Consider the following 48,414-nt stretch of genomic DNA (forward strand, 5'->3'; position numbering starts at 1 on the left):
CGATGCCGGGGGTCTGACATCGGATTCTCTATAAAGCCCGGCTTGGACTCAAATGCTTAAGTGAACAGCATTACGGCCTAAGCCGGGTTTTTATTAACTGCCGATCACTGCATCCAGGGCGGAGGCGGTTCTTCGGCAGTTTTGCTCGGTGGAGCATCGTCGGCAGCGCGGGCGGCCTGGCGACGATCTTCGTCCAGACGCGCGGCTTCGATTTCCCGCAACACGCCACCCACATCGGCCTCGTCTTCCGGTTCATCAAACTCGCCGGTCAACACCGTGGCTGGCGATAAGGTCCCTGCTTCGTAGTACGACCACATTTCCTTGGCGTACTTCGTTTTACGCAACTCAGGCGCAAAGCGGCCGAAGTAGGAAGCCATGTTGCCCACATCACGCTCCAGCATGCTGAACGCGTGGTTGTTACCCGCTGCGTCGACAGCCTGAGGCAAATCGATGATCACCGGGCCAGTCGGGGTCAACAGCACGTTGAACTCCGAAAGGTCACCATGCACCAAACCGGTACACAACATCAGTACGATCTGCTCGATCAAAAACTTGTGATATTCCCGAGCCTGATCCGGCTCCAGAACCACATCATTCAATCGCGGTGCGGCGTCGCCATACTCGTCGGCGATCATCTCCATGAGCAACACGCCTTCAAGGAAGTCGTATGGCTTGGGAACCCGAACGCCAGCGCCAGCCAGCCGGAACAGCGCCGCCACTTCGGCGTTCTGCCAGGCGTCCTCTGTTTCCTTGCGACCAAACTTGGAGCCCTTGGCCATCGCCCGTGCCTGACGACTGTTACGTACCTTACGGCCTTCCTGATACTCGGATGCCTGACGGAAACTGCGTTTATTTGCCTCCTTGTAAACCTTGGCACACCGCAGCTCATTGCCACAGCGCACCACATAAACAGCTGCCTCTTTACCGCTCATCAGCGGGCGCAGCACCTCGTCCACCAGACCGTCCTCGATCAGGGGTTCAATGCGTTTAGGAGTTTTCATCAGCTTTTATTGTGGGTCCTTCGTTGCCAAACACGCGATTGTTGCCCGTTATACGGCAATCCTCTGCCAGCGAGTAGTAGGAGCTGACGTTTGATGTGGATAGTTTCTGTCGGAAAAACCCTCATCGCCCCGATATAAAGCAGCTTTCATGCCGTTAGAGAGCAAAAAAACAAACCTGGATCTCAAGGTAAGAAACTTCAGCCACTGCACGCATTGCGTAAGGTAATCCGGTCAATTACTGCTTGAACAGTTCACCGGGAGTGAACCCGAACAACCCTTTGAAAGCCGCGATGAACGCCGAAGTCGAGTCGTAGCCGCAGGCCAGCGCCGTATTGGTTACGCTGTCACCATTCTCCAGCGCGCCAAGGGATGAAAGCAGCCGAGCACGCTGCCGCCAGCCACGGAAGCTCAAACCCGTTTCACGCTGGAACAGGCGCATCAAGGTTTTCTCCGAAGCGCCCAGACGTACTGCCCAATCGTGCAACGTGATCAACTGGCTCGGGTTTTCGATCAGTTCATTGCACAGTTCCAGAAGACGCGGGTGACGAGGCAAGGGCAACGAGAACCCCACTTCAGGCAGATGCGCCAACTGGTCCATGAGCACTTGCACCAGTCGCGCTTCGCTGGTGTCACCCAAGGGGTACTCGGCGGGTAAATGACAGAAGCTTTTGATCAGCTCCCGAGCCAAAGGCGTCACTTCCAGAACCCTACAGCGCTGCGGCGCCCAGCCGGAGTCCTCTTTGCGTACATACAGGCTGCGCATTTCTGCACGCATGGAGGTCACCACTTCATGCTCCAGCCCCGCCGGTATCCAGACACCCCACTGCGGGGGGGCAAAGAAACTGCCTTCGGCGGTATGCACGCCCAGAACACCACTGATCGCGTAGGAAAATTGCACCCACTCATGACGATGTGGCGGCGTCCATGATCCAGCGCTCAAGCTCTCGGCGCGGGCATACAATGGACGCGGCAATTCGCTCAATGCTGGAATCTGTCGCTCGCTGCCATGACGATGCATATGAATTTGTCCGTTAGCCGTTATGGAATGACCTTATGTCGCAAGACGGAAGTTTACGAGTGCGTTAGCCTTCGGACATCTATTTTTACAAACAATTGCCGAGCGCTTATGTCTGTCCTCAAACATCTCAAACGCGTCGTCACCGACTGGTTCCTCTGCGGGATGGTCCTGGCCACGGTTCTGGCCTACTTCTTCCCGGGCTTTGGTGCCACGGGTGGCGGCATGCATGCTGAATACGTCATCAACATCGGCGTGTTCGTGGTGTTCTTCCTGCACGGCGTCAATCTCTCCAGCGAGCAGATCAAAAACGGCCTGAAGAACTGGCGCCTGCACATCATGGTGCAGGTCTTCACGTTTGTGGTGTTCCCCATTATCTGGCTGGCCTGCGACAAGGCATTTGGTGCCTACGTTCCGGCATTGTTGATGCTGGGCTTCCTGTACCTGTGCGCACTGCCCTCGACCATTTCCTCTTCGGTGGCATTGACCGGCAGTGCAGGCGGCAACGTCCCTGCGGCGATTCTCAACGCCAGCATGTCCAGCGTGTTCGGCATTTTCATGACGCCGTGGCTGGTCAGTCTGGTCGTTGGTACCGGCTCTGGCGGCATCGACCTGGGTTCCACGTTGCTGAAACTGAGCCTGATGTTGCTGCTGCCACTCATCCTGGGCCAGTTGGTGCGTCCGTTGGTGGGCAAGTTTTTCGCCAGACACAAGAAGTACACCAACCTGATCGACAAGATCGTGATCCTGCTGCTGGTCTACGCGGCGTTCTGTAATTCGATGGTGTCGGGGCTGTGGCAAACCCAGGGCAACTCGGTCATCGCCATGGCCTTCGCAGGCAGTGCAGCATTGCTGGTAGTGATCCTGCTACTGACCACCGGCACGGCCCGCGTCCTGAAATTCAATCATGCGGACAAGGTGGCGGCGGTGTTCTGTGCGACCAAAAAGTCACTGGCGGCCGGTGCTCCGATGGCAGCGCTGATTTTTGGAAACAATCCGGGGCTGGGTCTGATCCTGCTGCCGATCATGATCTACCACCCGCTGCAATTGATCGTGTGTTCGGTGATGGCCGAGAATTATTCAAACCGGCACAAGCTGCAACTGTCGGCGGAAGCGCTGGAGGAAGCCCGGGCGGCGTGAGCAAACCCAATATCAGGTTAATACAGGACTTGTGGGAGTGGTCCCGGTATCCCTGACACCTCGCTGTCACTAAGCAAACGGATGACCCTGTAGGAGCCAACTTGTTGGCGAGACGTCGGACCCGCATCGTCAGAAATTCCGCTTCGCCAACAAGTTAGCTCCTACAAGGTCCGCGTTTCAAATCCATTATTGGAGTGATGTTTGATAGGAGCTGGGCTTGCCCGCGATAAGGACACCTCGGTCTATCCTAGATCGCATCCAGCCTTATCGCGGGCAAGCCCAGCTCCCACAATGCATTCCAATATTGGCAGTTGTGTCCATTCTCATCACCGCTCAAGAATCGCCGTAACCCCCTGCCCGCCCGCGGCGCAGATGGATATCAACCCTCTCCCTTCTCCCGCGACACTCAACAACTTGGCCAGGTTGGCGACGATACGTCCGCCCGTCGCGGCAAACGGGTGACCGGCGGCCAACGAGCTGCCTTTGACATTCATCTTGCTGCGGTCAATTGAGCCCAGAGGCGCGTCCAGCCCAAGCCGGGTCTGGCAATAATCTGCGTCCTCCCAGGCCTTCAGCGTACATAACACCTGCGCGGCGAACGCTTCGTGAATCTCGTAGTAGTCGAAGTCCTGCAAGGTCAGGCCATTGCGCGCCAACAGCCGAGGCACGGCATAGGCTGGCGCCATCAGCAGGCCCTCTTTGCCGTTGACGAAATCCACCGCCGCAGACTCTCCATCACGCAGATAAGCCAATACAGGCAGGCCGCGATCTCGGGCCCACTCTTCACTGGCCAGCAGCACCAATGAAGCTCCGTCAGTCAGCGGTGTGGAGTTGCCCGCTGTCAGCGTGCCCTTGGCGCTGCGCTCGAACGCGGATTTCAGGCTGGCGAGCTTGTCTAGGGTCAGGTCCGGACGCAGGTTGTTGTCGCGGGTCAGGCCCTGAAACGGTGTGATCAAATCGTTCTGCCAGCCTTCGGCATACGCTGCGGCCATTTTCAGATGGCTTTCCAGCGCCAACTGGTCCTGTGCATCGCGAGGGATATTCCAGGTTTGCGCCATCAATTCGCAGTGCTGCCCCATGGACAGACCGGTGCGCGGTTCGCCATTGCGTGGCAACTCAGGCTTGAGATTATGCGGACGCAATTGCAACAAAAGTTTAAGTTTGTCGCCTACGGACTTGGCCCGGTTAACCTGCAGCAAAATGTTACGTAAATCTTCGTTCACGCCAATCGGCGCATCGGAAGTGGTATCCACCCCGCCCGCAATACCGCATTCGATCTGTCCCAAGGCGATTTTGTTGGCCACCAGCAACGCCGCTTCCAGCCCGGTGCCGCAGGCCTGTTGCAGATCATAGGCAGGCGTCTGCGGGGACAGGCGCGAGCCCAGCACGCACTCGCGGGTCAGGTTGAAGTCCCGGGAATGCTTGAGCACAGCCCCGGCAACGACCTCGCCCATGCGCAGGCCATGCAGGTTGAAACGCTCGATCAAACCCTCCAGCGCGGCGGTCAGCATGTCCTGATTGCTCGCGGTGGCGTAAGGGCCGTTGGAGCGAGCAAATGGAATACGGTTACCGCCGACGATGGCGACCCGGCGTGGCTGATTCATTGAAAACTCCCTTTATTGATACGGATTCGCTGATGAGCAGCGTAGGGGATACTCGAACGAACGTCGCTTGAGTGTGGTCAACTCCTTTGAACCCCGACTCAAGGAGAGTGTTCCATGCCGTCTGATCGCTACATAGATTTTGCCAACTCTGACCTGGGCAGCCGCCTGGTTGGCGCTGTTGGCCTTCCTAAACCGGTCAGACTGGAACGCTGGCAGGCTGGACGTCTGCGCCCTGTTGAAGGCTCGCTGCTGATCAGCGCAGGACCGCTGGCCGATCAGGTCCGGCTATTTGCTCCTCGCTTGACCGAGTCGATCTACAGCTTTGGCTCGGAGGTACCCGGCGCAACCGCCTGGGTTGCCGATCAGGGCCCGAAAATCAAAGCGGTAGTCTTCGATGCCAGCGCTTTTACGCGCACCGAAGACCTCAAGCAATTACGCGAATTCTTTCAGCCTTTGTTGAAAAAGCTCGATTACAGCGCGCATGTAGTGATTCTCGGCCACGCACCCGCCAGCCTCAGCGAGCCGCTTGCCGCCAGCACCCAACAAGCACTCGAAGGCTTCAGCCGTTCGCTGGCCAAAGAAATGCGCAACGGCGGCACCGTACAACTGCTGCAGGTGGACAATGGAGCGGAGGATCAGCTTGAAGGTGCGCTGCGGTTTTTCCTGTCACCCAAGAGCGCGTTTATCTCCGGCCAGGTTATCCGCCTGAGTGCTTGCCCGTCACAGGTTCAGGACTGGAGTCGGCCGCTCAGCGGTCGCAGAGCTTTGGTAACCGGCGCTGCACGCGGTATCGGTGCAGCGATTGCCGAAACCCTGGCTCGTGACGGTGCAGAAGTGGTCTTGCTCGATGTGCCTCAGGCCAAATCAGACCTTGATGCTCTGGCAGCACGACTGGGCGGCAAAGCCCTGACGCTGGACATTGGCGCGGCCGACGCGGGCGCACAATTGATCGAACATCTGCAGGGCGACATCGACATTCTGGTGCATAACGCCGGGATCACCCGGGACAAGACGCTGGCTAATATGTCTGCCGATTTCTGGGATTCAGTGCTCTCGGTCAATCTCAACGCGCCTCAAGTATTGACTGAAGCGCTGCTGGACAGCGGTACCCTGCGCGACAACGGTCGCGTCATTCTGCTGGCTTCGATCAGCGGACTTTCGGGCAATCGCGGCCAAACCAATTACGCCACCAGCAAGGCCGGCCTGATCGGTCTGGCGCGGGCAATGGCACCCACTTTGAGCGAGCGCGGCATCAGTATCAATGCTGTGGCTCCCGGCTTTATCGAAACCAAAATGACCTCAAGCATGCCGTTTGCCCTGCGCGAAGCGGGCCGCCGCATGAGCTCCCTGGGTCAGGGCGGTTTGCCGCAGGACGTGGCTGAGGCGGTTGCCTGGCTGGCACAGCCGGGTGCCGGTGCGGTCAGTGGTCAAGTGCTGCGGGTCTGTGGTCAGAGCGTCATCGGCGCATAAAGCGCGAGACAATAAACAAGAGCAAGGAGATGCACGATGAGCGCTCACTGGCGATACCTGGATTCCCTGCCGACACTGCCGAACCTGTTCGTCCAGGCCGCGCTGCGGCGCAAGGTGACCGGCACTGAACTGCCTGATATCGGCTTGCGTTGCTGGACGTCCGTGGACCCGCAAAAGCTGTCTCAGTACCGCGAAGTGTGCGGTTTCAGCGAAAACAGCCTGCTGCCGCCGACTTATCCACACGTGCTGGCGTTCAATCTGCAAATGCAATTGATGACGGCCAAGGACTTCCCCTTCCCGTTGCTGGGGCTGGTTCATCTGGCTAACAGGATCAGAATTCATCGGCCGCTAGGCAGCGTGAACAAGGTGTACATCGGTGTAAAAGCTGAAAACCTTCAGCCTCACGACAAAGGCGCCACGTTCGATCTGATCACTCAGGTTGAAGACTCAATGGGTCTGCTCTGGGAAGAAGAAAGCACGATGCTGTGTCGGGACGTGAAACTGGAAGGTGCAGCGAGTGGCGATTATCAGCCTGCGGATATGCCCATGACAGAAGTTGCACGCTGGCGTGCGGCGGCGGAAATTGGCCGACGTTATGCCAAGGTGTCCGGCGACTACAATCCGATCCACCTGAGCGGGCCAAGCGCCAAACTGTTCGGCTTCCCGAAGGCGATTGCCCATGGCATGTGGCTCAAGGCAAGAACCCTGGCCTTTCTGACAAATCATCTTCCGGCGTCGAACGTCGATATCAGAGTGCAGTTCCAGAAGCCGGTGCGCTTGCCCAGCGAGATTGTGCTGTCGGCCAGCGCAGCGGGCTCCCATGGCCAATTCCGCCTGGAAGGTGCACCGGGGTTGGTGCATATGGTGGGGGGTTGGCAGCCGGTGACGGAGGTTGTCGAATAACTGTTGGAGCGAGGCTTGCCCGCGAAGAACGATGACACGGTGTGTCTGACATATCGCGTCGTCTTCTTCGCGGGCAAGCCTCGCTCCAACAGAGAAAACTTACATCAAGGCTTCTTCTTGCGTGGCCCTGTGTTGAACACCGGGACTTTACGCACTGGCTTGGCCGACGGCGCTTCCGGCGCGGCGTCGCCACTGTCGATCCACTTGCCCAGGTTACGTTTACCACCACCAGAAGTTTTGGGTTTCTTCGGCTTTTTCGGTTTCTTCAGAATCTGGCCGCTGGCATCTGTGGTCGGCACGCGGTGCTCAGGTTCGAAATCCGGTTCATCTTCACGACGCAACGTCTGACGGGTCAGGGTCTCGATTGCTGACAGCAATTCCACTTCGTCAGCGCACACCAGCGAAATGGCCTCGCCCGTCAGGCCTGCCCGGCCGGTGCGACCAATGCGGTGAATGTAGTCCTCGGCAACGATCGGCAGGTCGAAGTTGACCACCGTCGGCAAATCATCGATATCCAGACCGCGCGCAGCAACGTCGGTCGCTACCAGAATCTGTACTTCGCTGGCCTTGAAACGATCCAGCGCCCGCTGACGTGTAGCTTGTGGCTTGTCGCCGTGGATACCGTCAGAACTGATGCCCAATCCCTGCAAACGATCCACCAGTTGATCAACGCCAACGCGCGTCTTGGCGAACACCAGAACCTGAGACCAGCGCAGTTTTTTCAGCAGATGGATGAACAACTCGGGTTTGCGCTTCTTGTCGACCGTCACTACCCACTGTTTGACCGAAGACGCCGCCACATTGCGCGGGCTGACCTCAATGGTCAGTGGGTCGTCGAGCATCTGCCCGGCCAACTGGCGGATGGCGTCGGAGAAGGTCGCAGAGAACAGCAGGGTCTGACGTTTTTTTGGAAGCGCCTTGTAGATGTCGCGCAGTTCCTCGGAGAAGCCCAGATCAAGCATGCGATCCGCCTCGTCGAGGATCAGGGTTTGCAACTGGGAGAACTTCACCGCGTTCTGGCGGTAGAGGTCGAGCAAGCGGCCTGGAGTAGCGACCAGCACATCGACGCCCTTGCGCAGTTTCATCATCTGCGGGTTGATGCTCACGCCTCCGTAGACCGCGTAAGTGCTCAGCGGAAGGTGTTCGGCGTACTGACGAATATTCTCGTGGACCTGCTCGGCCAACTCACGGGTCGGCACCAGCACCAGCGCACGCACCGAGTTGGGAGTGACTTTCGGGCCTTCCATGGTCAGGCGTTGCAGCAATGGCAAGGCGAAACCGGCAGTTTTGCCAGTACCGGTCTGGGCGGCGGCCATCAGGTCACGCCCGGCCAGGACCGGTGGAATCGCCTGCGCCTGAACAGGCGTCGGAGTCTGGTAGCCGAGCGTTTCAAGAGCGCGCAGCAGGGGTTCGATCAGGCCGAGTGTGGCGAATGTCATTTGAATACCGTAGATAAATCACGCGAGATGGCGCGCAGTTTACCCTGTCCGGACTATTCCGGCCCGCACCGCCTGCGGCTTTCGCCATTAGCCCGGGTCAATCTGCTGTAGATACTGGCAACAAGGCAATAGAAGACGCCTTTAAAATCCGCGCTGGCGTTTGATGGCGTCGCTGATTTTCGCCGCGGGCACTTTTTGCAGCGTGCAGAGCAATTGGTGGGAGATCGCAGAAAGGCCATGGGTGTGGCGCAGTTCATTGGTCAGATACGCGGTCAGGTTGGCAGCCATTTCGGCATCGGCCATGGCCCGGTGAGCCTTGCCGGTGTTGGGCAGGCGTGCATAGCTGGTCAGGGTGCCAAGCTTGTGATTGGGAGCAGTCGGCATCAGGCGTCGCGCCAACAGCAATGAGCAGGCAAAGCTTTGTTGGCGGCTGCGCTCGATGCGTGACAGCTCGTAGTCCCAGAACTTCTGGTCGAACGAGGCGTTATGCGCCACCAGCGGTATCGTGCCCACAAAATCAGCCACGTCACTCATGACCCGCTCGGCCGACGGCGCGGTACGAATCATGCTGTTGCTGATACCGGTCAGCGACTCAATGAAGCCTGGAATTCGCACACCGGCGTTCATCAGGCTTTGAAAACGATCAACGATGCGCCCCTGCTCCATGATCACCACAGCAATCTCCGTGGCACGGCAGCCCTGGCCGGGAGAAATACCAGTGGTTTCAAAGTCGATGACCGCTACTTGTTCCAACACTTGATGAACCTTTGAAAAATCAACGTAAAAGCAATGCGCCTTCGATGGGCACGTAACGAGTGGCGGCGCGAATCAGCGAGTTGGCGGTCAGCCCCGGCACGCCATAGGCAACCGCTTCGACGCCATGTTTGCTGATGATGCGCTCAAGCAACAAATCGAAATCGCCATCGCCGGAAGCCAGCACCACTTCGTCGACCTGTGGCGCGACGTCCATGATATCGATGGTGATGCCCACGTCCCAGTCACCTTTGGCCGAACCATCGCTGCGCTGGATGTAGGGCTTGAGTTTGACGGTGAAGCCGAGGTTGCGGAGGATTTGCTGGAATTGCTGCTGCTTGCTGTCGCCACGGTCGATGGCATAGGCGTAAGCCTCAACAATTTCCCCACGCTTGCTGATATCCGCCCACAACGCCGCATAGTTGAAATGGCAACCATGGGCCTGACGGACGGTGTAATAGAGGTTCTGTACATCGGCGAACACAGCGATTTTCTTCACCGGTAATCCTCATGACGCAGCAGCGCAGCCAAACGACAACGCCGATTCAGAAGTTGAATCGGCGCTTAGTATGCCAGTTTCGTGGGTGCCCCGGGCATTGGCGCCAACACCCGATTGTTGTAGGAGCTGCCGCAGGCTGCGAACAGCGGTGTATCAGGCGGAATGGCTATCGCAGCCTTCGGCAGCTCCTACAAGTATTCATCAACGCTTGAATCAAACAAACGAATCATCATCCCCGCCATCAAAACCGCCGTCATCCCAGCCGCCTTGATCGCTGCCGTATGAATCGTTGCTGGTCACACTCTCTTGGTTATCGTTCCAGCCGCCACCGGAATCCTGAGGGCTATGATCAGCAACCTGAGCAGGCTCTTCTTTGATGACTTCGACAACTTCTTCAGGCTGATTGTGACTGCCGAACATGCTGCTCAGACCTTGCGCGAGCATTACACCACCGGCGACGCCCGCTGCGGTTTGCAACGCGCCACCGAGAAAACCACCACCGCGTGGAGCCTGCTGTTGCGGAGCGGCGTAGTTACCCTGATTACCTTGCGGCGCGTTATAAGGCGGCGGGCTGGAAGGACCACCGTCGCGCCAGCCACCACCGGACGAGGCTGGCGGCTGGGAGAAGGACTGCTGCGGCTGAGACTGCGGACGATTGCCACCGCCCCCGAAGATGCTCGACAGAAACCCACCACCGCCCTGCGCCGGAGCCGAAGAGCCCTGAGCCTTCGCCTGCTGAAGTTCAGCCTGCAAACGCTGGATTTGCTCGTCGCGCTCTTTGACCTGCTGGTTGAGCTGATTCACTGCCGCTTCCTGCACCAGAATCGCCTGCGCCATGTAATAAGGCGCGGCGGGCTGCTGGTTGAGATGCTCCTTGATCCTGGCTTCAGCCTCGACGTCACGGGGGGCTGAACCGGTTTCGGCACTTTTCAGTTTGCTGAAAAGACCATCGATCAGGGTTTGCTCTTCGCTGTTCATGGCGACCTCGTTAGATTGCCGTTAAAAATCTTCGCCTGGCCGAATAGCCAACGCGTAAGCAAGGTAATGGGGCTAATCCGGGGCGTTTCAATAGACTGTCGTAAATGTTAAGAAGGCTCTGGCCGGTGCCTGGTTAGCCAGCTAAAGTGACCGACTGCTTTTTCTGTGACCCGATCCTAATGAACCCGCTGACCATTCTTACCGACTCCCTGTACTTTTTCCGGCGCAACCTGACGAGCATCGTGGTGCTGTGTCTACCGCTGGTCATCGTCGAGGCGCTGGCCAAGCAGGTGCTGAGCAGTTCGCTGGCGGCCAACACTTCATCGACTTACGAGTTACTGATCGGTGTGTTGTTCTACCCGCTCTACACCTGTGCCCTGATCCTGTTTCTGGATGCACGCACCCGTGGTGGTGACCAGCCTGGAACGCTTGACCTGCTCGCCATGGCATTACGCATGTGGCCGACCTTCGCCGTGCTCTCGGCGCTGAGCACGCTGCTGATCCTGTTTGGTCTGTCGCTGTTTATCCTTCCCGGTATCTGGGTGATGGTCAGACTGGTGTTCTCGGAGTACCTGCTGGTACTGCGCGGCCTGACGCCGCTGATGGCGATGCGCGCAAGCTTCGAGATGAGCCAGGGTCATTTCGTACGTATCCTGACCTGCGTGCTGTGCATCTATATTCCCCTGTCGCTGCTCGAAGGAAGCGCTTATCTCCTGCTCCCGGAGAAGCCAAATGAGGCCGCCGTTTTGCTGATCAACGTCGTCAGCAGCTTCCTGCAACTGTTCACCAGCGTGGTGATGTTTCGCCTGTTCATGCTACTCAACGAACCGCCTGAACAACCCGAAGAGCTGGAGTAAACGAGACGAAGGCTGCCAATCATGTTCCAGTCGGGCTATGCTCGGGTTTGCACTTTTTCCGAAACCCTGCAACGCGACCTTCTGACTGAACGCAACGCGTTCTAAGCCGAGCCGATGAGCCGCTTGATCCGTTTCATGCTGATTCTTGTATTGCTGGCCGGCGTGCTGCTGGGGCTGGTCTACACCCTGACCTGGCGCCCTGTACCCCGCGAAGAACTGCCTGTCAGCTGCAGTCCTGCTGATAAAGCACCGCGTTTGATACCCGGGCAAGCGCTCAAGGTGATGACCTGGAACATCCAGTATCTGGCGGGCAAGCGTTACGTGTTCTGGTATGACGTGACTGATGGCAGCGGTCAGGACGAGCGGCCAACGCCGGAAGATGTCGCCTTCAACCTTGATGAAGTCGCCCGGGTGATTCGCGACGAACAGCCGGACATCGTCCTGTTGCAGGAAGTGAACGACGGCGCGAAGAACACCGATTACGACGATCAACTGGCGCTGCTGCAAGAGCGCGTCACCGACCTGTATCCCTGCAGCTCCGAGGCGTTTTACTGGAAAGCCGATTTCGTCCCGAATCGGCACATCGCAGGCAGCGTCGGCATGAAACTCGCGACCCTGAGCCGATTCGAAATCGACCGGGCCGAACGCATTCAGCTACCGATTCGCGACGCCAACCTGATCAGTCGACAGTTCCAGCGCAAACCCGCATTGCTGGTCAGTTACCTGCCCCTGCGCGACGGCGGTCATCTGGCTGTGATCAACACCCATCTGGACACATTCATTGAAGGCGACGACGCCATGCAGCGTCAGGTGCAGGCGACCAGTAAGCTGCTCGACAAATTCGAAGCCACTGGCACGCCCTGGTTGATCGGCGGGGATTTCAACCTGCTGCCGCTGGGTCAGTATCAACGTCTGCCTGCCGAACAGCGCTCGTTGTATCAGCCAGACAGCCAGCTGCATGTGCTGTGGGACAAATACCCGATGATCCCGAACAACGTTGAAGTCGGCGGCATTGATCGCGCGAAATGGCTAACGCACTTTCCCAATGATCCGCGCGTCAGTGGCCCTGACCGCACCGTGGATTACCTGTTTTTCAGCCCGCGACTCAAACGTGTGGGGGCGGCTGTGCGCCAGGAAGATACGCTGCTGATCTCCAATCATTTGCCAGTGATTGGGCGGTTTTTGTTGCCGGTGTTGCCCTGAAGCCCATTGAATCGCGCCAATATCAGGCTCGCCCTCCTCTGTGGGACCGAATTTATTCGGGAAGGCATTATTTCAAGCAATACATAGGCTGCGAATGTACCGGCCCATTCGCGAATGAATTCGCTCCCACAGAAATGTATTGGCAAGCCAACATGGGATCGTCCAAAACGAGCGTGTCACTCTGGTGGTTATGGTGGATAAGTGAGCGTTATTGAAAACTATTCGGTGATCGACAATCCTGGATCATCTGATCGCGGTGCCAACTCTCAAGGCTTGAGCGTGTGGGAGCTGTTGCCTACCGGAGTCGCATGGTCTTTTCTTGGGTGTTCTCACAAAATCGAAAATCCCCAGAAACTGATTCCCGAATTATTAGTGGACGCTACTGGCATAGCGGTTGTGATTGCTCCCTTTGATATCAAAGGAAATGAAGCCTTGATTATCAAGCCTGACGGCGACCTGATGTGGGATGTCCGCGCGGCTGCAAAAACCGTAGTCGGCCAAGGAATTTTTTCTGATGTCTATTATGTGTCCGGGCAACTGTGCTTCTTTGTAAACATCAATAATCTGGATTACAGATTTTCGTTTGATGTTGTTTCTGGAGCGGTCGGTGAGTTGATGCCTTCATATTGAATTCATCTCGTAACCATCTGATGTAGTTGGCTGTTTTTTGTTGTCGGCGTTGCCCTGAGTTCGCGAACTTGAACAGATATCTGTAGGAGCTCACGAGCACCGCGAGGCAGCGATGGCGGTGTGTCAGGCAAATCGCTATCGCGGCCTCGCGGTGCTCGTACGCTCCTACAGATTCAGCGTTTGCTGCGCGATAGGGTTGTGGCAGGCACAGAAGGCGCTCTCCTAAAGCGCCTTCACTTCCTCGGCTTGATCCGCGCCGTCGGCTCGGCAATCAGCGGGTCATCCGGCCAATAGTGCTTGGGGTATCTTCCTTTCAAATCCTTCTTCACTTCGGCATAGGTACTGCGCCAGAAGTTGGCCAGGTCTTGTGTGACCTGCACCGGACGGCGGGCCGGGGACAGCAGGTGCAGTTTGACGATCTGCCGCCCGTTGGCGATGCGTGGTGTATCTGCCAGACCAAACAGCTCTTGCAGGCGCACGGCGAGAATCGGCGGGTGTTCGCTGTAATCCAGACGCACCGATGAACCCGACGGAACGCTCAAGTGGTGTGGCGCCAGCTCATCCAGACGCTGAGGCAAAGGCCACGGCAGCAGGTTGTGCAGGATCGACGACAGGTCCAGATTACTGAAATGGCTGAGCCGCGAGACCTTGCCCAGATACGGCAGCAACCAGATTTCCAGCCGCTCAAGCAAACCGGCGTTACTGACATCCGGCCATTCGCTGCTGTCTTTCTGCTCAAGATCCAGCGAACGCAACAGGCCGACCCGCGCCTGCCATTGGCGCAGTTCGGGTGTCCACGGCAGCAGCTCAAGACCTTTACGGCGCACCAAAGCCAGCAAAGCCTGACCTTTGGCGGACTCGTCCAGCCCGGCCAGCGGCTCACGACTTAGAATCAACTCCCCCACCTTGCGCTGCCGCTCGGCACGGAACACACCTTCGCGCTCATCCCAATCCAGTTGGTCGAGCTGAACCACTTGTTCCGCCAACACCGAATCAAACAACGCAGGATCGAACTCGGCTGCCATGTAGATACGCTCTTCGCGCTGACCCTGACGACTGCCAAGGTCGGCGATAACCAACCACGGTTGCTTCATCAACGCATCGACTTCGGCAAACAAGGCGGCACGACCATTGGCCAGGCGGTATTCCGCACCACCCGCCTTGCGTTGTTGCGCAACCCGGTCGGGATACGCCAGCGCCAGCAGCGCGCCAAGCCAGCGCGGATGGTCTGGGTCGCTGACGGGTTCAGACACAGAACCGCGCAAATAGCCGCGATATTGGCGAGCCAGTTGTTTGGCCCGTTGCACGCCGCCTTGAGCGCCACGGGCAGCACGCTCACTGCCATCGAGCAGCGTCAGACGACTGTGCAGATCGGCACCGGCACCACGCAAAATGTCGCGCTCGCCAAGCAGTGCAGCAACATCGCAGGCCAGACTGCCAAGGCCCAGCGCCTGACCGCGCAGGAGCAAATGGGCGATACGCGGGTGAGCGGGCAACTCAGCCATGGCCTGACCATGAGGGGTGAGTTTGGGCTCTTGCCCCGGCTCACGGGTCAGCGCGCCCAGACGGACCAACAAATCCTGAGCCTGGCCGTAAGCCGCAGCGGGCGGTACATCGAGCCAGACCAGCTGTGTTGGCGTTACGCCCCAGCGCGCCAGTTGCAAGGCTAAACCCGCGAGATCGGCCTGAAGAATTTCCGCTGCACCGTAAGCAGCCAATTGTTCATGTTGAGCTTCGGACCACAGCCGATAACACACTCCCGGCTCCAGCCGCCCTGCTCGACCCGCGCGCTGAGTTGCGCTGGCACGGGAGATGCGTTGGGTGTCGAGGCGGGTCATGCCGCTGCCCGGATCGAAACGCGGGACTCGCGCCAACCCGGCGTCGATCACCACGCGCACGCCATCAATGGTCAGGCTGGTTTCGGCAATATTCGTCGCCAGCACCACTTTGCGAGCGCCTTCAGGCGCTGGCTCAATGGCGGCACGCTGGGCGCTCAGATCCAGCTCGCCATGTAACGGGCACAGGAGAATATCGGACCTTGAGCCCAGAGCATCCTCCAGTTGCTGATTGACCCGTCGAATCTCGGCCTGCCCCGGCAAGAACACCAGCAGGCTGCCGCTTTGATCGTTGATCGCATCCAGCACCGTCTGCACCACACGCGGCTCAATGAATTCGCCGGGCTGAAACGGTCGCCCCCACTGCATCTGCACCAGGAACATCCGACCGTCGCTGCGCACCACCGGCGCATCGTCGAGCAAACTGGACAGCCGCTCGCCCTCCAGAGTGGCCGACATCAGCAAGATCTTCAGCGGTTGCTCGTCGCGAAACAGGTCGCGGCCGTTCAGGCTCAGGGCCAACGCCAGATCGGCATCCAGGCTGCGCTCGTGGAACTCGTCAAAAATCAGCAAGCCCACGCCTTCCAGCGCCGGATCATCCTGCAAGCGTCGGGTCAGAATGCCTTCGGTGACGACTTCAATACGGGTATTGGGCCCTACCCTGCTTTCCAGACGGATCCGGTAGCCGACCGTTTCACCCACCCTTTCGCCTAGCTCACTGGCCAGTCGTTCAGCCGCTGCCCGCGCTGCCAGACGGCGCGGTTCGAGCATGAGAATGGTTTGCCCGGCCAGCCAGGTTTCCTCAAGCAACGCCAACGGCACGCGCGTGGTTTTGCCTGCGCCGGGCGGGGCTTCGAGCACCGCTTCATGGCGCTCGGACAGCGCCTGGCGCAGGTCGGGTAAAACAGCATCGATGGGCAGGGAAATCATGGCGGCTCCAGAACAGGCCGCCGATTATACGTGCCGATGGCTATTTGAGCTTAAAACGAGCGTCGCCCGTCAGTTGGTACAACAACTCGATACCCTCAGGCCAAGGTCCATATCCGGATTGTCCGTTGATGTGCCCGGCATTCTCAAGCCAGATCAACTCGCTGCCCCACGCCTCACTGAAGAGCCGGGCTCGTTCTTGGGTGACATAGGGGTCATCCGTGCTCGCCACTGTGATGCTTCGGAATGGCAGGCGCCGCGTCGACATCGGCGTGAAGCCGCTCGTACCGGGCGGATAGCTTTCTGCTTCCGTATCGCTGGGAGCCACCAGCAAGGCGCCGAGTACCTTATTCGCCTCTGGATATTGCTCCGCCCAAAGAGTGATCAAGGTGCAGGCCAGGCTATGGCCGACCAGCACGACTTCACCGTCGGTTGCCGTGATTTCCTGATTGAGACGCTCAACCCAATCCGCTGCAAACGGTGTTTCCCAGTCTTGCTGCTCTACCCTGTACAGCTCGGGAAACTGCCGCTCCCAATGCGATTGCCAATGGGTTTCGCCCGAATTGAACAGCCCCGGCAACGTCAAAACCCTGATTGACATCATTCGTCTCCTTTGGATGTGTCAGTAATATGCAGTGGTTTGGCTGGTGGGTAAATCATGGATGCTATAGGCAGCTCCTACCCGAAAAATGCAAATATTTGATTTGAATGTTTTTTACCTGTAGGAGCGCGCTTGCCCGCGATTCGGTTTTTCAGTCGATGAATACATCGCCTGCACTGACGTGATCGCGGGCAAGCGCGCTCCTACAGATACGTGTCTACTGCGAGACAGCGCGGTGTCAGGGACACTTGGCAGCTCCAGGAAAGTGCATTCAATTCATTGTTCTGCATGTTGGCCACTAATGAGTTAAGCCACCGAACCGCCGAACCATGCAATAGTCATAGCTCTGCGTTATTTGCCTTGTATAGTTGCCACTTCAACTCCTGGAGATGTTCATGCGCATTCCTTCTCGTTTAATCGGCGGCGTTGTGGTCGCTACTCTGCTGACCCAACTCACCGCATGCGGCAGCATTTTCTATCCTGATCGTCGTGGCCAGATCGATGGCAAGATTGACCCGGCGATCGCCGTGCTCGACGCGGTCGGCCTGCTGTTTTACGTAATCCCTGGCCTGATCGCCTTTGGTGTCGACTTCGCTACCGGCGCGATCTACTTCCCGCACGGCCAGAGTGCGCAGATCGACCCGCAAAAACTGCAACCGGCTGTGAACGCTGATGGCAGCGTCGACAACAGCAAGCTGCAAGCCATTCTGGAAACCGAACTGGGTCGCACTCTGCCATTGAACGATCCACGCCTGATCCAGCATCGTGGCAGCGTGCAACAACTGGCAGCGCTGGGCCTCGCCCCGTCGGCCTGACTGTAATCTGAAGGAAGCACCATGAGCACCAGCCTCGAACACGCCCGCTTGTTGCGTCTGGCAACCCGGGCTTCGCTGGCAGTTGCCAGTACCCTGATCATTGCCAAGGCGGTGGCGTGGTGGCTCAGTGGATCGGTCAGCCTGCTAGCCGGGTTGACCGATTCGTTGCTCGATGGAGCGGCATCATTTCTGAACCTGCTTGCGGTGCATTACGCCCTGCGACCGGCCGATGACGATCACCGTTATGGGCATGGCAAGGCGGAAGCGCTGTCGGGCATGGCACAGGCGCTATTCATTGCGGTCAGTGCCTGCCTGATCGGCTTTCAGGCGGTCGAGCGGATTCAGAATCCGGAACCGATAGGCTCGCCCGGTCTGGGCATCGCCGTGATGTTGCTTTCGCTGGTGCTGACTTTTGCCCTGCTGACCTTCCAGCACAAAGTGATCAAGGAAACCGGCTCCGCCGCGATCCGCGCCGATTCGCTGCATTACCGCTCAGATATGTTGCTGAACATGGGCATTCTGCTGGCGCTGGTGTTGGCATGGTTTGGCTGGCAGCAACTGGATGCCTGGTTCGGGCTGGGTATCTCCCTGTACATCCTGTGGAGTGCTTTCCAGATCGCCAGGGAAACCGTTTCGGTGCTGATGGATCAGGAATTACCGACGGATGTCAGCGAAAGAATGCTGGAGCTGGCGTGCAGCGTACCGGGCGTACTCGGTGCCCATGACTTGCGCACCAGGATTTCCGGCAACCATTGGTTCGTGCAGTTGCATCTGGAGTTGCCGGGAAGCCTGACGCTGTCCGTCGCCCACGCTCTTTGCGATCAGGTTGAAGCCGCGATCAACAGCGAGTATCCGAAGGCCGAAGTGCTGGTGCACGCCGACCCGCAGGAAGTCGTGCGCCCAGCCACGATCTGAATCAGTTAATGGTGTAGCCGCGCCCCATCAGGCAAGCCACCATCGAACGACGGTAGACCTGAATCATCGCCGGTGCGTTGTTTACATTCGGTTCGGCCGGATCAAAGCTGCTCTGTTCTACCGACCAGCGATAGCAGTCATATTTGTCCTGTGCGACCTGCTCGGCGCTCTGGCCATTGTTTGGGTAGGCGACCGGGTCATACGGGCTGGATGCAGGCGCCTGTGGCGTATAAACCGGCTCGACGTTTTGCGGCGGATAGGCCACCACATAATCCTGTGTATCTTGCTGATAGCTGTAGTACGTCCCGGCAGCCACGAAGAACAGCGAGCTGCCAATCCAGACTTCCTGAGAATAGGCCGGCAAGCTGCGTACTCGTACGCCATACGGCGGCGTCACGATCACATAGCGCGGACCTTGCGGACGGTACCAGTAGCCGTCCGAATAGTAGTAATCCAGGCCGCGATACGGGACGCGGGAATAACTGCCCGGCACTCGGTCAATCACATGGCCCGGACGATATTGCGGGCCGGGACCCCAGCCATTGCCGTGACCATCAGGACGACCGGTCCAGTGATCATTAGGACGGTTATCACCCCGACTCCCGCGATAACCATTGTTCTGGTCCTGGTAATACCCCTGACGCGGTGGCTGGGTCTGGCGCGCCTCGCCGGGGCCGCTCTGAATCGGCAGATTGTCCTGACGCTGCTGTAGCTGCTGACGATCAACCTGGCGTTGCTGCTGAATTTGCTGTTGTTGCTGGCGCTCAACCTGACGCTGTTGAATTTGCTGCTGCTGAATCTGCTGCTGTTGCTGGCGATCAACGTCACGAATCTGTTGCTGCTGTTGACGCTCGACCTGACGTTGCTGATTTTGTTGCTGTTGAATCTGCTGTTGCTGCTGACGTTCAACATCACGCATTTGCTGATCCTGCTGACGCTCGACACCGCGCTGCTGTTGGATCTGTTGCTGTTGCAGGTTCTGTTGCTGGCGCTGCTGCATTTGCTGCGGAGCATTGGGTTGCTCGCGCTGCTGACCCGCGCCCGCGCTGCCACGAATCTGATCACGTGGTGCGTCATCCCCGGCCAAAGCCTGAGTGCTGATGCTTACACATAACAGGCTCAAACCTGCCAAATGCCAGATACGCGATTTCATGCTTTCCTCACAGGGGCGCCGGATGTATGTGGTTAAGACTGCATTATTGATGCGCCGTTCGCCGCATGCTATCAGCACGCTACTAGCGCGAACATGTTCCTGTGCGCAAACAACCATGCACAAAGAAAAAGGGGGACCTTGCGGCCCCCCTTCGAGAATTTCGTCCTGGCTCAACGCTTGTGGCGTCGGCTCACCTCATGCCGTCTTCTGGACAGTATGTAGCCCGGGGGCCGTGCCAACCCTTTTGGGCTGGAGGCCGCAGCTGGCCTGATTGGGCGAGCCGCGCTGGACGCTATGTCCGGGCAGTGATTCTGTTTAAAAGCATAGGCCTGAGGCGTTAGCACAGGATTGCTAAAATTGCGGGATAAAACATTACTTGCGCAATTTTTAGCTTCGGATGAATAATTCAGCGCAATACAACCCAGGAAGGTGAACTTCGTGAGCAAACTCGACAGATATGATCTGAGTATTTTGGCGGAATTGCAGCGCGACGCGCGCATCTCCAATCAGGAGCTGGCTGAACGAATCGGTCTGTCCCCTTCGCCATGCTCGCGACGCGTAAAGCAGCTGGAAGACGACGGCTACATCGTCAGACAGGTTGCACTGCTGGACCGAAAGAAGCTTGGCCTCAATCTGACAGCCTACGTACTGATCGGCATGGATCGGCATACGCCCGACCGCTTCGAGAACTTTGAAGCACAGATTCGCAACCTGCCTCAGGTCCTCGAATGCAGCCTTGTGACCGGTATGGATGCGGATTATCAGTTGAAAGTCGTGGTGGCTGACATGGATCACTATCAAAAGCTGCTGTTAGGGCACCTTACCCGTATCGATGGTGTGACCAGCGTGAAATCGAGCTTCGTGCTCAATCAGGTGCTGGCCAGCACCGAGCTGCCTTTGGTGCATCTGCGCAACTGATTGGCTGGAGAGCGTGATGGAGCCTGAAGTTTACGAACAATGGATGATGACAAGCCTCATCACCCTTCTGGTCGGCTTCATGGGCTTCATCGTCTGGGACCTGGCGAAGAAGTCCAAAGCCGGACGATTCGGCACCCTCATCCTGTTCTTCGTGCTGGGCCTGGGAATTATGGCGTTTGTGATCAAGACGGTTGTGATTGCTTATCTTGAGAGCTAAAGCAATTTCATGTGGGAGCAGAGCTTGCTCGCGATAGGGCTGCACGCGATTCACTATAGACCGCGTTGCCTGTATCGCGAGCAAGCTCTGCTCCCACAAGGTCTAGACCTGCTCACAGCTTCGCGGGCACTTCCCGCCATTGCCCTTGATCCAGCCCTTCAATCGTCCAGTCGCCAATCCTGACCCTCACCAGCCTTAACGTCGGCAGACCTACCGCGGCAGTCATGCGCCGAACCTGTCGGTTACGGCCTTCCTTGATGATCAACTCCAGCCAACTGGTGGGCACGCTTTTGCGAAAGCGCACCGGAGGATCGCGTGGCCAGAGTTGTGGTTCGTCCAGTTGCCGAGCCTGAGCGGGCAAGGTCGGGCCGTCATTGAGCTGCACACCGTCACGCAATTGCTGCAACTGCTCGGCACTCGGCTCACCTTCAACCTGCACCCAATAGGTTTTTGGAAGTTTGTGTTTCGGGTCAGCGATGCGCGCCTGAAGCTGGCCGTCGTTGGTCAGCAGCAATAAACCTTCGCTATCCCGATCCAGTCGTCCCGCCGGATAGATGCCGGGGATCTCTATGAAATCCTTGAGCGTCGCTCGCCCTTCTCCATCACTGAACTGAGTCAGCACATCGAATGGCTTGTTGAACAGGATGAGCTTAGGCTCGGCGGGCGGAGCCTTGGCGACACGGCGGGTTGCACCGGCATTGGCAGGCGATGGGCGACGAGCAGGAGGGCGCTGGGTACGGGACATGACAGTTTCGGTATTCGGAAAACAGAAAGGGCCACTTTAATGGCCCTTTCGTTCATCACCTAATAAATCAACGGAACGGCGGCTCATCGAAGCTGCGCAGTTTGCGCGAATGCAGCGAATTAAGCTGAGTACGCATCAGGTCCAGCGCTGCAATACCGATCTTCAAATGCTGGCTGACCGCACGCTCGTAAAACGCGTTGGCCGAGCCGGGCAGTTTGATTTCGCTGTGCAACGGCTTGTCCGAAACGCAGAGCAACGTGCCGTACGGCACCCGCAAGCGATAGCCCTGGGCTGCAATGGTGCCACTTTCCATGTCCACAGCCACTGCACGGGACAGGTTGATCAGCGGACGCTCCTGGGCCCAGCGCAGTTCCCAGTTACGGTCGTCATAGGTCAGAACCGTACCGGTGCGCAGACGCTTCTTCAGATCGTCGCCTCGCTCGCCAGTGATCTGCGCTGCAGACTCCTGAAGAGCCAGCTGCACTTCGGCCAACGCCGGAATCGGAATATGAGGCGGAAGTACGCGGTCAAGAATCCCGTCGCGACGCATGTAAGCGTGAGCCAGCACGTAGTCGCCGATAGTCTGGGATTGGCGCAGCCCGCCACAGTGGCCGATCATCAGCCAGCAATGCGGACGCAGCACGGCCAGGTGATCGGTGATGTTCTTGGCGTTGGACGGGCCGACGCCGATGTTGACCAGCGTGACGCCATGACCGTCTTCGGCGATCAGGTGATAAGCCGGCATTTGATAACGATGCCAGACCACGCTGGCGACAATGGCCTGCGCTTCACCGTGATCCATGCTCTTCTCGACGATGACGTTACCCGGCAGAACCATGCGTACAAAACGCGGGTCTTCACGCAGCTTTTCCAGCCCGTGGACGATGAACTGGTCAACGTAGCGGTGATAGTTGGTCAGCAGGATCCACGGCTGCACATGACGCCAGTCGCTACCGGTGTAATGCACCAGACGTCGCAGGGAAAAGTCCACGCGGGCGGCATCGAACAAGGCCAGCGGCAGAGGGTCGGTGTTGGCCCAGTCGTACAGACCGTCGGCGATGCCATCAGTGGCGGCAGACAAGTCAGTGCTGGGGAAAACCCGCGCCAACGCTGCGGCCGTTACGCCAGAACCCGCCAGTTCGTCGCCCTGCTCAACCACATAGGGATACGGAATGTTTTGCTCACTGACGCCGACTTCCACCGTAATCGTGAAGTCGTTCATCAATGGCCCGAGTTGTTCGAGCAGGTATTTGCGGAAGGCTGCCGGGTGAGTCACGGTCACGCTGTAGTTGCCGGGCAACTGAACCTTGGCATAAGCGCGAGTGGTCAGCGGCACTTCGCCCTGGCAGTGATAAGTCAGGCGCAATTCTGGATAACGGAACAGGGCACGCTGCTCGGCATCAGGCTCGATCCGGTCTTTCAGATACTGCTTGAGTGCCTTACTCAGCGCACTGGTTGCGCGCTCATGCAGCTCAGCAAGGCGATCCACGGCTTGTTCAGGCGTTTCAACGACAATAAAGGTTTCAGTCACAATTAGTATCCTTCTGATCTTGCAGTGGCCCATCTTGCCTGCATCGTGAAGGGAAGGCACTAGTGGCGTAGTGCGGAAGGTTATGCCTAGTCATGATCAGGTGAGACCGACTTTAATTGGGAAAGGCCGGGACAAACACCAAATATTCCAGAGGTGCTACCAACTTACGGCATACATGGACTTGTGGGAGTGGTCCAGGTATCCCTGACACCGCGCTGTCGCGCAGCAAACGGGTGACCTGTAGGAGCCAACTTGTTGGCGAGACGTCGGACCCGCATCGTCAGAAATTCCGCTTCGCCAACAAGTTAGCTCCTACAAGGTCTGCGTTTCAAATCCATTATTGGAGTGATGTTTGATAGGAGCGAGGCTCCAGGCGATCCCGGCGGGTTATGTGCCTCAGCCAACCATCGGGGTGGATCGTGCAACGAGCGCTTGCACATCAACGCCTCTTGGCAAGGTGCCGTACACCGAACTCCGCGACGCCAGTCGACTGGCAATAAACGCATCACTGACCGCCGCATTGCCCGCTTCAAGCAACAGCTTGGCCTGCAGCGCCAGCGCAATGTCTTCGGTCAGTTGTCGAGCCCGGTACTGGATATCACCGGTATCCCGAAACGCGGCTTTCAAGCCATCGATATGCATCGCCAGATGCTGATCGCCATGCCCGTCGCCCAACTCGGCGAACAGGGTATCAAGCACGCCCGGCTCCCTGGACAGCGCCCGCAGCACGTCCAGGCATTGCACGTTGGCGGAGCCTTCCCACGTGGAGTTGACCGGTGCTTCACGATAAAGCCGCGGCAGGATGCTGTCCTCGACATACCCCGCGCCGCCCATGCACTCCGCAGCATCATTGATCATGGCCGGGGCTCGTTTGCAGATCCAGTATTTGCCCACTGCCGTCACCAACCGGGCGAAACGCGCCTCGTGCGGATCGTCCAGATGGTCAAGTGCGCGCCCCATGCGCATGCTCAAGGCCAGCGCGGCCTCGCTCTCCAGTGCCAGATCAGCGAGTACGTTCTGCATCAAAGGCTGTTCGGCCAACATCCGACCGCCAACACTGCGATGAGCGCAATGATGCGCGGCCTGGCTCAAGGCCTGACGCATCAGGGCACTGGACCCGACCATGCAGTCGAAGCGGGTCATACCAACCATTTCGATAATGGTCGGCACACCACGGCCTTCTTCACCGAGCATCCAGGCAAACGCCCCGCGGAATTCCACTTCGCTGGACGCGTTGGACCAATTGCCCAGCTTGTTCTTCAAACGCTGTATGTAAAACTCATTTCGGGTGTCATCCGGACGATGCCTTGGCAGCAGAAAACAGGTCAAGCCCTTGTCGGTCTGCGCCAGCGTCAGGAACGCATCGCACATCGGCGCCGAACAAAACCATTTGTGCCCGACCAGCTCATAAGCCTGGCCCGGGCCTGACGCTCCAACGGGATAGGCCCGCGTGGTATTGGCGCGAACATCGGTGCCACCCTGCTTCTCGGTCATAGCCATGCCGATGGTCACGCCAGCCTTGTGCGCCATGCCGACATTTCGGGGATCGTATTCCCGTGCAAGGATTTTCGGCAGCCACCGTGCAGCCAGATCAGGCTGCACGCGCAGCGCCGGCACACTGGCAAAAGTCATGGTCAATGGGCATCCGCTACCAGCTTCGGCCTGACTGTGCAGGTAGCTCATGGCGGCGCGGGCAACATGGGCACCGGGTTGTGGATCAGTCCAGGGTAGCGACGGGATGCCATGCTCTACCGCCGTACTCATTAACTGGTGGTAAGCCGGATGGAACTCCACCAGATCAATACGATGCCCATACCGATCATGACTGGCGAAAACCGGCTTGTTCTGATTGGCGAGAAAACCCGCCTCCATCAGCGGCCCGCCCGCCAGCGCGCCATACGCGTCGATTCGGCCCTGAGCCCAACCGGCACCAAAGCGCTCCGTCCATTGCTGCAGCGGCAGATCGATGCGATAGAGATTCGCGCCGTCCAGAGGGGGCGGCTGGTTGGTGACTTCGTGGGTTTCGGCGAACTGATGCAGGTTCATGGCGATATCCTCTCTGTCGGGTGCGCTTCGAGCACAACCAGACATGAAGTGAATCACGCACACCTCGCTTTAAAAAGCGCCATACACGACGAATCCACGGCGCTTTTGCCCTGCCCCTGTTAGTCAGCGCTGTGCAGTTTCACAGACGTTTCTGCAGGCGCGAAATTCCGCGCCGCGCATCCCAGCGTCACTTTGAGCGCAAAACAACTGCCCTCTCCCGGCGCTGAACTGTGGCTGAGCCGCCCGCCATGCAACTCAATCAACTGTCGACAAATAGCCAGGCCAATGCCCAACCCGCCGTATTGACGAGTCAACGAGCCGTCCACCTGAAAGAAGTGCTGATAGAGCGTCGACTCATCCAGCCGGGTAAAGCCTATGCCGCTATCGATAACCTCAATCAACAACTGCACCTGCTCTTCGCCTTGGGCCTGCTGCTGAACCCGAATCCTGACCGAGCCGAACTGGGTGAACTTGATCGCGTTGTCCAGAAGACATTCCAGACACTGGCGCAACTTATAGACATCCCCGATCAGACCGGCCCGCAACGGCTCCACCCACTCGACGATCAATTTAATCCCTTTATCCTGCGCAGCGTTGGTGAACTGCCCCTTGAGCCCATAAACAAGGCACCTTAAATCAAAGGATTCAGGCACGACATGAAGCCTTCCTGCTTGCAGCTCCGTCAGGGTCAGGATGCCATTCACCATGCCCATCATGTCCTGTGCAGAACTGGCAGCGGTCTGGTGATATGAAGAGAGTTCGGGATTCAATTCCACGGTCTGCATCAATTCCAGCGAACCAATCACGCCATTCATCGGGGTGCGCAGTTCGTGAGTCAGCGAGGCGAGGAACTCATCCTTGAGGCGATTGCTTGCTGCCAATTGCTGATTGGCACGTTCAAGGTTTTCCCCGGCCTCACGCATGATCTGCGCATGCTCCTCACGGCTCTGATTGATCCGCACAGCCAAGGCCATGGAAACCAGCGCAGCTTCCATGGCCGAACCGATCTGATTGGCGTACATCGTGAAAAAGTTGTGTGGCAGATAGCCCGCCAACATGCCGACGTGAATAACGCTGCCCAGCAGAAACGCTGTCCAGGCGAGGACAAAGTAACGAGCTTCACGTACCCCGTGACACATTGCAGTGATGCCAGCGACAAAAATCATCGAGGTAAAGATCAGCATCAACCCGCCATAAAGGCGAAACGCGAGGTTCAGGTTGGGTGACAAGCTCAATAGCATCACCACGCCTGCGGCGGCCATGACCAGCACCAGCGAATGATCGAGCCAGGGGCCGATTTTCCTGGTCTGCAGGAAAGAACGGGCGAACTGACAAGCAAAAAGAACCGACATCATCAGCAGGAACAAGGGCGCAACATTGGCCAGCCAGGGACTTTCCGGCCAGAGAAATTCGACACCGATGCCGTTGAGCGCCAGTTGATAAAGCCCGAGGGGGGCAATGTAAAGCACGTAATACAGGTAACTGACGTCACGCACACCCAGGTAGATGCACAGGTTGTAGATCAGCATCACCAGAAGCACGCCGTACAGCACACCCAACACATACATGCGCGGTGGTTGATCTTCCAGATAGGCACTGCTGTCCCAAATACTCAGCGGGACCTGAATCGAACCAGCGCTTTTTACACGCAAGTAAATGGTCTTGTTTTGCCCGGGCTCCAGACTGACTTCAAACAGGTAATTGGCCTGTTTGATCTGTCGGCTGGAGAACGGCAACATGTCCCCGGTCTGCCAGGCAAGGTGCTGGGTGCCGATGGCATCGGGCAGGTAAAAATCCACGTAATCCATGGGCGGATAGGCGAGCTCTACCATCCAGTCACGGTGCGCGGTTACGTCTCTGGGCATATAGCGCAAATCCACCCTGAGCCAGAAGGCAGAGTTGGAAAAGCCAGCGTTGAGGGTGTCACTGTCGAGGGCTCGAAAACTCGACGCCATTGCCGCCGAGCTGACATCACTGATCGTCGCTTCGCCGCTGACATCTTCAAACACCTGAACTGCACGGCCTAACGCCAGGCTGCGAGTGCTCTCGTCGAATTCGACGGCACTGGCTAGCTGCGACAACAAGGCGACCAGCATGATCAACAAATAGCGCATAAAGCCCCGGATAGATTCGTCAGTTGACGCCGCTGGCCCCCTTCCATTGGAGCGACGCTTTCTGCGATTCCTGATTTTTTTAGAGTAGCTCCAGACAGACTGAAACAACGAACTCAATGCGGGCCTGTTTGTGCAGACCTGCTCACCTCAAACAGCGGTACCGGGTTAATGCCATCACTATTTCATGCCAACGCGTTAAAGCATAGCTGCCTAATGGTCTTATGCATTAATTTATGAAAACCCCTTAAAGGCTCTATCTCGGTACTTACAGACAGATCGACCTTTTTTCAGAGTAAATTCATGCGCTGAGCGTCGCGTCAGAATCTCTATCGGCTGTATGAAAATTCCGAGTCCACTGAGCGGTGCCCAAAAAAGTTTAGTGGTAAGCTCGCGCACCATGAATATCTATAGCTCCCGCCCTGTTGTCCTCTGCCTCTCCGGCCACGATCCAAGTGGCGGTGCCGGTCTGCAAGCAGATATCGAAGCATTGCTCGCCCAGGGTTGCCACGCAGCTCCGGCAATCACCGCCTTGACCGTTCAAGACACCGTGAATGTCACCGATTTCAGGGTGCTGGACCGCGAATGGGTGTTGGCGCAAGCCAACGCCGTACTCAACGACTCGACTGTCGCCGCAGTGAAGCTGGGTATGCTCGGTTCGCTGGAAATGGTCGATACCGTCGTAGAGTTGCTTGAAGCGCATCCGCACCTGCCAATGGTCTGCGACCCGGTGCTACGGGCGGGCGGCGGTGGACGGTTGGGCAAGGATGAAGTCGGCTATGCCATGCGTGAGCGCTTGCTGCCGCTGGCAACCGTTGCGACGCCCAATCTGCCGGAAGCCCGAATTCTGGCCGAGCTGCCGGAAGGCACGGCTGACGAGTGCGCAGAGAAGTTGCTGCCATTTTGCGAGCATCTGTTGATCACCGGCGGCCATGGCGATGAAGTGGAAGTCCATAACCGTTTATATATCCGTGGTGGTGAAACACGCACCTTCATCTGCCAGCGCCTGCCTGGCAGCTATCACGGCTCCGGCTGCACGCTGGCCAGCGCCCTGGCGGGCCGACTGGCGCAAGGTGAAAACCTGATCAGCGCCGTGCAGACCGCGCTTGACTACACTTGGCGCACGCTGCGCGATGCTGAACAGCTGGGTAAAGGACAATTTGTTCCCCGTCGCCTGCCCCTGGACTTCTGTTCGTAACGCCACGTGATGAGGCTTTTTCTATGAAACTACGTGGCTTGTATGCCGTTACCGACAGTCGCCTGCTGGCTGGCAAATTCCTGTCTTACGTCGAAGCCGCCCTTGATGGCGGCGTTACACTGCTGCAGTACCGTGACAAGTCTGGCGATGAATCCAAACGCCTGCGTGAAGCCACCGCTCTGCTGAGGCTTTGCGAGCAGTACAAAACCCGTTTGATTATCAACGATGACGCCGAGGTTGCGGCTCGTCTGGGTGTTGGCGTGCACATGGGTCAAACCGACGGATCACTGACCGACGCCCGCGCACTGCTGGGCCACAAGGCGATTGTCGGCGCGACCTGCCACGGCAGTCTCGCAATGGCTGAGAAAGCCAAGGCGGACGGTGCGACTTATCTCGCTTTCGGACGTTTCTTCAACTCGACGACCAAACCCGACGCCCCCGCCATCGAGCTGGACGTTCTGGCTCAGGCCCGGGCCCGCTTCAATATGCCGATTGCCGTCATCGGTGGCATCACCCTGGAAAATGCTCCGCAACTGGTGGAGCACGGTGCCGACCTGCTGGCCGTGGTGCACGGCCTGTTCGGTGCCGAAAATACTCAGGAAGTTACCCGCCGCGCCCGCGCCTTCAACGCCTTGCTTTCCAGCCGCTGATCGCGCCCGGCCCTTATTTCGATTACGTAAGAGATTTAATTATGTCCCGCTCTGAAACCTTGTTCGCCAATGCTCAAAAACACATTCCCGGTGGCGTTAACTCGCCCGTACGGGCCTTCAAAAGCGTCGGCGGCACGCCGCTGTTCTTCAAACACGCGGTCGGTGCGTATGTCACCGACGAAGACGACAAGCGTTATGTCGACTACGTGGGTTCGTGGGGGCCGATGATCCTCGGCCATAGCCACCCGGAAGTGCTGGATGCCGTACGCAGTCAGTTGGAACACGGTTTGTCCTATGGCGCGCCCACCGCCATGGAAACCGAAATGGCCGATCTGGTCTGCTCCATAGTGCCGTCGATGGAGATGGTCCGCATGGTCAGCTCGGGCACCGAAGCGACCATGAGCGCCATTCGTCTGGCCCGCGGTTATACCGGCCGCGACAGCATCATCAAATTCGAAGGCTGCTACCACGGCCACTCCGACAGTCTGCTGGTCAAAGCGGGCTCCGGTGCACTGACTCTGGGCGTGCCAAGCTCGCCGGGCGTACCCGCAGCATTCGCCAAACACACGCTGACCGTACCGTTCAATGATCTGGACGCCGTCAAAGAGCTATTGGCCGAAGTGGGTCAGGAAGTCGCGTGCATCATCGTTGAGCCCGTTGCGGGCAACATGAACTGCGTACCGCCAGCACCGGGTTACCTGCAAGGCCTGCGCGCATTGTGCGACGAACACGGCGTAGTGCTGATTTTTGACGAAGTCATGACCGGTTTCCGCGTTGCCCTTGGCGGCGCACAGGCTTATTACGGTGTAACACCAGACCTGAGCACCTTCGGCAAGATCATTGGCGGCGGCATGCCAGTTGGCTGCTTCGGCGGCAAGCGTGAAATCATGTCTCACATCGCGCCACTCGGCCCGGTTTATCAGGCAGGCACGCTGTCCGGTAACCCGCTGGCCATGGCAGCTGGCCTGACCACCTTGCGCCTGATCAGCCGTCCGGGCTTCCACGACGAACTCAGCGACTTCACCCGTCGCCTGCTCGAGGGCCTGCAACAACGCGCAGACGCTGCCGGCATTCCGTTCGTGACCACCCAGGCGGGCGGCATGTTTGGTCTGTACTTCAGCGAAGCCAAGGAAATCGTCACCTTCAATGACGTGATGACCAGCGACGCCGATCGCTTCAAGCGCTTCTTCCACTTGATGCTCGAAGGCGGCGTCTACCTGGCGCCAAGCGCATTCGAAGCAGGCTTCACCTCCATTGCCCATGGCGAAGAAGAGTTGAAGATGACGCTGGATGCGGCCGAGAAGGCGTTTGCGGCGTTGAAATAAGAGCAGCACATGACCAACTGTGGGAGCGAATTCATTCGCGAAGGCGGTTTTACAAACGATGATTTTCTGTCATATGTACCGGCCTCTTCGCGAATGAATTCGCTCCCACAGGATTTAATCGTATCGTTACCCCCGCAAAACCGGGCTTTTCAGCCCCGCGCAGCAGAAAAACAGTAAAGACTTTGTAAGGTTGGCCTCGCTTATTTCATAATGCGCAGCCAGCACGTTTAGCTGGACGGGCACGCCCGCACCTTTTTCAGAGGTAAGTCGATTCCCATGAACCGCACCGGCCGCACCCTTGCATTGGGCTGCCTGTTGCTTATTCATCCCCTGCTGGCGAATGCAGGCGGCAACTCGTTGTTAATCCCAGCGGTGGGTCGTTGCACCCTCAATACCCAGCCAGACAACCTGCCTGCGGCGCTTTCGGCGTGTCAGCAAGCGGCTCAGTCCGGGGATGCACAAGCACAATACGAGTTGGGCGAGTTTTACTACGACGGTAAACACGCGCCACAAGACTTGCCCAAGGCACTTGGTTATTTCGAGCAGGCTTCGCTGCAGGGTCACGCGCAGTCGCAGTATCAGCTCGGCTTGATGTTCTCCAAGGGGGAAGGCGTGCAGGCCAACAATGTTCAGGCGTATATCGTACTGAAGATGGCCTCGGTCAACGGCTCCGAAGACGCACTGGACGCTGCCGACGAAGTCGCCGAGCACATGCAGCGCGACGAACTTGAAGTCGCCACTCAAGTGCTGGGACAGATTTTCCGCAAGTATTTGCTGGAATTGCAGACAGCTGAAGGGCGTACGCCGTTTGCTCCACTGCCTTAAAAATCGCCGCAGTTCTGACACAAACCGTTAGCCCGGCCTTCTACCTCGGAAAAACTTAAGACATTTCCTGTAGGGCATTTCCCAAACCACTCTCCATGCATTGAGTGCCAGTCGCTCATCAGCCACTCTCCCGCCCTCGCTCAGGGTCGGGCTTGAGATTACACGCTCCGCCATCTGGATCCTGGCCTCTACTCGCCAGCCCAAGGCAAGGAGCCTGCATGACAAACCCTCACATAACACCGCGTGGCCACATGGCCAATCTGGTCGCCAGGGCCAAACCCGCCGAGGCGCCCGATGCTGGCGGATTTTGTCCGCTGATGAGTCAGACCCTGCAACTGTTACCCGTGCGTTATGGCCTGGTGGAAGACCTAGATCCGTCCATCGAAATCGCCATGCCTTACAAACTGCAGGCCTTGCCTTTGGGGTTTCGTCTGTTGCGGGACGGCTATCTGTACATCATCGACAGCGCCACCGGCCTGCTGCATGAATACCAGATAACCAATGGCTCCGTGACTGCGCTGTTGTCCAAGGGCGATCACGTCAACAAGGACCGGCGCGCTGACGTGATCGAAGCTGATCCAGCGCTGGCGTTCTCTCGCTGCAGCGTTCTGCACGTCTCTTTTTCCGAGGTGCAGTGGACGGCCTTCAAATGCGCGCAGGTGATGAAGGTTTCCACCGAGCGCGAGCACTTCATGCAGCGCGTCAGCTTTGAAAATATTCAGCGCGGCGATGCCCGGGACCTGATCGACGACAGAAAGATGGCCGTGTGGCTTGCGGAAAGCAGCGGCAGCTGGGCAGACAAGCCAGACGAGATTTCCAAGAAGATTCCCTATGCCTGGGAACACACTCCACTGTATCGACAGACCATTCTTGAAGAGTTCACCAGCCAGATCACCACAGCTCATAAGCGTGACTTCCTGTTTCTGGCGGTTAGGGATGACGTTGGGGTGATGCGTGATCTGGCGCAGTATCAGGATCAGGTGGTCGGCCAGATCGACAAGTGGGCGCTGAGCCAGCAAGGCGAGGTCGAGCGCGACTACTTGCTGGGCTGCTACATCGAATCCCTGACCCAGATTAACGAAGAGTATCTGAACAAACGCGCTGACAAGGACCGGACGCTCAAAGCCTTGCTTGATGATCTGGAAACCCTGCCCGAGCCTGAGCGCACCCAGACGCGCAATACGTTGCGAGAGGTGATGAGCCAGGATAACCGTCAGGAAGCGGGCACCTACTTCAATGATCCCAACCCACCCGCCGACCTGCAGGAACGCCTCGAAAAAGCCAAACCGTACCGACTGAGCATGGACGACGGCATCGAGGCCCGAGCCAGTACCATTCAGCAGTATCAACTCGAACAACGCTTCGTCGGTACCAGCCCGGCCTTCATCGCCCGGCATCTTAAAACCCTCTGGAAGCTCTATCGCCAGATGGACAAACCCACGAAAGAGGCGCTCTACGGCGCCAAATTCGGCCAGCGCGGCATCAATGACCTGATCGACCGCCCGCGCATGGATGCCTTTCTCAAGCAGCAACGGGCAATCCTGCAGCCACTCAACGAGCTACTGGAAAAGATCACCCAGGATCGAATCGATCTGCTGCTCAAAAACCGCCTGCATCGAGCGATCTGGTATTACGACATCGAAGACAGCGAGCAGGTTGATCACGCCCTGCTCACCGAATACGCCTGCCTGAAAGACATCTGCCGCAGCGACAAAGCCGTTGATTCGGTCCTGGATTGGCTGAACAACAATCCGGCCATGTCTCGCCCGATGTTTTACGCCGCGCCGTTGAGTGCGCAAACCGAGCTGGGCGTGCAGTTTGCAGTATTCACAAATGCGAGCTGGCTGTTTTTCAAGGACGCACCGCAATGGCTGGAACGCCTCAAGCAATGGGGTGCAGGCCTTGTGCTCGACACCAGGCGGCTATCGCCCGCCTCTCAAGTCAACCTCACCGCTGCCTGGGGCACGCTGGCTCCAGCTTTGCAGATGGGTATTCAGCAGGCGGTGCAGGCCTTCTTGCAGCAGATGGAAAAAGGCCAGCTGCCGGATATGGACGCGCTGTTTCGCAGCCTGCCCAAAGCGGCGGGCGTAGCGATTCTTGATGCGGCACGCCGGGAGAACGTGACGTTCCAGGTAGCTAGCGCCGAAGACCTGCAAAACCTTGGCAAGACCGTCAAAGCCGTGCAGCAGCATCGTGATCGCCTGCGCACCTTGACCAGCATGTCCCGCGAGCGCAGGGCCGCAGACCGTTCCTGGCACCTGAGTCCCGATGCCAACTGGTTTAAAGAGCAACGCCAAACCACCCGACAGTCCTTGGCTGAACTGGAACAACAACTCGCCAAGGCCATGAGCCCGGTGGCAGCGCTGCCGACCGACTCAACTCATCTGCAATCCGCATCATCCGGCAAGCCGGGGTTAGCGTTGGTGTTTCCTGCGCAACAGCATCGAGAGGTTAAAACCGTGCTGGATAACTATCGGCTCGGGGTGACCGTTGCGCCGAAGGCCGGGTTGCTGGGAGATGGGGCGGGGTTATTGGTGTTTATGGCGCAAGCGTTGAATTTGGTTGTGGTGAGTAGAGAAGTTTTTTCGCAGCCGAGCTCTTCTCAAGATAGATCGCCTTTCCTAAGTTCGCTTGCGGCGACCATGGCAGCAGGATTTGGGGCCGCGCAGGGCATTGCGGACACGGCACTCAGCGCCCACGCCGCAGAGCTGGCGAAAAATTTTAAGAAAGCTGAACTGCTGGGCGTTCATGTGCAGATGGGGAAATTGCATATTGCCCTTGGGGTTGGCGGTTATCTTGCGGGCATAATTGCTGCTGCCTTGAGTCTCAACAACTCCCACAACAACTGGCAAGAAGCCGTACGTAACGGAAACAGCGAAGCACAGAGTGGTGCTGTGATCAGCATGCTGGGCAATAGCGGTTTTCTGGCCAGCAATAGTTATGGCGCAATGCAAACCGGTATGGCCTTCAAAAATGTCCTTGCTACCGCTCGTAACTCCCCTGCCCGGATAGCAGCATGGGCAGCAGCAGGTACTCGCCTGTCCACGGTATTTTTACGTTTCAACCTGGCAGGGATTTTGTTTACGGCCCTGGAGCTTTCCGGCAGTTGGTACTTCAACCGCAACAACCTCAGCCGACACGATCGCTGGCTGCTGAACACACCATGGGGCCAAGGCAAGGCCCCTGATCTGTGCCTTTCTTTATCTCTTGATCATTATTTGAAAGAACTGCGCGCGCATTACCAGGCCCCACGTATGCAAATCATACCGAGCAGCGATAACGCGCCTCGCCGGTTCTTGCTGCATTTCCCGACACTGTTTACTGCTGAGCTGACAAAACCCCTTGGCAGTCATGCCAGTGCTTCCGTGCTCAACATTGGCGGCTATCAATTGATACGCAAGATCGAAGGCCGAATGGGCAGGCCAGAGCGCTGGAGCCCCTTGGGCACAGCCCTGGAGGATCGTCTACACATCAAGGCGCGCAACCCACTGATCGTGGAATTGACGGATGTGCGCCGCCTTATCAATTCAGACCTGCCCAGCCACACTGACATCGTGCTCTCAATACAGCTGGGACCCATCACACCTAAAGGGCAGCACGAGGCCAACGTGTATGAAGTGCGATTCCCGGTGTTTGGCGAAAGCGGCGACTTCCCGGCGGTGGACCTCGATCCACCGGGAGAACAGTGCGAGTACTTCGCTATCCATCCCGACCTCATGCCAGAGGTGAAAGAATAAGATGGCAAAAGACATGACTGGCCCGCCGCCCAGCAATCACGCTCCCCGCGCTGGCATGCTGGAGGTGTTCCCAACCGGTCAGGTGACCTATCTGGCACCATTACCATTACCCACCGATCTGCCTGCGCAGGACTACGGCGGCGCTGTAGGCCAAGTAAACGACGTTCATCTGGACTTCGGTGTAGGATTACCCGCCGTGTTTGGATGGCAAATGACGCTAGGAGGACCTTTCTGGGTTCTTTGGTTTTTTGGGCTTTTTGCGCCTGCTCTCGCTTGGTTTTTCGGAATTATGTTCGGTGGCTCAATGGCGGAGGCCTTAGAGTTTGGGCTCCAAGTGATGCCTGAGGGCCTTAAAGTAGGTGGCTGGGGTGCCGCCTTTGCCCTTACTATTTTCCTCAGTGTTACCTTCCACCACCTCCTCAAATACAAAGAAGTCGTCCCCACCCGCTTCAACCGTCAACGCCGCGAAGTCTGCTTCGTCCCCCGTGGCCATACCGAGCCTATCTTCGTCCCGTGGGAATCGCTATCCGCCTGGGTCGTGCAGGCCCGGAGCGTGACGCAGTACGGCATGGACATCCGCTACGCCATGGGTGTGGGGTTCTATCATCCGCCCCACGATGAGCATTACAGCCTGGAGTTTTTCTGCGCCGGGTTTGATCTGGCGGTGTGCAACTGGGAAGCGATTCGGGCGTACATGGAATACGAGGTTCACACCCTCAAGGAAATCCAGGACCCGCTGGAACTGCAAAACCCCGGCGATCCGCCCCATGAAGGGCTGCATACGTTTTACAACGCACGGGAGCGGATGCGGCGTCGGCGCAAGAATCGCGAGGTTGGGTTCTTCTATCCGTTTTGGTGGTACACGTACCACGTGCTGACCCTGTGGACCTTGCCCAACCACCTCACCGAATGGGAAATCCGCAGGATCAAAAGCATCGGTCGCGCAGTCATTCCGGAGGCGATGCAAAGCTGGTCTGAACCGCTGCCAGAGGCGCAATGGGCCAAGCCCAGTGAAGAACTGCAGCGTCTGAGCCAGGCGGTAAAGGATCTTCGAGAGCAAAAGCCCAATCAGAACCTTACGGCACGATTTACCGAGGCGCAGTCCAACGCCGGAAAGCGAGGATAAAAGGGACGAAGGCTTACTTATCCGGCATCGGTACAGGAAATGGCATCACATTGCTGGTGCCGCGGGCTTCGCTGATCTTTGGTGTGCCGATTCGCTCGACTTCGTCGATGCGCACAATTGAATGCATGGGCACAAAGCTGCGCACTACGCCTTCGAACTGTGCCTTGAGCTTTTCTTCGCTTGGGTCTACCACAACGGTCGTGCGCTCGCCAAAGACGAATTCCTCTACTTCAAGGAAACCCCACAGATCGCTCTGATAGATCTGCTTGGCGTACATCTCGAACACCTGGCCCTGGTTGAGGAAAATCACTTTGTAGATTGGAGCTTCGCGTTTGGTCATAAAGGGCGGGTAAGAATCGGGGACATAAAAAGAGGGCGCGAACTATAGCATGCCCGTTCGGTAGAGGACGCTAGGAAGCGGAGACCGACGCCACTATAATGCGCGGTTCTTTGAACCACCTGATGACGGACGCATGGCCAAGAAGCTTTATATCGAAACCCACGGTTGCCAGATGAACGAGTACGACAGCTCGCGCATGGTCGATCTGCTGGGCGAGCATCAGGCCCTGGAAGTCACCGCTCGCGCGGAAGATGCCGACGTCATCCTGCTCAACACCTGTTCCATCCGCGAACGCGCACAGGACCGGGTTTATTCCCAACTGGGCCGCTGGCGCGAGCTGAAACTGGCCAACCCGGAGATGGTGATCGCTGTCGGCGGTTGCGTTGCCAGCCAGGAAGGCGCGGCCATCCGTGATCGCGCGCCCTACGTGGACGTGGTTTTTGGCCCGCAAACCCTGCACCGCCTGCCGGAAATGATTGATGCGGCACGCTTCACGCGGTTGCCGCAGGTTGATGTCTCGTTCCCGGAAATCGAAAAGTTTGATCACTTGCCCGAGCCCCGTGTAGATGGCCCGAGCGCGTACGTGTCGGTCATGGAAGGCTGCAGCAAGTACTGCACTTTCTGCGTGGTGCCTTACACCCGTGGTGAAGAGGTCAGCCGTCCATTCGATGACGTCGTGGCCGAGGTGATTCATCTGGCTGAAAACGGCGTGCGGGAAGTGACGCTACTGGGTCAGAACGTCAACGGTTATCGCGGTACGACCCATGACGGCCGCGCCGCCGACCTGGCCGATCTGATCCGGGTTGTCGCTGCCGTCGATGGCATCGACCGTATTCGTTACACCACCTCGCACCCGCTGGAATTCTCCGACAGCCTGATCCTGGCTCATGCCGAAGTGCCGGAGCTGGTCAAACACCTGCATTTGCCGGTTCAGTCGGGCTCGGACCGTATTCTGGCAGCGATGAAGCGCAACCACACCACGCTTGAATACAAATCCAGAATCCGCAAGCTCAAGGCTGCCGTACCAGGGATCAGCATCAGTTCGGACTTCATCGTCGGCTTCCCGGGCGAAACTGATAAAGACCATGAGAACACCATGAAGCTCATCGCTGATGTCGGCTTCGACTTCTCGTTTTCCTTCATCTACAGCCCGCGCCCCGGCACTCCGGCAGCAGATCTGGCAGATGAGACTCCCGAAGCGCTGAAAAAAGAACGCCTGGCCGCCCTTCAGCACCGACTGAACCAGCAGGGTTTCGAGATCAGCCGACAAATGGTCGGTAGCACCCAGCGCATCCTCGTGACCGACTACTCGAAAAAAGACCCAGGCGAACTGCAGGGCCGTACCGAGAACAACCGGATCGTGAATTTCCGTTGCGACAACCCCAAGCTGATCGGCCAGTTTGCTGACGTACACATCGACGACGCCCAGCCGCACTCGCTGCGCGGGTCGTTGCTGAATTGAGTGTGAGCGTATTGCTGGAATGAATTCTGTGGGAGCGAATTCATTCGCGAAGGCGTTCTGTCCGGCAATGATTTGTCGGACGTACCGCCCCTTCGCGGATGAATCCGCTCCCACGGGTTTTGCGCTCCTCATGACGTTGCGCAACCTTTATCAAGTCAGAGCTTTCGCACACAGGTCACAGGGTTTATCCTTCGTTTCACCTTAATTGCCCCAGGGCGGCTAAAAACGACCTTGAACGTACAAGTCGAACCACATCGTTTCATCCTCGAACCTTTCGAGGCTCATCGCTTCGCAAATCTCTGCGGGCAACTCGACGAGAATCTGCGTCTCATCGAACAGCGCCTGAACGTTGAGATCCGTAACCGCGGAAATCAGTTCGAGTTGATTGGCGAGCCCAAGCAAACCACCTCAGCCGAAAACCTGTTGCGCCGCCTTTATCGGGAAGCCAAAAGCTCTGAACTGTCGCCCGACATGGTCCACCTGTTCCTGCAGGAATCCGGCGTAGAGGAGCTGGACAACCACCCGGCGGCCGACCCAGGCGTCGCCCTGCGCACCAAAAAAGGCATGATTCGCCCGCGTGGCCTGAATCAGCAACGCTACGTTAAAGAAATTCTTGGCAACGACATCAACTTCGGCATCGGCCCGGCCGGTACCGGCAAGACATACCTTGCCGTGGCCTGTGCCGTTGACGCGCTTGAACGTGAACAGATCCGACGCATTCTGTTGGTGCGACCGGCCGTTGAGGCGGGTGAAAAGCTCGGTTTCCTGCCCGGTGATCTGGCACAGAAAATCGACCCCTACCTGCGCCCGTTGTATGACGCGCTGTACGAGATGCTGGGCTTCGAATACGTCGCCAAACTGATCGAAAAGCAGGTTATCGAAGTCGCACCGCTGGCATACATGCGCGGTCGTACGCTCAATAACAGCTTCATTATTCTCGACGAAAGCCAGAACACCACGGTCGAGCAGATGAAGATGTTCCTGACCCGTATCGGTTTCGGCTCCACCGCAGTGATCACGGGTGACATTACTCAGGTCGACCTGCCAAAAGGCACCAAGTCCGGGCTGACCCATGTCATCGAGGTGCTCAAGGACGTGCAGGGAATCAGTTTCACGCACTTCAAGCCCAAGGATGTGGTGCGTCACCCGCTGGTGCAGCGCATCGTCGAGGCCTATGAGCGCTTCGAAGACCGCAACAGCGATGCGCCCCCAGCTACGAACAATTCCTCTCGGGAATACCGCCGCGATGCTTGAGCTGGACCTGCAAGTGGCAAGTGAAGCAAGCGTCCCCAGCGAAGCCCAGTTCCGCCTTTGGTGCGAAATGGGCTTGCGCCAACGCAGCGCCGATTCCGAGCTGACCATCCGGCTCGTGGATGAAACCGAAGGCCGTGAGCTTAATCACACGTGGCGACACAAAGATTACGCGACTAACGTCTTGTCGTTCCCCGCTGACGTGCCCGACGACATGCTGGATATTCCGCTGCTCGGCGATCTGGTCATCTGTGCCCCGGTTATTGCCCGCGAAGCAACGGAACAAGGCAAAGCGTCAGATGCGCACTGGGCGCACATGGTGATTCACGGCTGTCTGCATCTGTTGGGTTACGACCACATCGATGATGAAGAAGCCGAAGAAATGGAAGCACTGGAACGAACGTTGCTTGAGGAGTTGGGCTATCCCGATCCTTATGCCGATGACGAACACGACGAACCTCCACATTCAGCAATACCAAGCAAGGACAACGAGTAAGGGCTATGAGCGAAGATCGATCGAGCAACGGGCAAAAGTCATGGCTGGGTAAGCTCACCCAGGCTTTTGCCCATGAGCCGAAAAACCGCCAGGAGCTGCTTGAGCTGCTGCGCGAAGCCCATCAGAACAAACTGTTGGACAGCGAAGCGCTGGCCATCGTCGAAGGCGCCATTCAGGTCGCAGACCTGCAAGTCCGGGACATCATGGTCCCGCGCTCGCAGATGATCAGCATCAAGGCCAGCCAGACGCCGCGGGAGTTCCTCCCAGCCGTCATCGATGCCGCCCACTCCCGCTATCCAGTCATCGGCGAAAGTCACGATGATGTACTCGGCGTGCTGCTCGCCAAAGACCTGCTTCCGTTGATCCTCAAGGAAGACGGCGGCGAAGGCGATATCAAGAATTTGCTGCGCCCTGCTACCTTCGTCCCGGAATCCAAGCGCCTGAACGTGCTGCTGCGTGAATTCCGTGCCAACCACAATCACATGGCCATCGTTATCGACGAATACGGCGGTGTGGCAGGACTGGTGACCATTGAAGACGTGCTGGAACAGATCGTTGGCGATATCGAAGACGAGCACGATGTCGAGGAAGACAGCTACATCAAACCGCTGCCCAGCGGCGACTTCCTGGTCAAGGCGCTCACGCCCATCGAAAGCTTCAACGAGTTTTTCGACAGCGAGTTCTCAGATGATGAATTCGACACGGTCGGTGGCCTGGTGATGAGTGCTTTCGGGCATCTCCCCAAGCGTAATGAAATCACCGTTATCGGCGCGTACCGCTTCCGGATTCTCAACGCTGACAGCCGTCGTATCCACTTGCTGCGCCTGAGCCCTGTCACACGCTCGTAACGCTCTCTCCGCTTTAAGGAATGTAAATGCGCTGGATCACCCACCCCGGCTGGCCCGGTAACCTGCTGGCCGTGGTGGCTGGCGCGCTGACCACCCTCGCCCTTGCACCCTACGATATCTGGCCGCTGGCGCTGGTTGCGCTCGCCCTGTTTTATCTCGGCCTGCGCAATCTGAGCCCGCGTCAGGCGCTAGGTCGGGGCTGGTGCTTCGGTTTTGGCCTGTTCGGCGCTGGCACCAGCTGGATCTACGTCAGTATCCATAACTTCGGCGGTGCTTCGGTGCTGCTCGCCGGGTTCCTGATGCTGCTGTTCATCGCCTGCATCGCCTGGTTCTTTGCCCTGCCCGCCTGGCTGTGGGCCCGCTGGATTCGCCGCAACGAAGCACCGCTGGCCGACGCACTGGCTTTCGCTGCCTTGTGGCTGGTCCAGGAGGCATTTCGCGGCTGGTTCCTCACTGGTTTCCCTTGGCTTTATTCCGGTTACAGCCAGCTTGACGGCCCATTGGCAGGCCTCGCGCCGCTTGGCGGGATGTGGCTGGTGTCCTTTGCGCTGGCACTGACCGCGGCGCTGCTGTGCAATCTTTCACGGTTGCGGGCACGTAAATCCTTTCTCGCGGTTGGCGTGGTGTTGCTGGTCGCGCCCTGGATTACCGCCTTGGCCTTGAAAAACCATGCCTGGACTTCGCCCGCTGGTGCACCACTGAAAGTTGCCGCTATTCAAGGCAACATCGAACAACACATGAAGTGGGACCCCGAGCAGCTTAATGCGCAATTGGCGCTCTATCGCGACATGACCTTCCGCTCGCAGCAGGCGGATCTGATCATCTGGCCGGAAACGGCAGTGCCGGTGCTCAAAAGCTCTGCCGAGGGCTACTTGAAGATGATCGGGCAGTTCGCGACAGAACGCGGTTCGGCGCTGATTACCGGCGTCCCGCTGCGTGAAACCAATGACCGCGGCAGCTACAGCTATTACAACGCAATCACCGTAGTCGGTGAGGGCCAAGGCACCTACATGAAGCAGAAGCTGGTGCCCTTTGGTGAATACGTTCCTTTGCAGGACCTGTTGCGTGGCCTCATCGCCTTCTTTGACCTGCCGATGTCCGACTTTGCGCGCGGCCCAAGTGATCAGGCGATGCTGCAAGCCAAGGGCTACCAGATCGCGCCCTTCATTTGCTATGAAGTGGTGTATCCGGAGTTCGCGGCCGGGCTTTCCGCGCAAAGCCAATTGCTGCTGACGGTGAGTAACGACACGTGGTTCGGCACCTCCATTGGGCCACTTCAACACCTGCAAATGGCGCAGATGCGAGCACTGGAAGCCGGTCGCTGGATGATCCGCGCTACCAACAACGGCGTGACGGCATTGATCGACCCGTTCGGCAAGATCACCACGCAGATCCCGCAATTTGAACGCGGCGTGATGTATGGCGAAGTCGTGCCCATGCAGGAATTGACGCCTTACCTGCGCTGGCGCTCATGGCCACTGGCGATTGTCTGTGCGCTGTTGATTGGCTGGGCGCTGGTGGCGAGCCGGATTTCCAAGACGGTCTGATTACACCTGTGGATGAGATTTCTGTGGGAGCGGTGCTTGCCCGCGATGCATGAGACGCAGCTTGAAGACATACCGCGTTATCGTTTATCGCGGGCAAGCACCGCTCCCACAAGGAATGCATTCCAAATGGAATTCAGGGATAAACCCACGGATAAACCAGCAACCCCGCCGCTTCATTAAGCAATTGTCCGCTCTGCCAGATCGCCCGGCTTTCCGGCAGCCACCCGCCAAAGACGCGTGCGTTGTCGGCACTTAAAAACCCAACGGGTGCGCCAACGACGGTAAACCCGGCTTTTTCAAAGCTCCACACTGAGCGCGGCATGTGCCAGGCCTGAGTCACGATCACCACCCGTTTGATACCCAAAGGCTGCAAAATCGCTGCGGTCATCGTCGCGTTTTCCCAAGTCGTACGACTCAAGCCTTCCTGCCAGCGAACCTGCACGCCGAAGTCGCTCTCCAAAGACTCAGCCATGATGGCCGCCTCACTCGGCGGTTCGCCGTAATGCAGGCCACCCGTGGTCAGGATCGGCAGGCCGGATGCCTTGGCCAGCCTGGCTGCATAGCGCATACGTTCAAGGGCCACACCTGTGGGGATATCAGCTCCCCAGCTCGGATCATTACGCTCGCGGCCAGACCCGAGAATTACAATCGCGTCAGCTCGTTGCGCCAGGGTCGCCCATTCGCCAAGTGGCAGAGGCGGAACCGTCTCGATCCCACGGGCCGCAGTCTCCACAACCACCGGCAAACTCATCAGCCACAGTCCGCCCAGCCCTACCGCAAAACAGCTCGCAGCCAGACGCGGCCGGGCCCGGCGCAGATAAAACGCCACCAGCAACAGCAGGAAGAAAATACCGGGCGGCAGGACAATTGCTTTGATCAAATAGCGGACAGGCATCAGGCATCTCCAGAAGATGCCCGAAGCCTAGAAGGATTGACGCCAAGCAACAATGCTTGTGATGCAGACTAGTAGCCCGCGAAGGTTAACGCCTGAAGAGATTGCTTGAATTGTGACGGTTCAACCTGGCCAATGACATGGCTCGCTTCTTGTCCTTCAGCCAGATTACCTTGGCTGAAGATGACGGCACCGATACCGTCTCAGCGGGCTCCCGTGAAACGATGAAACTCCCTGGCACATCAGGGCTTACGTCACCACCTGCCGCAACGCCAGCGTTATTCAAATAGGCTTCAATCAAATCGAACTCGGCACGACTCAGGCCACGGAGTTCAAGCTCCTCAGGCCACTCGTCACGAAGTCGCACTGCAATATCTGCCGTTTCCAGAGCAAGGCCCAGCCGATTAATCAAACGTTCGTACAGATCATGAGTTGTATCTGTGTGCTGCAGCTCTGTCATCCGCTCACCTCATCGAAGATAAAACATACCCTCGACATTGAGCTTAGCGCCGCTGTCAAAACCGGTGCATTGCTGCGACAAACGGCGGCTGACTGCCGCTGAACTGGCCCTCTCAAGCAAACGGCCATGTAAATCAGGGTTTCCCTCGATAGTCGGCGCTCATGTATGCTACGGCGCTTCCTGTAATTCCACTTCCGCTCGCTCGAGCCCGAAAGCACCGCACAGGCAGTTTCCATTGTCCGGCAGCGGTGCCGACCTGAATCGGCGATGCAACGAAGAGGTCAAGGGTCACCAATCTTTAGTAAAAAGTAGCCATGCACGAACTCTATCAGCCCCGTGAAATCGAAGCCGCCGCCCAAACCTTCTGGGACGAGCAAAAGTCTTTTGAAGTCAGTGAACAGCCAGGCAAGGAAACCTTCTATTGCCTATCGATGTTTCCTTACCCTAGCGGCAAGCTACACATGGGGCACGTGCGCAACTACACCATTGGTGACGTGATCGCTCGCTACCAGCGTATGCAAGGCAAGAATGTCCTGCAGCCAATGGGCTGGGACGCATTCGGCATGCCGGCAGAAAACGCCGCGATGAAAAACAACGTCGCGCCAGCCAAGTGGACCTACGAAAACATCGCCTACATGAAGACCCAGCTGAAAAGCCTCGGTCTGGCGATCGACTGGTCCCGCGAAGTCACCACCTGCAAACCAGACTACTACCGTTGGGAACAGTGGCTGTTCACGCGCCTGTTCGAAAAAGGCGTGATCTACCGCAAGAACGGCACCGTGAACTGGGACCCGGTTGACCAGACCGTTCTGGCCAACGAACAAGTCATCGATGGCCGCGGCTGGCGTTCGGGCGCAATCATCGAGAAGCGCGAAATTCCGATGTACTACTTCAAGATCACCGCTTATGCGGATGAACTGCTGGAGAGTCTCGACGAGCTGCCGGGCTGGCCCGAGCAGGTCAAAACCATGCAACGTAACTGGATTGGCAAATCCCGTGGCATGGAAGTTCAGTTCCCGTACGACCAGGCTTCCATTGGTGAAGCCGGCGCGCTGAAAGTTTTCACCACCCGTCCGGACACCCTGATGGGCGCGACTTATGTCGCCGTTGCCGCCGAACATCCGCTGGCTACCCTGGCCGCGCAGAACGATCCGCAGCTGCAAGCATTCATCAACGAATGCAAAAGCGGCAGCGTCGCCGAAGCCGACGTTGCCACCCAGGAAAAGAAAGGCCTGCCGACCTCGTTGTTCGTCGAGCACCCACTGACCGGCGAAAAGCTGCCCGTCTGGGTCGCTAACTACGTACTGATGCATTACGGCGACGGCGCTGTAATGGCAGTCCCTGCACACGACGAGCGCGACTTCGAGTTCGCTTCGAAATACGACCTGCCAATCAAGGCCGTAGTCCGCACCAGCGCAGGCGATGAAACACCTGCTCCGTGGCAGGCGGCTTACGGCGAGCACGGCACGCTGATCAACTCCGGCGAGTTCGATGGCCTGGATTTCGCTGGCGCATTCGACGCGATGGAAGCAGCACTGACCAAGAAGAGTCTCGGTCAGTCCCGCACCCAATTCCGTCTGCGCGACTGGGGCATCAGCCGCCAGCGCTACTGGGGCTGCCCGATCCCGATCGTGCATTGCGACACCTGCGGCGACGTGCCTGTTCCAGAAGATCAACTGCCCGTTGTATTGCCTGAAAACGTCGTACCCGATGGCGCTGGTTCGCCATTGGCGCGCATGCCTGAGTTCTACGAGTGCAGTTGCCCGAAATGCGGCGCACCGGCCAAGCGTGAAACCGACACCATGGACACCTTCGTGGAGTCCTCGTGGTATTACGCTCGTTACGCCTCGCCTCACTACGAAGGCGGTCTGGTCGATCCTGCTGCGGCTAACCACTGGCTGCCGGTTGACCAGTACATTGGCGGTATCGAGCACGCCATCCTTCACCTTCTGTATGCGCGCTTTTTCCACAAGCTGATGCGCGACGAAGGCCTGGTGACCTCGAACGAACCGTTCAAGAACCTGCTGACTCAGGGCATGGTCATCGCCGAAACCTACTATCGCCTTGAAGCCAACGGCAGCAAGACCTGGTTCAATCCGGCAGATGTAGAGCTTGAGCGCGACAGTAAAGCCAAGATCGTCGGCGCCAAACTGATCAGCGACGGCCTGCCCGTCGAGATCGGTGGCACCGAGAAAATGGCCAAGTCGAAAAACAATGGCGTCGACCCTCAGTCGATGATCGATCAGTACGGCGCCGATACCTGCCGCCTGTTCATGATGTTCGCCTCGCCACCTGACATTAGCCTGGAATGGTCCGACTCCGGCGTTGAAGGCTCGCATCGCTTCCTGCGTCGCGTCTGGCGCCTGGCGCAGAGCCACGTTACTCAGGGTCTGCCAGCAGCGCTGGACATCGCCTCTCTTGATGACGGCCAGAAAGTCATTCGCCGTGCGATCCACCAAGCGATCAAGCAGGCTAGCCAGGATATTGGTCAGCACCAAAAATTCAACACTGCCATTGCCCAGGTGATGACGTTGATGAACGTGCTGGAAAAGGCCCCGCAGGCCTCAGCTCAGGATCGCGCCCTGATTCAGGAAGGTCTGGAAACAGTTGCCCTGCTGTTGGCACCGATCACACCGCACATCAGCCACGAGCTATGGAACAAGTTGGGCCATAGCACGCCTGTCATCGACGCTGGCTGGCCGGTTCTGGATCAAACAGCATTGGTTCAAGACAGCCTGCAACTGGTCATCCAGGTTAACGGCAAGTTGCGCGGCCAGATCGAAATGCCAGCCAGTGCTACCCGCGAAGAAGTCGAAGCGGCTGCCCGTGCCAACGAGAACGTACTGCGTTTCGTCGATGGCCTGACCATCCGCAAAGTCATCGTAGTGCCCGGCAAACTGGTCAATATCGTCGCAAGCTGATGGGATCGAGCGCCCGACAATGATCGGGCGCTGAACATATTTCCTGGGTTCGCACAGTCGGCCCAAACGGATTCAAGGGGAGCATCAAGATGATCAAACGCAATCTGCTGGTTATGGGCCTCGCCGTACTATTGAGCGCCTGCGGTTTCCAGCTGCGTGGCACTGGCGCAAACCAGCTGTCCATCAAGGAACTGGACGTCAGCGCACGTGACGCCTACGGCAAAACAGTCGTGCAACTGCGTCAGGTTCTGGAAGGCAGCGGTGTAAAAATCTACACCGGCGCGCCCTACAAGCTGGTGATTCTCAACGAACAGGAAACCCAACGTTCGGCGAGTTCCTCGGGCTCGGGTCGTTCAGCTGAATACACGCTGACCACTACACTCAACTACCAGATAAACGGCACTCAGGACCGGGAGTTGCTGCAACGCAAAGTTCAGATCGAAAAGGTCTATGTGCATGACGGCAACAACCTGATCGGTTCTGACATGCAGTCCGCACAAGTTCGCAATGAGATGCGCAGTGACGTTATCCAGAATCTGATGGCCCAGTTGCAACAACTGACGCCAGCGCAACTGGATGAGCTGCAGGCCAAGGCTGACGCCGTTGCCAAAGCAGAAGCCGATGCACTGGAAGCCGCTCAACGCATTCGCGACGAAACGCCGCAACAGTCGCCGATCGAAATCCCGTCTCGTTAAGATTTCGAGGGCCAGCGTCTTGCTGGCCCTCGATACCTACCTGTTTGAAATGCATTCCCCTGTAGGAGCCAACTTGTTGGCGAGACGCCGGGCCTGCGTAATCAGAACTACCGCCTCGCCAACAAGTTGGCTCCTACAGGGACCGTGTTTGCTGCTTGATGGCGCTTTGTCAGGGAAACCGAGGAATTTCAGATGAAACTCGCCCCCGCCCAACTTGGCAAACACCTGCAAGGTGCTCTCTCGCCCGTTTACATAGTCAGCGGCGACGATCCACTGCTGTGCCAGGAAGCCGCCGACGCGATTCGAGCTGCCGCACGACAGCAAGGTTTTGACGAACGCCAGGTCTTCAGCGCCGACTCCAGTTTCGACTGGGGCACGCTGCTGCAGGCCGGCGCAAGCATGTCGCTGTTCGCCGAGCGCCGACTGCTTGAGTTGCGCCTTCCCTCCGGAAAACCTGGAGACAAAGGGGCTGCTGCCTTGATGGAGTACTGCGCCCGCCCCGCCGAAGACACGCTGCTGTTGATCAGCTTGCCAAAGCTTGATGGCAGCGCGCAGAAAACCAAATGGGGTAAAGCGCTGGTCGAAGGGGCGCAGACCCAGTTCGTGCAAATCTGGCCGGTAGATGCCGGGCAATTACCCCAATGGATTCGCCAACGCCTGTCTCAATCCGGATTGGCAGCCACCCAAGATGCCGTCGAGTTGATCGCGGCGCGAGTGGAAGGCAATTTGCTGGCCGCCGCTCAGGAAATCGAAAAGCTCAAACTGATGGCCGAAGAAGGCCAGATTACTGTCGAGACCGTACAGGCAGCCGTAGCTGACAGCGCGCGTTTCGACGTTTTCGGGCTCACCGATGCCATCCTCAATGGCGAGGCTTCTCACGCCTTGCGCATGCTTGAGGGCCTGCGAGGCGAAGGTGTCGAGCCGCCAGTGATTCTCTGGGCTCTCTCTCGAGAGCTGCGAGTACTGGCGAACCTTGCACTGCAATTCAGTCAGGGCATGCCATTGGAAAAAGCGTTCAGTTCCGCCCGTCCGCCCATCTGGGACAAGCGCAAGCCGCTCATGAGCAAAGCACTGCAACGCTATTCCGCCAAACGCTGGGCCGAACTGCTGATGGATGCGCAACGCATTGATGCGCAGATCAAAGGCCAGGCAGTTGGCTCGCCTTGGAGTAGTTTGAGCCGGTTGTCACTGCTGATGGCAGGTCAGCGTCTGGCGTTGCCAGCGGAGTAAACACGGTCTGCACAGGTGAAACGAGTTTCCTGTGGGAGTGGTCCCGGTATCCCTGACACCTCGCTGTCGCTAAGCAAACGGATGACCCTGTAGGAGCCAACTTGT

The 48,414-nt window shown here is 57.9% G+C and carries 41 protein-coding genes; 24 read left to right on the forward strand and 17 right to left on the reverse strand.

Going from position 1 to position 48,414, the window contains the following annotated elements; translation table 11 throughout:
• Positions 1-104: 104 nt before the first annotated feature.
• Together RX972_RS22950 and RX972_RS22955 are read right to left on the reverse strand one after the other, a co-directional pair.
• Complete coding sequence (locus RX972_RS22950) at positions 105-1,001, reverse strand: PA4780 family RIO1-like protein kinase (RefSeq protein ID WP_027898139.1); 897 nt, start codon at positions 999-1,001, stop codon at positions 105-107.
• 235 nt (positions 1,002-1,236) lie between these two features.
• On the reverse strand, positions 1,237-2,043 hold the full coding sequence (locus RX972_RS22955) for an AraC family transcriptional regulator (RefSeq protein WP_410478253.1): 807 nt from the start codon (positions 2,041-2,043) through the stop codon (positions 1,237-1,239).
• 84 nt (positions 2,044-2,127) lie between these two features.
• Between RX972_RS22955 and RX972_RS22960 the strand changes: the two genes are divergently transcribed.
• The gene (locus RX972_RS22960; protein ID WP_099269460.1) at positions 2,128-3,156 is read left to right on the forward strand and encodes a bile acid:sodium symporter family protein; all 1,029 of its coding nucleotides are present in this window, start codon (positions 2,128-2,130) and stop codon (positions 3,154-3,156) included.
• A 326-nt stretch (positions 3,157-3,482) separates the two neighbouring features.
• Here RX972_RS22960 and RX972_RS22965 read toward each other — a convergent pair whose 3' ends face one another.
• Complete coding sequence (locus RX972_RS22965; RefSeq protein ID WP_316878783.1) at positions 3,483-4,760, reverse strand: acetyl-CoA C-acetyltransferase; 1,278 nt, start codon at positions 4,758-4,760, stop codon at positions 3,483-3,485.
• 114 nt (positions 4,761-4,874) lie between these two features.
• On the opposite strand from RX972_RS22965, the gene RX972_RS22970 reads away from it, so the two are divergent.
• The gene (locus RX972_RS22970; protein ID WP_316878786.1) at positions 4,875-6,230 is read left to right on the forward strand and encodes a 3-oxoacyl-ACP reductase; all 1,356 of its coding nucleotides are present in this window, start codon (positions 4,875-4,877) and stop codon (positions 6,228-6,230) included.
• A 36-nt stretch (positions 6,231-6,266) separates the two neighbouring features.
• A complete protein-coding gene (locus RX972_RS22975; protein WP_099269457.1) occupies positions 6,267-7,133 on the forward strand; it encodes a MaoC family dehydratase in 867 nt (288 codons plus the stop codon).
• Between the two features lie 104 nt (positions 7,134-7,237).
• Here the strand turns inward: RX972_RS22975 and RX972_RS22980 are convergent, their stop codons facing one another.
• The 4 genes from RX972_RS22980 to RX972_RS22995 all read right to left on the reverse strand — a co-directional run bounded on the left by RX972_RS22980 (position 7,238) and on the right by RX972_RS22995 (position 10,802).
• On the reverse strand, positions 7,238-8,572 hold the full coding sequence (locus RX972_RS22980; protein WP_316878789.1) for a DEAD/DEAH box helicase: 1,335 nt from the start codon (positions 8,570-8,572) through the stop codon (positions 7,238-7,240).
• Positions 8,573-8,713: 141 nt separating this feature from the next.
• Positions 8,714-9,325, reverse strand: a complete 612-nt coding sequence (locus tag RX972_RS22985) for a PolC-type DNA polymerase III (protein WP_027902938.1) — start codon at positions 9,323-9,325, stop codon at positions 8,714-8,716.
• 22 nt (positions 9,326-9,347) lie between these two features.
• Positions 9,348-9,824: an NYN domain-containing protein gene (locus RX972_RS22990; RefSeq protein WP_099269455.1), complete on the reverse strand. Its 477-nt coding sequence runs from the start codon at positions 9,822-9,824 to the stop codon at positions 9,348-9,350.
• A 213-nt stretch (positions 9,825-10,037) separates the two neighbouring features.
• A complete protein-coding gene (locus tag RX972_RS22995) occupies positions 10,038-10,802 on the reverse strand; it encodes a DUF2076 domain-containing protein (RefSeq protein ID WP_099269454.1) in 765 nt (254 codons plus the stop codon).
• A gap of 179 nt (positions 10,803-10,981) precedes the next feature.
• Here RX972_RS22995 and RX972_RS23000 point away from each other — a divergent pair, with 179 nt between their 5' ends.
• From RX972_RS23000 to RX972_RS23010, 3 genes are all read left to right on the forward strand, one after another.
• Complete coding sequence (locus RX972_RS23000; RefSeq protein WP_316878794.1) at positions 10,982-11,659, forward strand: YciC family protein; 678 nt, start codon at positions 10,982-10,984, stop codon at positions 11,657-11,659.
• Positions 11,660-11,773: 114 nt separating this feature from the next.
• A complete protein-coding gene (locus tag RX972_RS23005; protein ID WP_122707091.1) occupies positions 11,774-12,862 on the forward strand; it encodes an endonuclease/exonuclease/phosphatase family protein in 1,089 nt (362 codons plus the stop codon).
• Between the two features lie 201 nt (positions 12,863-13,063).
• Entirely contained in the window at positions 13,064-13,492 is a 429-nt protein-coding gene (locus RX972_RS23010; RefSeq protein ID WP_231675620.1) for a hypothetical protein, read from the forward strand.
• Positions 13,493-13,725: 233 nt separating this feature from the next.
• Here RX972_RS23010 and hrpB read toward each other — a convergent pair whose 3' ends face one another.
• A complete protein-coding gene (hrpB, locus tag RX972_RS23015; protein ID WP_316878797.1) occupies positions 13,726-16,257 on the reverse strand; it encodes an ATP-dependent helicase HrpB in 2,532 nt (843 codons plus the stop codon).
• A 40-nt stretch (positions 16,258-16,297) separates the two neighbouring features.
• Positions 16,298-16,855 carry an alpha/beta hydrolase gene (locus RX972_RS23020; protein ID WP_316878799.1) on the reverse strand — a complete coding sequence of 186 codons (558 nt, stop codon included), beginning with the start codon at positions 16,853-16,855 and terminating at the stop codon, positions 16,298-16,300.
• Between the two features lie 395 nt (positions 16,856-17,250).
• Here RX972_RS23020 and RX972_RS23025 point away from each other — a divergent pair, with 395 nt between their 5' ends.
• Positions 17,251-17,670, forward strand: a complete 420-nt coding sequence (locus tag RX972_RS23025; protein WP_027901831.1) for a hypothetical protein — start codon at positions 17,251-17,253, stop codon at positions 17,668-17,670.
• A gap of 21 nt (positions 17,671-17,691) precedes the next feature.
• The gene (locus RX972_RS23030; protein ID WP_099269448.1) at positions 17,692-18,585 is read left to right on the forward strand and encodes a cation diffusion facilitator family transporter; all 894 of its coding nucleotides are present in this window, start codon (positions 17,692-17,694) and stop codon (positions 18,583-18,585) included.
• A 1-nt stretch (position 18,586) separates the two neighbouring features.
• On the opposite strand, the gene RX972_RS23035 is transcribed toward RX972_RS23030, so the two are convergent.
• On the reverse strand, positions 18,587-19,738 hold the full coding sequence (locus RX972_RS23035) for a DUF6515 family protein (protein ID WP_255876842.1): 1,152 nt from the start codon (positions 19,736-19,738) through the stop codon (positions 18,587-18,589).
• 438 nt (positions 19,739-20,176) lie between these two features.
• On the opposite strand from RX972_RS23035, the gene RX972_RS23040 reads away from it, so the two are divergent.
• Together RX972_RS23040 and RX972_RS23045 are read left to right on the forward strand one after the other, a co-directional pair.
• Positions 20,177-20,656, forward strand: coding sequence for an Lrp/AsnC family transcriptional regulator (locus tag RX972_RS23040; RefSeq protein ID WP_027901835.1), 480 nt, complete (start codon positions 20,177-20,179; stop codon positions 20,654-20,656).
• A gap of 16 nt (positions 20,657-20,672) precedes the next feature.
• A complete protein-coding gene (locus tag RX972_RS23045; protein ID WP_027901836.1) occupies positions 20,673-20,873 on the forward strand; it encodes a DUF2788 domain-containing protein in 201 nt (66 codons plus the stop codon).
• A gap of 112 nt (positions 20,874-20,985) precedes the next feature.
• Here RX972_RS23045 and RX972_RS23050 read toward each other — a convergent pair whose 3' ends face one another.
• The 4 genes from RX972_RS23050 to RX972_RS23065 all read right to left on the reverse strand — a co-directional run bounded on the left by RX972_RS23050 (position 20,986) and on the right by RX972_RS23065 (position 27,309).
• Positions 20,986-21,618, reverse strand: coding sequence for a pseudouridine synthase (locus tag RX972_RS23050; protein WP_027901837.1), 633 nt, complete (start codon positions 21,616-21,618; stop codon positions 20,986-20,988).
• Between the two features lie 67 nt (positions 21,619-21,685).
• Positions 21,686-23,182, reverse strand: coding sequence for an AMP nucleosidase (amn, locus tag RX972_RS23055; RefSeq protein ID WP_176560639.1), 1,497 nt, complete (start codon positions 23,180-23,182; stop codon positions 21,686-21,688).
• Positions 23,183-23,545: 363 nt separating this feature from the next.
• Positions 23,546-25,195, reverse strand: a complete 1,650-nt coding sequence (locus RX972_RS23060) for an acyl-CoA dehydrogenase family protein (protein ID WP_316878806.1) — start codon at positions 25,193-25,195, stop codon at positions 23,546-23,548.
• Positions 25,196-25,314: 119 nt separating this feature from the next.
• Positions 25,315-27,309, reverse strand: a complete 1,995-nt coding sequence (locus RX972_RS23065) for a 7TM diverse intracellular signaling domain-containing protein (protein WP_316878807.1) — start codon at positions 27,307-27,309, stop codon at positions 25,315-25,317.
• 397 nt (positions 27,310-27,706) lie between these two features.
• Between RX972_RS23065 and RX972_RS23070 the strand changes: the two genes are divergently transcribed.
• From RX972_RS23070 to RX972_RS23095, 6 genes are all read left to right on the forward strand, one after another.
• Positions 27,707-28,504: a hydroxymethylpyrimidine/phosphomethylpyrimidine kinase gene (locus RX972_RS23070; protein WP_316878809.1), complete on the forward strand. Its 798-nt coding sequence runs from the start codon at positions 27,707-27,709 to the stop codon at positions 28,502-28,504.
• A 23-nt stretch (positions 28,505-28,527) separates the two neighbouring features.
• Positions 28,528-29,154, forward strand: coding sequence for a thiamine phosphate synthase (gene thiE / locus RX972_RS23075; RefSeq protein WP_099269441.1), 627 nt, complete (start codon positions 28,528-28,530; stop codon positions 29,152-29,154).
• Positions 29,155-29,195: 41 nt separating this feature from the next.
• Positions 29,196-30,479, forward strand: a complete 1,284-nt coding sequence (gene hemL, locus RX972_RS23080) for a glutamate-1-semialdehyde 2,1-aminomutase (protein WP_316878812.1) — start codon at positions 29,196-29,198, stop codon at positions 30,477-30,479.
• A gap of 276 nt (positions 30,480-30,755) precedes the next feature.
• Positions 30,756-31,304, forward strand: coding sequence for a tetratricopeptide repeat protein (locus RX972_RS23085; RefSeq protein WP_027899834.1), 549 nt, complete (start codon positions 30,756-30,758; stop codon positions 31,302-31,304).
• Between the two features lie 218 nt (positions 31,305-31,522).
• Positions 31,523-35,041 (forward strand): toxin VasX, encoded by a 3,519-nt coding sequence (locus RX972_RS23090; RefSeq protein WP_316878815.1) that lies wholly within the window; start codon positions 31,523-31,525, stop codon positions 35,039-35,041.
• A 1-nt stretch (position 35,042) separates the two neighbouring features.
• Positions 35,043-36,167, forward strand: coding sequence for a hypothetical protein (locus RX972_RS23095; RefSeq protein WP_316878817.1), 1,125 nt, complete (start codon positions 35,043-35,045; stop codon positions 36,165-36,167).
• Between the two features lie 13 nt (positions 36,168-36,180).
• On the opposite strand, the gene RX972_RS23100 is transcribed toward RX972_RS23095, so the two are convergent.
• Positions 36,181-36,507 (reverse strand): DUF1820 family protein, encoded by a 327-nt coding sequence (locus RX972_RS23100; protein WP_027902336.1) that lies wholly within the window; start codon positions 36,505-36,507, stop codon positions 36,181-36,183.
• Between the two features lie 133 nt (positions 36,508-36,640).
• On the opposite strand from RX972_RS23100, the gene miaB reads away from it, so the two are divergent.
• The 5 genes from miaB to lnt all read left to right on the forward strand — a co-directional run bounded on the left by miaB (position 36,641) and on the right by lnt (position 42,111).
• The gene (gene miaB, locus RX972_RS23105) at positions 36,641-37,969 is read left to right on the forward strand and encodes a tRNA (N6-isopentenyl adenosine(37)-C2)-methylthiotransferase MiaB (RefSeq protein ID WP_099268228.1); all 1,329 of its coding nucleotides are present in this window, start codon (positions 36,641-36,643) and stop codon (positions 37,967-37,969) included.
• Between the two features lie 231 nt (positions 37,970-38,200).
• Positions 38,201-39,223 (forward strand): PhoH family protein, encoded by a 1,023-nt coding sequence (locus RX972_RS23110; RefSeq protein WP_099268227.1) that lies wholly within the window; start codon positions 38,201-38,203, stop codon positions 39,221-39,223.
• A complete protein-coding gene (gene ybeY, locus RX972_RS23115) occupies positions 39,216-39,716 on the forward strand; it encodes an rRNA maturation RNase YbeY (RefSeq protein ID WP_095100423.1) in 501 nt (166 codons plus the stop codon). Before RX972_RS23110 ends, ybeY begins: the two co-directional genes overlap by 8 nt.
• Positions 39,717-39,721: 5 nt before the next feature.
• Positions 39,722-40,564 carry an HlyC/CorC family transporter gene (locus tag RX972_RS23120; RefSeq protein WP_027902332.1) on the forward strand — a complete coding sequence of 281 codons (843 nt, stop codon included), beginning with the start codon at positions 39,722-39,724 and terminating at the stop codon, positions 40,562-40,564.
• 26 nt (positions 40,565-40,590) lie between these two features.
• On the forward strand, positions 40,591-42,111 hold the full coding sequence (gene lnt / locus RX972_RS23125) for an apolipoprotein N-acyltransferase (protein ID WP_099268225.1): 1,521 nt from the start codon (positions 40,591-40,593) through the stop codon (positions 42,109-42,111).
• Between the two features lie 133 nt (positions 42,112-42,244).
• Here lnt and RX972_RS23130 read toward each other — a convergent pair whose 3' ends face one another.
• Both RX972_RS23130 and RX972_RS23135 read right to left on the reverse strand, forming a co-directional pair.
• Positions 42,245-43,006: a YdcF family protein gene (locus tag RX972_RS23130; protein ID WP_316878824.1), complete on the reverse strand. Its 762-nt coding sequence runs from the start codon at positions 43,004-43,006 to the stop codon at positions 42,245-42,247.
• 85 nt (positions 43,007-43,091) lie between these two features.
• A complete protein-coding gene (locus RX972_RS23135; RefSeq protein ID WP_099268223.1) occupies positions 43,092-43,463 on the reverse strand; it encodes a hypothetical protein in 372 nt (123 codons plus the stop codon).
• A 314-nt stretch (positions 43,464-43,777) separates the two neighbouring features.
• On the opposite strand from RX972_RS23135, the gene leuS reads away from it, so the two are divergent.
• From leuS to holA, 3 genes are all read left to right on the forward strand, one after another.
• Positions 43,778-46,384, forward strand: coding sequence for a leucine--tRNA ligase (gene leuS, locus RX972_RS23140; protein ID WP_316878827.1), 2,607 nt, complete (start codon positions 43,778-43,780; stop codon positions 46,382-46,384).
• Positions 46,385-46,473: 89 nt separating this feature from the next.
• Entirely contained in the window at positions 46,474-47,079 is a 606-nt protein-coding gene (lptE, locus tag RX972_RS23145) for an LPS assembly lipoprotein LptE (RefSeq protein ID WP_027902327.1), read from the forward strand.
• A gap of 192 nt (positions 47,080-47,271) precedes the next feature.
• Positions 47,272-48,309, forward strand: coding sequence for a DNA polymerase III subunit delta (gene holA / locus RX972_RS23150; RefSeq protein WP_316878829.1), 1,038 nt, complete (start codon positions 47,272-47,274; stop codon positions 48,307-48,309).
• The last annotated feature ends 105 nt before the right edge of the window (positions 48,310-48,414 follow it).

Origin of the sequence: Pseudomonas syringae group sp. J309-1 (genome assembly GCF_032582135.1) — a bacterium.
Taxonomy (GTDB): domain Bacteria; phylum Pseudomonadota; class Gammaproteobacteria; order Pseudomonadales; family Pseudomonadaceae; genus Aquipseudomonas; species Aquipseudomonas quasicaspiana.

Coding starts and splice junctions, on each gene's coding strand:
- ybeY (WP_095100423.1), top strand. CDS start 39,216: ATGCTTGAGCTGGACCTGCAAGTGGCAAGTGAAGCAAGCGTCCCCAGC.
- RX972_RS23095 (WP_316878817.1), top strand. CDS start 35,043: ATGGCAAAAGACATGACTGGCCCGCCGCCCAGCAATCACGCTCCCCGC.
- thiE (WP_099269441.1), top strand. CDS start 28,528: ATGAAACTACGTGGCTTGTATGCCGTTACCGACAGTCGCCTGCTGGCT.
- amn (WP_176560639.1), bottom strand. CDS start 23,182: ATGGGCCACTGCAAGATCAGAAGGATACTAATTGTGACTGAAACCTTT.
- RX972_RS23070 (WP_316878809.1), top strand. CDS start 27,707: ATGAATATCTATAGCTCCCGCCCTGTTGTCCTCTGCCTCTCCGGCCAC.
- RX972_RS22970 (WP_316878786.1), top strand. CDS start 4,875: ATGCCGTCTGATCGCTACATAGATTTTGCCAACTCTGACCTGGGCAGC.
- RX972_RS22995 (WP_099269454.1), bottom strand. CDS start 10,802: ATGAACAGCGAAGAGCAAACCCTGATCGATGGTCTTTTCAGCAAACTG.
- RX972_RS23060 (WP_316878806.1), bottom strand. CDS start 25,195: ATGAACCTGCATCAGTTCGCCGAAACCCACGAAGTCACCAACCAGCCG.
- RX972_RS22965 (WP_316878783.1), bottom strand. CDS start 4,760: ATGAATCAGCCACGCCGGGTCGCCATCGTCGGCGGTAACCGTATTCCA.
- RX972_RS22950 (WP_027898139.1), bottom strand. CDS start 1,001: ATGAAAACTCCTAAACGCATTGAACCCCTGATCGAGGACGGTCTGGTG.
- holA (WP_316878829.1), top strand. CDS start 47,272: ATGAAACTCGCCCCCGCCCAACTTGGCAAACACCTGCAAGGTGCTCTC.
- RX972_RS23130 (WP_316878824.1), bottom strand. CDS start 43,006: ATGCCTGTCCGCTATTTGATCAAAGCAATTGTCCTGCCGCCCGGTATT.
- RX972_RS23045 (WP_027901836.1), top strand. CDS start 20,673: ATGGAGCCTGAAGTTTACGAACAATGGATGATGACAAGCCTCATCACC.
- RX972_RS22980 (WP_316878789.1), bottom strand. CDS start 8,572: ATGACATTCGCCACACTCGGCCTGATCGAACCCCTGCTGCGCGCTCTT.
- RX972_RS22975 (WP_099269457.1), top strand. CDS start 6,267: ATGAGCGCTCACTGGCGATACCTGGATTCCCTGCCGACACTGCCGAAC.
- leuS (WP_316878827.1), top strand. CDS start 43,778: ATGCACGAACTCTATCAGCCCCGTGAAATCGAAGCCGCCGCCCAAACC.
- RX972_RS23000 (WP_316878794.1), top strand. CDS start 10,982: ATGAACCCGCTGACCATTCTTACCGACTCCCTGTACTTTTTCCGGCGC.
- RX972_RS23030 (WP_099269448.1), top strand. CDS start 17,692: ATGAGCACCAGCCTCGAACACGCCCGCTTGTTGCGTCTGGCAACCCGG.
- RX972_RS23085 (WP_027899834.1), top strand. CDS start 30,756: ATGAACCGCACCGGCCGCACCCTTGCATTGGGCTGCCTGTTGCTTATT.
- RX972_RS23020 (WP_316878799.1), bottom strand. CDS start 16,855: ATGTCAATCAGGGTTTTGACGTTGCCGGGGCTGTTCAATTCGGGCGAA.
- RX972_RS23120 (WP_027902332.1), top strand. CDS start 39,722: ATGAGCGAAGATCGATCGAGCAACGGGCAAAAGTCATGGCTGGGTAAG.
- lptE (WP_027902327.1), top strand. CDS start 46,474: ATGATCAAACGCAATCTGCTGGTTATGGGCCTCGCCGTACTATTGAGC.
- hemL (WP_316878812.1), top strand. CDS start 29,196: ATGTCCCGCTCTGAAACCTTGTTCGCCAATGCTCAAAAACACATTCCC.
- RX972_RS23100 (WP_027902336.1), bottom strand. CDS start 36,507: ATGACCAAACGCGAAGCTCCAATCTACAAAGTGATTTTCCTCAACCAG.
- RX972_RS23090 (WP_316878815.1), top strand. CDS start 31,523: ATGACAAACCCTCACATAACACCGCGTGGCCACATGGCCAATCTGGTC.
- lnt (WP_099268225.1), top strand. CDS start 40,591: ATGCGCTGGATCACCCACCCCGGCTGGCCCGGTAACCTGCTGGCCGTG.
- RX972_RS23005 (WP_122707091.1), top strand. CDS start 11,774: ATGAGCCGCTTGATCCGTTTCATGCTGATTCTTGTATTGCTGGCCGGC.
- RX972_RS23050 (WP_027901837.1), bottom strand. CDS start 21,618: ATGTCCCGTACCCAGCGCCCTCCTGCTCGTCGCCCATCGCCTGCCAAT.
- RX972_RS23135 (WP_099268223.1), bottom strand. CDS start 43,463: ATGACAGAGCTGCAGCACACAGATACAACTCATGATCTGTACGAACGT.
- hrpB (WP_316878797.1), bottom strand. CDS start 16,257: ATGATTTCCCTGCCCATCGATGCTGTTTTACCCGACCTGCGCCAGGCG.
- RX972_RS23065 (WP_316878807.1), bottom strand. CDS start 27,309: ATGCGCTATTTGTTGATCATGCTGGTCGCCTTGTTGTCGCAGCTAGCC.
- RX972_RS22960 (WP_099269460.1), top strand. CDS start 2,128: ATGTCTGTCCTCAAACATCTCAAACGCGTCGTCACCGACTGGTTCCTC.
- RX972_RS23025 (WP_027901831.1), top strand. CDS start 17,251: ATGCGCATTCCTTCTCGTTTAATCGGCGGCGTTGTGGTCGCTACTCTG.
- RX972_RS23035 (WP_255876842.1), bottom strand. CDS start 19,738: ATGAAATCGCGTATCTGGCATTTGGCAGGTTTGAGCCTGTTATGTGTA.
- miaB (WP_099268228.1), top strand. CDS start 36,641: ATGGCCAAGAAGCTTTATATCGAAACCCACGGTTGCCAGATGAACGAG.